We start from the raw sequence: 57671 nt of genomic DNA on the forward strand, positions 1-57671 counted from the left end.
CATTGGGCATAGCCTGCAACGCAGCCTTTAGCGATTTGACCAGCCGCGGATTACGTACATTGGCCACATCGGCCATATAGATGGCACGCGAATAACCACCGCCCAGCACCGGCACTGCATCATTAACCGCCGAAATATCGGTCGCCGCCAGTGGTCGCCCCTCGCGCCCGGCCCACTCCAGCGCCTGGGCTTCATCATCCAGATCCAGCCAGTACAGGCCGGTGGTGTGCACCTCTGGATCTACGCCCGTCGAGGCAAACAAACTCTCGGCCAGTTGCGGGTAAAAGTCCTGCGACCAGTGCGCCAGCGCCGTAACGGCACAGTTGTAGCGCCACGGATAAAGCGGCGAAACAATGCCGCCGCCCGCCCAGGAGGATTCCTGCCCTACCCCGCCACGATCCAGCAGAATCACCTGCTCTACATCAGCCGCCAGATTAAACGCAGTCAGCAGGCCAATAACCCCGCCCCCGACAATTACCACCCGTTGCTGCCTAGCCATCTGTCGATCCAGCCTGTCATTCAAAATCAATCATTAGCGCCCCCAACACTGCTGCAGTGTCAGGCCAGGGGCGGCCTGGGTTATCGCTGCCAAACCGGTATCGGTCAGCGTAAAGCTCCCGCAAGGGTCCCCCGCCATTGCCGAACCCTGTTTAGGCGTTGCCGTCAGCAGGTAGTCGTGATCCGCTAGAGCAACACTGATGTCGTAATGCTGATTACCTGAACGGAGGCCTTGCCATCTGCTATATACCGCGTTTTTGGCATAAAAACGCTCAAGACTTTGGGCTTGTTCCGTCAACAGGACGATGATTTGAGAGCGATAAGCGCGCGTCACATAATCGCCATATAACGGATAAACGAATGCACCAAGGATACCGATGATCATCACTACGATCATCAGTTCGATCAGGGTAAAACCTGCTGCGCATCTATACATCGGGTATTCCCTATTGCAGTTGCCGCCACATGACCCGGTCAAAACTCGGGGCCACAGCCCCTTTTGAAGCCTTGTCCACTGCCTGGTAACGGGCATAAAAACTCTCCAGCACCGTGCGCGACATCCCGCGCCAGCCAATGGCGGTAACGCGATACAAACGGGTAGTGGTCGTCACGGGCAAATGGGCCGGGGTAATACTTGGGCCAAGATTCTGTACGCCATACAGCCCATCCTCAACGCTGACCCAACTCACCCCGGATCCAGGGTCAACTCCCGGTGCTGCCCGGGTGCGCGCCTCCAAGGGCGGGTTACAGCTCACTGGCAAAGTGCACGGCAATACCCCGACCCACTGAATCTCAAGCCAGGCTTCACCACTGGCAAGCGCGGCCTCTGCGGCCTGAAATGAATGGTTGGCATGCTGGATGCCTGCGGCCATTTTTTCCTGCTGCATGGCACTGACCATTGCAGCCATCCCGATCAGACTGAGCAGCGGCATAAAAACCAGGCTTACCAGCAGTGCCATGCCACGCTGACAACTCAATGAAACAAGCATGATGTGAGCCCTACGTCAGCCGGTTACGCAAGGCGACTTCCAGCTGATAGACCTGATCCTTGACTCGCCCCGCGGGGTCTCGCAATGTCAGGCCAATACGCACGCTGCGCAGGCTGGAAGCATTTCTTGCAAGCTTTTCATAGCGCAGTACCGACTGTGCACCTGCCGAACCGGCTACACCAAAACTCACGTCAAATGCAGCCACATTGTCGATCAGCACCGTTTTATTGGGTCCTGTCTTCAACTGGCCATTTTCAAAACGGTAAAACAACTCTCGCAGGGGAAATCCCGTTTCACCGGGAGCCAAAGACAATTTTGCCCCAGGGTAGGCTTGGGCAAAGGTTGCGCAGTCGGAGACCACCGTCCAGTCGGCCCTGGCCGCCTGAAGCCCCACGCCCGAACTGATCATACGCAACGCCCCTCGATGCCAGGACACCGGCGTTTTAAATACTGCAGGCGCATCAACGATACGATCGAGCGAAAGACAACCAAACATGCCCGCCATGCGTATCTCCTGCGCCAGCTTGCTCAGCACAAAACGCGCATCCTCTTGCAGCATTGCCGATGAACGCTGACTTAGATACGTCTCTCGACTGCTCAAGAACAGTTGTGTCATGCCCAGTACTACCAGCATTCCCAGCGCCAGAGCAACCATCAGCTCGATCAGGCCAAAACCTGAACCCGGTTTGTTCATGATGACCTGGCCTTGGCACGCAACTGATCCTGCCTGCTGTAGGCAACGAAACTGTCCTGGGTATTTATCAGCGCGCTTGCCGTAAGCCTCAAGGCACTGAGTTGCATCCCGGCAGAACCCAACAGGCTGATAAACAGAATCAACAGCGCGATAAGCACTTCGATCAAGGTCATCCCGTGTTGCCGGCTTCTATCTAATCGAGGCATCCGAACCATCCATATCAGTGGGGTCAACGACACGTCCTGTGCCGCACAGACAAAAGCCTAGCCCCGCTCACGGCTCCCCACAGTAGGAAGAAGCCAAGCAATGCCATCTGACTATTCGTCTGATTTTGTGAGCCGTTAACGGCCAACAAATATGCCGAAACCATTGCCAGGCATCTTTAGCGACAGGCTCAGCTATACAGAGAACACACACCTGAAACGTCCAGGAAGGACACTGTGTATCAACGTGGCATAAGTTTGATCCAGCTACTGCTGACGCTGATGATCGTGGCAATTACGGCCCGATTTACCAGCCCGGCCTATAGCGTCCTCATAGAGCATCAACAGCGTCAGGTGGCTGCTGAACAGCTGGCCAGCAGCCTGCGTAACGCTCGCGCCCAAGCATTGCTGCGCCAGCAATATGTGGTGGTTTATGCACGCGAAGGGGACTGGAGCCAGGGCTGGCGGACTATTCTGGACTTGAGTGGCAAGGGCCATATGGACAAGAGCAACCCGGTACTGGTCGAGGCACAGGGCAGTGGCCGCATACCCATCGCGGGCAATACACCGGTTAAACAGTATGTGCGGTTCAGCCCGCTGGGGGAGCCACTGCTAAGCGGGGGCGCCTTTCAGGCCGGAACACTGCATATTTGTCAGGCAGGGACTGCGCAGAGCCACTATCAAGTGGTGCTGGCAAAGAGCGGGCGTATCAGCCTGCGCAGCGATAAAACTGCACAGGCGTTATGCCGGTACGCTTAGGTGATGGCGCGAACGCGCAACTCTTTGGGCATGGAGAACGTAACATTCTCTTCGCGACCGGCCAGCTCATCGGCACCGGTTGCGCCCCAGGCATGCAGCTGCTGAATCACGCCGCGCACCAGTACTTCAGGGGCCGAAGCACCGGCGGTAATACCAATGCTTTTCACCCCGTCGAACCAGGTTTTTTGCAGGTCTTCGGCACCGTCGATCAGGTAGGCCGGGGTCTGCATGCGTTCAGCCAGCTCGCGCAGGCGATTGGAGTTGGAGCTATTCGGGCTGCCCACCACCAACACCACATCGCACTCGTCGGCCAGTTGTTTGACCGCATCCTGACGGTTTTGCGTGGCGTAGCAGATATCGTCCTTGCGCGGCCCGCCAATGGCCGGGAAACGCGAACGCAGGGCGTCGATCACACGGCTGGTGTCATCCATCGACAAGGTGGTCTGGGTCACAAAGGCCAGTTTTTCCGGGTCTTTGACCTGCAGGTTGGCGACGTCCTTTTCATCTTCGACCAGATAGATCGCGCCACCATTTCTGGCATCGTACTGACCCATGGTGCCTTCGACTTCCGGGTGACCGGCGTGGCCAATCAGGATGCACTCACGACCGTCACGGCTATAGCGCGCCACTTCGATATGCACCTTGGTGACCAGCGGGCAGGTTGCGTCAAACACCTTGAGCCCACGCCCGGTGGCCTCTGTACGCACAGCCTGGGAAACACCGTGGGCACTGAAGATGACGATGACGTCGTCCGGCACCTGGTCCAGTTCTTCGACAAAGATCGCGCCACGGGAGCGCAGGTCTTCAACGACAAATTTGTTGTGCACCACTTCGTGGCGAACATAGATAGGCGGACCGAATACTTCCAGAGCACGATTGACGATTTCAATCGCACGGTCCACCCCGGCGCAGAAGCCACGGGGGTTGGCGAGTTTGATATGCATGCTGGGCCTCGTGGGACGCGCAGAAAAATAATGCCAATCAGGCCCGGCCGCAGCCGGGCACTGAATTACAGCGCTTGAACGTCTTTGATTTCCACGTCGAAGGTCAGGGTCTTGCCTGCCAACGGGTGGTTGAAATCAATAGTGACTTGCTCGTCATCGAACTCTTTGACCACACCCGGAAGCTCGGTGTTGGCCGCGTCGTTGAAGATCACCAGCAAACCTTGCGACAACTCCATGTCCTTGAACTGCGAACGCGGAATGATCTGCACATTTTGCGGGTTGGGCTGGCCAAAGGCGTTTTCCGGAAGAATCTCCAGAGTGCGCTTGTCGCCTGCCTTGAAACCGAACAATGCTGCTTCAAAACCTGGCAGCAGACTGCCGTCACCCACCTTGAAAGTAGCTGGGGATTTGTCGAAAGTGCTGTCGACAGTGTCGCCATTCTCAAGACGCAAAGCGAAATGCAGAGTGACCTGCGTGTTCTGACCAATACGCTGCTCAGTCATGAGCGGGTTCTCCGGACTTTTTACTTTTAAACATATCCAGCGCCAGCATCACGGCACCTACGCAAATCGCACTGTCGGCGAAGTTGAACGCAGGGAAATACCAGCGATTTTGCCAATGCACCAAAATGAAATCGACTACATGGCCGTAGACAATACGGTCATACAAATTACCCAGTGCGCCGCCCAGAATCAGGGCAAGAGCGATGGCCAACCAGGTATCACTGCGTCCAAGACGCTTGAGCCAGACCACCAGCACGGCACTGACCACGACCGCGATCAGTGCAAACAGCCAACGCTGCCAGCCGGCACTGTCAGCCAGAAAGCTGAAGGCCGCACCGGTGTTGTAGGCCAGTGTCCAGCTGAAGAGATCCGGGATCACTACAATCTGCTGATACATCTGCAGCGAGTTGTCGAAGTAGACCTTGCTGGTCAGGTCGATGACCAGGACCAGCACAGTCAACCAGAGCCAGCCCAGGCGCCCGAAGCGCCCGGTAGTGCTGGTATTAGGCATAGTGACGTACCTCGCCGGCGCCGCTGATGTTGTCGACGCAACGACCGCAGATCTCCGGATGCTCCGGGTTCACGCCGACGTCTTCACGGCAGTGCCAGCAACGGGCGCACTTGGCATGGGCCGACTTGACCACCTTGAGCTTGAGACCTGCCACTTCGGTAACCACGGCATCCGCTGGCGCCTGCACGAAGGGTGCAACGCTGGCGGTGGACGTGATCAGTACGAAGCGCAGTTCATTGCTCAGCTTGGCCAGGTCCGCTGCCAGGGCATCTTCGGCGAACAGGGTGACTTCAGCCTGCAAGTTGCCACCAATGGCCTTGGCCGCGCGCAGGTTTTCCATCTCTTTGTTGACCGCTACCTTGACCGCCATGATCCGCTCCCAGTAGGCGCGATCCAGCTCGGTGCCTTCCGGCAGTTCAGTCAGGCCTTCGTACCAGGTGTTGAGCATGACCGATTCGTTGCGCTCGCCCGGCAGGTATTGCCACAGCTCGTCGGCAGTGAATGCCAGGATCGGCGCGATCCAGCGCACCAGCGCTTCAGAGATGTGGAACAGTGCGGTCTGGCACGAACGACGGGCCTTGCTGTCGGCGCCCGTGGTGTACTGACGATCCTTGATGATGTCCAGGTAGAAACCGCCCAGCTCCTGCACGCAGAAGTTGTGCACCTTGGAATACACGTTCCAGAAGCGGTATTCACCGTAGTGCAGCTCAAGTTCACGCTGCAGCAGCAGGGCACGGTCCACGGCCCAACGGTCCAGTGCCAGCATTTCTTCGGCAGGCAGGATGTCGGTAGCCGGGTTGAAGCCGGTCAGGTTCGACAACAGGAAGCGCGCGGTGTTACGGATACGCCGGTAGGCATCGGCGCTGCGCTGCAGGATCTGGTCGGAAACCGCGATTTCACCCGAGTAGTCGGTGGAAGCCACCCACAGACGCATGATGTCGGCACCAAGGGTGTCATTGACCTTTTGCGGTGCAATCACGTTGCCCAGGGATTTGGACATCTTGCGCCCTGCTTCGTCCACGGTGAAGCCGTGGGTCAGCAGTTCGCGGTACGGCGCGTGGTTGTCGATGGCACAACCGGTCAGCAACGAGGAATGGAACCAGCCACGGTGCTGGTCGGAACCTTCCAGGTACAGGTCGGCACGCGGACCAGTCTCGTGACCCATCGGGTGCGAGCCGCGCAGAACATGCCAGTGCGTGGTGCCCGAATCGAACCACACGTCCAGGGTGTCGCTGATCTTGTCGTACAGCGGCGCTTCGTCGCCCAGCAGTTCGGCGGCGTCCATCTTGAACCAGGCTTCGATGCCTTCGACTTCAACGCGCTTGGCCACTTCTTCCATCATTTCGACGGTACGCGGGTGCAGCTCGCCGCTTTCCTTGTGCAGGAAGAACGGGATCGGCACGCCCCAGTTGCGCTGACGCGAGATGCACCAGTCCGGACGGTTGGCGATCATCGAATGCAGGCGCGCCTGGCCCCAAGCCGGTACGAACTGGGTGTCTTCAATAGCCTGAAGCGCACGGGTACGCAGGGTGTCGCCAGCCGTTGGCTGCTTGTCCATACCGATAAACCACTGCGCAGTGGCGCGGTAGATCAGCGGAGTCTTGTGGCGCCAGCAGTGCATGTAGCTGTGGCTGATGGTTTCGGTGAACATCAGCGCACCGGCTTCGATCAGCTTGTCGATGATGTTCTGGTTGGCCTTCCAGATGAACTGGCCGCCGAAGAACTCAAGCGATGGCACGTATACGCCATTGCTTTGCACTGGATTGATAATGTCGTCGTTGACCATGCCATAGGCTTTGCAGGTCACGAAGTCGTCTACGCCGTAAGCCGGGGCAGAGTGAACCACGCCAGTGCCAGCACCCAGTTCAACGTACTCGGCCAGGTAAACCGGCGACAGGCGATCGTAGAACGGATGACGGAAATTGATCAGTTCCAGTGCCGCACCGGTGGTGGTGGCAACAACCGAACCTTGCAGGTCGTAGCGCGCCAGGCACGACTCGACCAGTTCTTCGGCCAGTACCAGCAGCTTGTCGCCCACGTCGACCAGCGCGTAGGTGAATTCCGGGTGCACGTTAAGCGCCTGGTTGGCCGGAATGGTCCACGGGGTAGTGGTCCAGATCACGATCGCAGCAGGTTTGCTCAGTGCCGCCAGTCCAAAGGACTCGGCCAGTTTGGCATCATCGGCAACCGGGAAGGCAACGTCGATGGCAGCAGACTTCTTGTCCTGGTATTCGACTTCAGCTTCGGCCAAGGCCGAACCACAATCAAAGCACCAGTTCACCGGCTTGAGGCCTTTGAACACGAAACCGCCCTTGACGATTTCGGCCAAGGCACGGATTTCACCGGCTTCGTTTTTGAAGTCCATGGTTTTGTACGGGTTGGCGAAATCACCCAGCACACCCAGACGGATGAACTCGGATTTCTGCCCTTCGATCTGCTCGGTGGCGTAGGCACGGCACAGCTCGCGGGTTTTATCCGCAGGCAGGTTCTTACCGTGAGTCACTTCAACCTTGTGCTCAATCGGCAAGCCGTGGCAATCCCAGCCCGGCACGTACGGCGCGTCAAAACCCGACAGGGTCTTGGAGCGGATGATCATGTCTTTCAGAATCTTGTTCAGCGCATGACCGATATGGATTGTGCCGTTGGCATACGGAGGACCGTCGTGAAGTACGAACTTCGGACGATCCTTGCCAATCTCGCGCAACTTCCCGTACAGGCCAATGCTGTCCCAGCGCTGCAAAATTTGCGGTTCGCGCTGTGGCAGGCCGGCCTTCATTGGGAAGGCGGTGTCCGGGAGGTTTAGCGTGGCTTTGTAGTCGGTCATTTCAGGCTCTTTTTAAGCGGTTGACCCAGCCAATAGGCTCGGGCGGCGGCGACGTCCGCATTGATCGCCGTCTTGAGCGCCTCCAGGGAGGCGAAACGCTGCTCATCACGCAGCTTGTGGTGGAATGCCACGTTCAGACGCCGACCATACAGATCGCCGGCGAAATCCAACAGATGTACTTCAAGATGGGCGCTGCCATCCCCTGCTACGGTTGGCCGCACGCCGATATTGGCGACGCCGGGCCAGGTTTTACCATCGATCTCGACGCTGGCCAGGTACACCCCGGTCAACGGCACACGACGACGCTTGAGCTGGATATTGGCGGTCGGCGTGCCCAATTGGCGCGCCAGTTTTTGCCCGTGCAATACCCGGCCAGCGATTTGAAAAGGACGCCCCAGCAAACGTTCTGCCAGGGAGAAATCGGCGCCAGCGAGGGCGTCACGCACCTTGGTGCTGCTGATTCGTACACCGTCCAGCTCGACGGTTTGCGCCGCCTCGACGGTAAAGCCCTGCATCTGGCCAGCTTGCTGCAAAAAGTCAAAGTCGCCGACGCGGTCGCAGCCAAAACGGAAGTCGTCACCGACCTCCAGATGCTGCACACCCAGGCCGTCGACCAGAATGGTATCGACGAACTCGGCAGCGCTGAGCTTGCACAGACGTTGATTGAATGCCAGGCACAGCACCCGGTCGACTCCGGCGTCAGCCAGCAGTTGCAGCTTGTCGCGCAACCGGGCCAGACGTGCCGGAGCCGTATCCGGGGCAAAGAATTCGCGCGGCTGCGGCTCGAAAATCACCACGCAGCTGGGCACGCCCAACTCCAGTGCACGCTCACGCAGCCGGCCCAGGATAGCCTGGTGACCACGGTGTACACCGTCAAAGTTGCCAATAGTGGCGACACAGCCCCGATGCTGGGGCCGCAGATTGTGAAGGCCTAGAACCAGCTGCATAACGCGCTTCTTGCTCATAAAGTGGTCGATTATAACCACACCCGGCCCAGTACGACAGGCAACAGCGCAAGGCAAATCGGGTCAATTCGACAAAATCGACGTCTGACCCGTAATTAGCTTACATAAGTGACTTGCGGGCGAAATCCTTCAAACGCAAGCCCAACAGCAGCAGCATACCGAAATACGCCAGCACGCCAGCAACCACCAGCCCGCCCAGACGAATAAAACGCTCCAGCATATTGCCGTGATCCCAGGCTGGCATCAGCTGCATCAAGCCCAGCAATACCGCCGACATCACCGTCACGGCCAACACCAGCTTGAACAGGTATTTGATCCAGCCCGGCTGCGCGACAAACAATTTTTGCCGGCGCAATTGCCAGAACAGCAACCCGGCATTGATGCAGGCGCCTACGCTGATGGCCAACGCCAGACCGGCATGCTGCAACGGTACAATAAACACCAGGTTGAGCAATTGCGTCACCACCAGGGTGAAGACGGCGATTTTGACCGGGGTGCGAATGTTCTGCTGTGCATAAAAGCCTGGCGCCAGCACCTTGATAATGATGATCCCGAGCAAGCCCAGCGAATAAGCGATCAATGCTCGCTGGGTCATGGCCGCATCCAGCGCGGTGAACTGGCCGTATTGGAACAGCGAAACGGTCAGTGGCTCGGACAAAATGGCCAGCGCCAGGGAACATGGCAGCACCAGCACAAAACACAAGCGCAAGCCCCAGTCGAGAATCCGCGAATACTCCTGGCGGTCTTTGTTGGCGTAGGTCTTGGACAGGGTTGGCAACAGGATGGTGCCCAGCGCCACGCCCAGAACCCCTGAAGGCAACTCCATCAGACGATCCGCGTAGTACATCCACGACACCGATCCGGCCACAAGGAACGAGGCAAATATCGTATTGATGATCAGAGAAATCTGACTAACCGAGACCCCAAGGATGGCTGGCAGCATCTGCTTCATCACCCGCCACACACCGGTATCGCGCAAATTGAGCCGTGGCAGCACCAGCATGCCGATCTTTTTCAGGTGCGGAAGCTGGAACAGCAACTGCGCCAGACCACCGACCAGCACCGCCCAACCCAGAGCCATGACCGGCGGATCGAAGTACGGCGTGAGGAACAACGCAAAAATAATCATGCTGACGTTAAGCAGGGTCGGCACAAAGGCCGGCACTGCAAAACGGTTCCAGGTATTGAGGATCGCCCCGGCCAGGGAGGACAGTGAGATCAGCAATATATAGGGGAAGGTGACCCGCAGCATGTCGCTGGTGAGCTCGAATTTTTCCGGGGTTGTGGCAAATCCGGGAGCCGTAGCCCAGATGACCCAGGGGGCCGCCACCATGCCCAGCACCGTGACAATGGCCAGCACCAGGGTCAACAACCCGGCGACATAAGCGACAAAAGTACGGGTCGCCTCCTCGCCTTGCTGGCTTTTGTATTCGGCAAGAATCGGCACGAAGGCCTGGGAAAAAGCGCCCTCGGCAAAGATCCTGCGCAGCAGATTGGGCAGTTTAAAGGCAATAAAGAACGCATCCGTGGCCATCCCGGCACCAAAGGCACGGGCAATAATGGTGTCGCGAATGAAGCCCAGAACCCTGGAAATCATGGTGATTGAGCTGACGGCAGCCAACGACTTGAGCAAATTCATTGAAAGAGTTTTTGCCTATAGAGAAAGAGCAGGCGAACAAAGCGCCCACTTATGCGATACTGCGCGCCGCAACAGCACAGAGCCAAGCTCGCGAGTTTACAGGTCAAGCGCCGGAAATAAATATCCCGTCTGCCTCGATCCACCACTCAGCGGATCGCATCAAACGCCCTTGACAAGAGATCTCGTCATCGGCATGATTCGCGGCCTATTTTGTTTGTTATTTCCCAAAAGTCTTTCGAGGAGCTCGACGGTGGCCAACACACCTTCCGCCAAAAAACGTGCAAAACAGGCTGAGAAGCGTCGCAGCCACAACGCCAGCCTGCGTTCCATGGTTCGTACCTACATCAAGAATGTAGTTAAAGCCATCGACGCAAAAGACGCTGCTAAAGCGCAAGCTGCTTATGTTCTGGCTGTACCTGTTATCGACCGTATGGCCGATAAAGGCATCATCCACAAGAACAAAGCTGCTCGCCATAAGAGCCGCCTGAATGGCCACGTCAAGGCGTTGAACCTTGCGACTGCCGCTTAAGCGATAAGCTTTTTAAAAAACCGACCTTAGGGTCGGTTTTTTATTGCCCGGAATTTGCCCCGTACAATAAAAAACCGCGACAAGCGCGGTTTTTTTTGGACAGGCTTTACTCGTGCGGCCACGGCAAAATCGGAATGGCCGTCACCGCATTCTGCGGACTGCCCTCGATCAAACGGTCGCTGTACACCAGATACACCAGCGTATTGCGCTTTTTATCAAGGAAACGCACTACCTGCATGGTCTTGAAGACCAGCGATGTGCGCTCCTTGAACACCTCATCACCGTCTTTCAGATCGCCTTTGAAGCTGATCGGCCCGGTCTGACGGCAGGCAATCGACGCTTCAGCGCGATCTTCAGCCAAACCCAGACCACCCTTCATACCACCCGTCTTGGCACGAGACAGGTAACAGGTCACGCCATCAACCTTCGGATCATCAAACGCTTCGACCACGATGCGATCATTGGGCCCGACAAATTTGAAGACCGTGGACACCGAACCAATCTCTTCGGCCGACGCCAGCAACGGCATCGCCAGCATCAACCCCAAAAAACCGCCAATCAAGCGCATACCACACCTCAAATTCATACCAGAATCAGGTTATCGCGATGAACCAGCTCAGGTTCCGCCATATACCCCAACAAGCCGACAATCGCATCTGACGATTGTCCGATAATCTTTTGCGCCTCGGCAGCACTGTAGTTTGCCAGACCACGGGCAATCTCCCGCCCGTCCGGCGCCACACAGACCACCATCTCACCACGACGAAAACCACCCTGAACCGCCTTGACCCCAACCGGTAACAGGCTTTTATTGCCCTTGGACAAGGCCGCCACAGCCCCCTCATCCAGCACCAGGGTGCCACGGGTTTGCAGGTGCCCGGCCAGCCACTGCTTGCGCGCAGCCAGCAGACCACGCTCAGGGGACAGCAAGGTTCCGAGGCGCTCACCCGCCTTCAAACGATCGAGCACGCGCTCCAGGCGCCCACCCACGATGATCGTGTGTGCACCGGAACGCGCCGCCAGGCGCGCCGCACGCAGCTTGGTCTGCATACCGCCACGCCCCAGGGCACCACCCGTACCGCCCGCTACCGCATCCAGCGCCGGATCATCGGCACGAGCTTCGTAAATCATCTTGGCATCAGGGTTGTTGCGTGGATCAGCATCAAACATGCCGTCGCGATCGGTCAGAATCACCAGCAGATCAGCCTCGACCAGATTGGCCACCAGCGCTGCCAGCGTGTCGTTGTCACCAAAACGAATTTCGTCCGTGACCACCGTGTCATTTTCATTGATAACCGGGATCACACCCAATTCCACCAGCGCACGCAGGGTGCTGCGGGCATTGAGATAGCGTTTGCGATCAGACAGATCGTCATGGGTCAGCAGGATTTGCGCGGTATGCCGGGAATGCTCGGCAAAGCTCGACTCCCAGGCCTGCACCAAGCCCATCTGGCCAATGGCCGCAGCGGCTTGCAGTTCATGCATGGCACTCGGTCGCACCGTCCAGCCCAAGCGGCTCATCCCGGCCGCAACCGCACCCGAAGACACCAGCACCAGCTCTACACCAGCCTCGTGCAGCGCCACCATCTGCTCAACCCAAACGCCCATCGCCGCGCGATCCAGGCCCTTGCCATCCGCTGTCAGCAACGCGCTACCGATCTTCACGACCCAGCGCTGCGCACCCGTCACCTTGCTCCGCATCATCATCCAACCTATGCCTGAGAGCAGCGCGACCGAGCGCCACCCATGGAATTATTTTTGATTACCAAATCGTAGATGCTAAAACGCCGCTCATTGAGCGCAATGTTGTTCACTTAAGCGATTTCAACCCCTGTGGGAGCGGGCTTGCCCGCGATGGTCGTAAACGATGACGCGCATTTACTTAGTAAATGCGGCGCTCAGAAGACCATCGCGGGCAAGCCCGCTCCCACAATTGAGTAGCGTTGCTCTTAAGTGAACAGCATTGCGCTCATTGAGCGGCGCTGTAGTTTACTGCAACGAATCAGTCGCGGACGTAAATGATTTCCGGACCATCTTCATCATCAACATCTTCTTCATCCCAGTCATCGTCACCGATGTCATGGACGCTCTTCACACCACTGCGACGCAGGGCACGCTTGTCATCCAGCGCCTGCAACTGCGCACGCGCCTCATCTTCGATACGCTGATCCAGCTCGGCCAACTCTTCCTTGTAGGCAGGGTCAGCGGCCAGACGATCAGCACGATCTTCCAGATAACGCATAATGTCGTGGCACAGCTTGTCGGTACCGATCTTGGCAATAGCCGAGATCACGTAAACCGGACCGGCCCACTCAAGGCGATCAACCACTTCCTTGACGCGCGCATCGTGCTCGTCTTGCGGCAACGAATCGCACTTGTTCAGCACCAGCCAGCGGTCACGCTCAGCCAGCGACGGGCTGAACTTGGTCAACTCGTTAACGATGACTTCAGCGGTATCAGCAGCGCTTTCAGTGCCTTCAACCGGCGCCATATCAACGAGGTGCAGCAACAAACGGGTACGCGCCAAGTGCTTGAGGAAGCGAATCCCCAGGCCCGCGCCGTCGGATGCACCTTCGATCAGGCCAGGAATATCAGCAATCACAAAGCTCTTCCAGCGATCCACGCTGACCACACCCAGGTTCGGCACCAGGGTGGTGAACGGATAATCCGCCACTTTTGGCTTGGCTGCAGACACCGAGCGGATAAAGGTACTCTTGCCGGCATTCGGCAAGCCCAGCAGACCTACGTCAGCCAGTACTTTCAATTCCAGTTTCAGGTCACGCTGCTCACCCGGCTTGCCCGGAGTGGTCTGGCGCGGAGCACGGTTGGTACTGGACTTGAAACGGGTGTTACCCAGACCGTGCCAGCCACCATGCACCACCAGCAAACGCTGACCGGCCTTGGTCAGGTCACCGATGATTTCCTGGGTACCGGCGTCAATCACGGTCGTGCCGACCGGAACGCGCAGCTCCAGATCTTCACCCTTGCGACCCGTGCAATCGGTACTGCCGCCGCTCGAACCGCGCTGGGCGTCGAAGTGACGGGTATAACGATAGTCAACCAGGGTGTTGAGGTTTTCGTCGGCGATCATATAGATCGAGCCGCCATCACCACCATCACCACCGTTTGGCCCACCGTTCTCGATGAACTTCTCACGACGGAAACTCATGCAACCGTTACCACCGTCGCCTGCTTTTACTTTGATCGATACTTCATCTACAAACTTCATAACAAAACGCGCCTCTCGTCATCAGGACGAGCCGATAAAAACCAAGACATAAGACTCTTGCAAAAATGAGCGCAGCGACCTCAATCAACGACCGTTAAATCCAGCGCCAGCAGCCCATACAAACAGTTTTGCAAGAGACTCACCCCACAAACGAAAAAGCCCCGTCGCAAGACAGGGCTCTTCCAGCTACCAAGCTATTACGCCGCGACGACTGCAGTCTTCGGAACGATGCTTACATAGCGACGACCGAAGGCGCCTTTAACCTGGAACTTGATCACGCCTTCCACTTTCGCGAACAGGGTGTGATCTTTGCCCATACCAACGCCGTAGCCAGCGTGGAATTGGGTGCCGCGCTGACGCACGATGATGTTGCCCGGAATGATAGCCTGGCCGCCATACATCTTCACGCCAAGGCGTTTGGCTTCTGAGTCGCGACCGTTACGGGTACTACCACCAGCTTTTTTGTGTGCCATGAGTCAATTCTCCTAGTGAGGAATTAGGCTGAAATTAAGCCTGAATACCGGTGATTTTGATCTCGGTGTACCACTGGCGGTGGCCCATACGCTTCATGTGGTGCTTACGACGACGGAACTTGATGATGCGGACTTTATCGTGACGACCTTGGGAGATCACTTCAGCCACAACAGTAGCGCCCGGTACAACTGGAGCGCCGATGTTAACGTCGTCGCCATTGGCGACCAACAGAACGCGATCAAAAGTTACGGATTCGCCGGTAGCGATTTCCAGTTTTTCGATCTTCAGGTATTCACCTGGAGCTACTTTGTATTGCTTGCCACCAGTAACGATTACTGCGTACGACATGGTATTTCTCCGATAATCCTGCTCACCCAGCGCTTTATAGGTAAAGGTATTGGCTGGCATGGCTGCATGGGGCTGGAACGGCCCAGATGCAATTGCGTAAGGCAGGTGCTGCCCAGGAAGTTCAGGGTGCGCGATTGTACGCAAGGCACGCCGGGCTTGCAAGGGGCCGTCCATCCGCCTTGACAGGCCCTGCCCCCCGACCTAGCATGCCGCGCAACCCTTCTGGAGCACCTGTCGCTGATGCAACCCCAAGCTTTCTACCGCGCGGTGGCGGACGATTTTAGCGCCGTCGATGGCATCATCAAGAAGCAGCTGACTTCACGCGTACCGCTGGTCTCAAAAATCGGCGACTACATTACTTCGGCCGGTGGCAAGCGCCTGCGTCCTTTATTAGTGTTGCTGTGTGGCAAGGCCCTGGGTCGCGAAGGCGATGACTTGCGCCTGCTGGCCGCAACCATTGAGTTCCTGCACACCGCCACCCTGCTGCACGACGACGTGGTCGACATGTCGGGCATGCGCCGTGGCCGCAAGACCGCCAACGCCACGTGGGGCAACGCCCCCAGCGTACTGGTCGGTGACTTCCTGTACTCGCGCTCCTTCGAGATGATGGTTGAGCTTGGCTCGATGCCAGTGATGAAAATCCTGTCGCAAGCCACCCGCATCATTGCCGAAGGCGAAGTGTTGCAGTTGTCCAAAGTGCGCGACGCCAGCACCACCGAAGAAACCTATATGGAAGTCATCCGCGGCAAGACTGCGATGCTTTTCGAGGCTTCGACCCACAGTGCCGCGGCACTGGCCGGTGCCACAGCAGAACAGAGTGAAGCGCTGCGTACCTTTGGCGATCACCTGGGCGTAGCTTTCCAACTGGTGGACGACCTGCTCGACTACCGTGGCGACGCAGAAACCCTGGGCAAGAACGTCGGTGACGATCTGGCCGAAGGCAAGCCGACCCTGCCGCTGATCTACACCATGCGCGAAGGCACGCCTGAACAGGCGGCCCTGGTGCGCAAGGCGATCCAGAAAGGCGGCATTGAGGACCTGGAGAGCATTCGCGAAGCCGTTGAGGCCTCAGGCTCGCTGGAGTACACCGCGCAACTGGCCCGCGACTACGTGGCCCGCGCCATTGTTTGCCTTGAAGCCCTGCCGCCAAGCGAATACCGCGACGCGCTGGTTGAGCTGAGCGAATTTGCGGTAGCGCGTACGCACTGATCCAGCATTTACCTGAATACCTGTGGGAGCGGGCTTGCTCGCGATAAGATCGACACGATTTCATTGATAAACCGTGTTGCCTGAATCGCGAGCAAGTCCGCTCCCACAGGTTCGTTATACAACCGTACTTCCCCGCCCCCGGCTAAAACCCTATACAATGCGTGCCTTTTAGCCATCCTGACTCTTAAGGAGCTTTGAGTGAGCACGTTGCCACCCTGCCCAAAATGCAATTCCGAATACACCTACGAAGACGGCGCCCAGCTGATCTGCCCGGAATGCGCCCATGAGTGGTCCGCCAATGGCGTGGCTGAAGAAGCCAGCGATGAAAAGGTCTACAAGGACTCCGCAGGCACTGTGCTGACCGACGGCGACACCATCACCGTGATCAAGGACCTGAAAATCAAGGGTACTTCCCTGGTGGTCAAAGTGGGCACCAAGGTCAAGAACATCCGCCTGTGCGACGGCGACCACGATATCGACTGCAAGATCGACGGCATCGGCCCGATGAAACTCAAGTCCGAGTTCGTGCGTAAAGTCTGATTCTGCTGCATGCCTTCCTGCGCCCTGCGCAGGGAGGTGCTACACCCTCCCACCCTACGCAATATCAAAAAGCCAGCAACTTTGATCCGCAGCAGTTCTAGCGCAGAAAGATCAAAAATCCGCCAATAGGCACTTGCTATTAATTGAATAAGAATTATTCTCATTGGTATTCATCAAGGAGATGACGACCATGACTTATTTAATTGATGCCTGGCTGGACCGTCCACACCCTTACCTGCGAATCCTGCATCGGGAAACCGGGGAAGTCTGTGCGGTACTGGAAGAAGAAGCGCTAAACGAGCTACAGGATCAGGGCGACCTGGATTTCAACGGCCTCAATTCCAGCGAGCCGGTGGTGCTCAAGGAGTTGGTGCGCAATCTGTTTCTGTTCTGCTATGCCCGGGCATTGCGCCCTTGCGGCACCACTGACACTCACCCGCACCACGCCAAGATACAGATATGACGGCGCCGGTGTAGCTGCGGGTTTGCCAGCAAACCCGCAGCCAACGTCAACTCCTGGGGTTCTTACAGAACGTCCAGCAGCTCAACGTCGAATACCAGCACGCTGTGCGGAGCAATGCTGCCAACGCCTTGTGCGCCGTAAGCCAGTTCGCTCGGCACGTAGATGCGCCATTTGCTGCCGGCGTTCATCAGTTGCAGGGCTTCAGTCCAGCCGGCAATCACGCCACCAACCGGGAATTCAGCTGGCTGACCACGATCGTAGGAGCTGTCGAACACAGTGCCGTCGATCAGGGTGCCGTGGTAGTGAACACGTACGGTGTCTTCACGGGATGGCTTGGCGCCTTCACCTGCGGTCACCACTTCAAATTGCAGGCCGGAAGCCAGAGTGGTGATGCCGTCTTTCTTGGCGTTTTCAGCCAGGAAAGCCTTGCCTTCGCCTGCCGCAGCTTCTGCCTTGGCAGCTGCTTCAGCTTGCATGATCTCGCGGATCACCTTGAAGCTTGCCGACATTTCTTCCTGACCTACACGGCTTTCCTTGCCCGCGTAAGCGTCAGTCAGGCCAGCCAGGATAGCGTCCAGGCTGATGCCCGGTGGCGGGTTGTCGCGCAGTTGGTCGCCCAGCTGACGGCCAATGCCGTAGCTAACGCGGGTTTCGTCGGTCGACAGATTTACTTCGGACATAACACTGCTCCGCTGTGGGGGGTGCCCGCAAAAGCCGCGCTAACCGTGGCTGGCGAACACCCCGAACCAAAAAAGGGCCAGCAGACTACCACAGCCCCCAAAGCCTTCGCAGCCCGGGTTGGTGCGCAACCTGCGGCCAGCCCTCAATGCTTGGTCAATTTGTCCAGGTAGCCCATGGCAAACGCCGAGATTACAAAGGTCATATGAATGATCACGTACCACATCAGGTACTCGGTCTCGATATTGCGAGCATCCATAAACACCCGCAGCAGATGGATCGAGGAGATCGCCACGATCGATGCCGCGACTTTCATCTTCAGCGAGGTGGAATCCATGGTGCCCAGCCAGCTGAGCTTCTCTTTGTGCTCGTCGATATCCAGTTGCGAGACAAAGTTTTCGTAGCCGGAGATCATCACCATCACCAGCAAACCGCCGACCAGCGCCATGTCGATCAGCGACAGGATGACCAGGATCAAGTCCGACTCACTTAGCGCGAATACGTTGGGGATTACGTGAAACACTTCCTGAAAGAACTTCAACGCCAAAGCCAGCAGGCCCAGCGAAAGTCCGAAGTAAATTGGCGCCAAAATCCAGCGCGAGGCGTACATTGCATTTTCGATAAAGCGTTCCATTGAATCTCACAGGACGTAACAAAATGGGCGCGAGTATATCAGTGAGAAAAGCACCGTGTTAAAGGGCTAGAAACAGCCTGTAAAAACATTTTCTGCTAGTGTCCACTCCCTCAGCATCGTTTACGGACAGGAAAACCGAACCATGGATCTGCGATTCCCCTTGGCTTGTTTTGGGTTTTCGATAACGTTGCTCGCCATCGGCGGCTGCTCTCCTGACGACGAACACCAGCAGGCCAGCCTGGAAAAGCGCAGCGCAGCGTTTGAGCAAAGCCTGGACAGCATCAAGGACCAGCAGCTCAAAGATGCAATCGCCGACCTCGGCGGCTCTTTGCTACTACTCGAACGCGCGCGCCTCAAATTGCAGGACAAACCCGTCGAGACCGAATACGGCACTGACGACCTCGCGCAGCTCAAGCACTACCCCAGCAGCCAGGCGCTGACCGATACCTATATCAACGGCCTGTTTGTACTGCGTAAAAACTCCAGTTCCGATTACCTCACGGACCTGGAGCCGGTGTTCCCGTTCCCGCTCAACAGCACCTCCGAATTCCCGTTCCCCCATGCGTTGGAATGGCAGTCCGTGACCCTGAGCAACAAGCAGGAGGTGCCCTTTGCGCCGGAATGGTCCGAGATCGATCCCGGCATCCAGCTCAGCCCTTCAAGCGCCAACCTGAGCAACCCGGACGACCTGACCGTCACTTACCCCTATATCGACGGGATTGAAACCGCCAATAGCCAACAACCCCAACCTGTGACCCTGCACGGCAAAGTCGAAGTGATAGCGCCGGGCAACGTGGTCAATTTCAACTTGAACGCCAAGGATGTAGGCAAAACCCGTACCGACGGTACGATCAGTGTGACCCTGCTGGCACTGGGCAAAAACTTTGCCGAGGTGGATATCGTCAACAGCGCCCCACTGGCCGAGCAAGTGCGTGACACCCCGCTCAATCCGCTGATCATCCAGGCCCGCGACGCTACCGGCCAGTTCCTCACACGCTCAGGTTCGATCAACGAAAATGCCGAGCAACTGGCCTTTTATCAGCAGCAACTGGCCGAAATGCTCAAGCAAACCGCCTGGAGCGACGCTTTCGAGCAGCAACTCGATAGCGAACAAAAGGCCTTCGACCAGCAACATCCTCACCACTACAGCAAGGTGTACTTCAACGGCAGCGTGGAAAGTGTCGACATCAACGTACTCGATTTCTCCACCGCCAATGTCACCCGCAAAACCCTCGATCTGCCGGTGCGTACGCTCGACAAAAACGTGGTGGGCACACAAATCCAGCCCCTGCCGCTCAACGTCGTGGTCTATGACGATCAGGCCGCCAGCTATCTGAAAGACGCCACCCTGGCTCCCGAGCAGCTGGAAAAGAGCGTAGTCATCAGTCAGTCAGTGGACGATGCCAGCGCCGCGTCTCTGGAATTCAGCCACCCTGCTACTTTCAACGACGAAATGCTCGGTGCACTCCCTGACAAGTCAGATGCGCCGGTGACCTTCTTTGCCGAAGACGAAAAGGGCAATCGCAGCGAGCCGCTGGAACTGCCTGCCGAAGCCTTCGATGTGGACCCGCACACGGGCGTTATCACCTACGACCTGAACCTGTTCCCCGAAACACCAGCGTATGCGGTTGGCTCAATGCCATTGTTTGTTGCCGACATTGACAAGAAAGTGCTGGATATCGCCCACCTGCCCAAAGGCCTGGAGGTCAAGGGCAATGCCCTGATCGTTGATCAAAAACTGTTCCCGGCCGAGGCCTGGCGCTTTTATGCCAAGGACGACACCGGCAACTATCTAAAGGAAGTGCTTTCGGTAAGCCACAGTGCACAGCCGGATGGCCCGCCAGTGTTCGACGTTGTTTACTTTTATGGCCAGCCAACCCAGCTGGAAAGCTATGCCCGCACCGATCTGAGCCCTGTCGAGTACGGATTTGAAGTCAAACTGGACAAGGCCCCGGAGGCCAGCACACCTCAATAAGCCCGTAGCCTAACGGGAGGCGTGACAACGCCCGCCATTGATCTGACGCAACTGGGCCTGCACATGCAGGCACCAGATCTGCGGATCATTGGCGACTTCATAGCCATGCAGCGTCAGGCTTTCAACGATTGATTCAAGGATGGTTTCGGCCACGAACGGGCCGGGAAATGGGCCTTGCGCCTTGATTGTGGAGGGTTGTTCGCCTGCCAGACCGGCAGCGAAGAGCAGCGTCCACATACCGTTATTGCCTGCCAGCGGTCGAATGCTGCATTCAATACGGGTCACCAGGCCCAAGCATTGGCGAGTAAGGCAAAGGTTGCGCGACATGACGGCTACCCTCGGTAGAGCCTGTCTTCAGCCGCAGACTACGGGCTGCATCGTTCCAGTGACGACAGTGGAGTCCATGCCATCAGAATAGAAGAAATAACACATAAGAAAAGTCGCCAATGACCAACGGCCTGATCCGTTGGCGACTTTGTTTTTGTGGGAAGCACAGGCCAATTGACTAGCAGGCCCCTTGTGGGAGCTGGCTTGCCTGCGATGCAAACAACTCGGTCTGTCTGGCAAACCGAGGCGATACCATCGCGGGCAAGCCCGCTCCCACAGTTGACTCAGCAACAGTCAAGCCGGTTTTTTGGCCGCCAGCGCCTCAGCCAGCAACTCCTTTTCGGCTTCCTTGAGCTCGTCGTCGTTGATCATTTCCGCAATCACCCGCAACCGTTCAACCACGCGAGCGTTCACGCTGCCTTCAGGGAACTGGCCTTCTGCATCCGGTTCACCGGCAGGCTCACCCACCAGCAAACTCAATGCCTCATCGGCCTGGCGTACTGCATAGACGTGGAACTTGCCATCACGCACCGCCTGCAGCACCTTCTCGTCCAGCATCAAGGTTGCCACGTTGGCCTGCGGGATAATCGCGCCCTGCTCGCCTGTCAAACCACGCGCTTCGCAGAGTCGGAAGAAGCCTTCAATTTTCTCGTTGACCCCGCCCACCGCCTGCACTTCACCAAACTGGTTGATCGAGCCGGTAATGGCAAAACACTGCTTGAGCGGCGTTTTCGATAGCGCCGAGATCAGCGTGCAAGCCTCACCCAGCGACGCACTGTCACCATCTACGTAACCGTAGGATTGCTCCAGCGCGATGCTGGCCGAAATCGCCAACGGGAATTCCTGAGCATAACGGCTGCCCAGGTACCCGGTCAGAATCATCACGCCCTTGGAGTGAATCGGCTGACCAAGGTTAACTTCACGCTCGATATCGACAATACCGCTACCACCCGGGTACACCGTGGCGGAAATCCGCGCCGGTACACCAAAGGCCGAGTCGCCCACTTCCAGCACGGTCAGGCCATTGCACTTGCCTACAGCTGCACCATCGGTATCGATCAGAATGATCCCCGCCAGCATGTCATCCAGGATTCGTGCTGAAACACGCCCGGTGCGGGTGGCCTTGGCCTTGAGGGCACGCTCGATATGCCCGGCGTCGGTCATTTCATCACCTGCCAGGTGGCGAATGAAATCCGCCTCGCTGACCAGTTGGAAGAGGTCGCCAATACGCGCCGACAACCGCTCCTGATGCTCGGCCAGACGTGCACTGTAGGTCGCCAGGCGCGCCACCGCATCGGCGGTCAGCGGCGCCATGCCTTCTTCCGAAGTACGGGTGGTGAGCAATTGAGCAAACTGCTCAAGGCTCTCGTCGACCATAGGGATGTCTTCATCGAAGTCCACCAGCACCCGGAACATCTCCTGGAAGTCCGGATCCAGGTCCTGCAGGGTGTAATACAGCTGGCGGGCACCAATGATGACTACCTTGACCTGCAAGGGAATGACTTGCGGGTTGAGGGTGACGGTCGCCAGGCGGCCCATCTCGCCCAGCGGCGATTCCATTTTCAGCTTGCGCGATTGCAGGGCGCGCTTGAGCGCATCCCATACAAACGGCTCGCTGAGCATCTTCTCGGCTTCAAGAATCAAGAAGCCGCCATTCGCGCGGTGCAAGGCACCCGGGCGCAGTTGACGATAGTTGGTGTACAACGCGCCCTGGTCGGTGCTGTATTCAATACGGCCGAACAGGTTGTCGTAAGTCGGATGCGGCTCGAACACCACCGGTGCACCGCCGCTCAGCGGCTGGCCCACTACCAGGCTGGGCAGGTATTGCTCTTCGAGCAGCTTGCGCGCCTGAGCGTCGGACTTGCTGTCGTCGACCAACTGCTCGACCACGGTTTTCAGCAAGTAAACCTGCATCGCCTGCAAATAGCCGCAGACCGCACCGTTTTCGGCGTACTTCTGCGACAGCGGCGACAGCATCGGCTGCAGGGCCAGGGTGATGGTTTCTTCGTTCAACTGGCGAAGATGATTGTTCGACTCACGCTTCCATTGCGGCAGGCTGGCCAGTTCTTCGTTCAGCCGCTCTTCCAGCTCGGAAATATCCTCATGGAAACGCTCGCGCTCGGCTTCAGGCAATTGCGAAAATTCGGCTTCATCCAGCGCCTTGCCATCGCTCATCGGAGTGAATGCCACGTTGCTGCTGTCGCGATACAGCGCCACGCCTTTTTCCAGGGCCAGGCGCTCGATCACATCCAGCGCACGGTCATAACGCTGATTGAAGCCGCGGTCGATCGCGCTTTTGCGCTGTTGATAAGTCGGGTGCTCGAACACTGCCGGGAAGGTCGCCAGCAGATTGTCGATCAGATGGTTGATATCGCCAATAAAGGCGCCAGCGCTGCTCGAAGGCAACTCCAGGGCTCGCGGCTCGCGTGGCTCGTCAAAATTATTGACGTAGACCCAGTCGCTCGGCGACTTCAGGCGCTTGCCTTCGGCCTTGAGGTAGCGTTTGACGAATGAGAAGCGACCGGTACCCGGTTCGCCCATCACAAAAACGTTGTAACCCGGACGTGGCATGGCCACGCCGAACTGCAAGGCTTCGACCGCACGTTCCTGGCCGAGAATGCCGCGAAAAGGTTCCAGATCATTGGTGTTCGAGAAGCTGAACTGTTCAGCAGAAAAAGGACGGGTTAGCGCATCAGGCGCTAGACGCAAGCTGGTGGCAACAGAATCAGGCATCGGGCTTCCTTACATCGGGCGGGGCAGATGGCAGCATTCTGGCGCTGGCCGCACATCACTGGCAAGGCGTACAACACGGGAAAGCTCGAGCCCCAGTGTTTAAGGGGAAAAAATGTGTGCCAACAGAGATTGTTTTACAAAAAGTCACGGAACCTGCCGATCGTGCCTAGACTCCAAGCTGTTACGCGGCTGGAAGGCATAACCGGCTCGTACTGGCGCTTCAGGGCCAGAAACCCTTGTCCATTGGTTGCACACCTATAGAGAACAAAGCTTATGAAACGGATTCTTCTCGGTACTCTCTTTACAGTTGTTTCCCTCAATGCCATGGCCCAGGCACCGGGCGGCCCGAACTGCGGTTGGGGCAACATGCTGTTTGAGGGCCAGCGCGGCACGCCTGCCCACTTCCTGGCATCCACCACCAACGGCACGTCCGGCAACGCCACCTTCGGCATGACCTCCGGCACCAACGGCTGTACCACCAAGGACGCCCTGACCTACGGCGGCAAATCGTGGATTGCCATGAATGGCATGATGAACGAGCTGTCCGAAGACATGGCCAAAGGCAATGGCGAAGCGCTGACCACCTACGCGGTGGTACTGGGCGTCGCCCCTGAAGACCGCGAGCATTTCGCTGCCGTCACCCACGAGCACTTCCAGCAAATCTTCAGCAAGGCCGATGTAACGGCTGAAGATGTCCACAGCAACACCCTGGCCATCCTCAAAGGCGATGCACGCCTGGCTAAATACGCCGCCACTGCTGCGTAGTAAATGAGACCTGCCCGCTCCTCTGGGAGCGGGTATTCTCCTGCTCTACCCCTCTTTGTCTGACAACAGTTGCCGAACATGCTCAAACGCCTTGCCTACCTGGCGCTCTGTGCCTGCGCCCCGCTGTATGCTGCGCCCAACCTCGACAATCAACGTGTGCAGCAGCTGGCCAACGACCCGTTCTGGATCTCCCTGGGCCACTACGAAGCCGGCAAGCTCAGTGGCTGGCGCAGCTATGTCAGCGACGACAAATTCTTTCTTGCCCCTGACGGTGCCCACCACCCGGACGCCGAACTGCGCGCCACCGTCGAGGCGTTGTATGCACCCCTCAACCTTGGGGACAAACACCCGCAGTGCGTGTACCCGGCCCGCACCCGCTGGCTCAAGGCCCAACTGAACCTGACCGACCTGCCCCAGGCCGAATGTGCAGAGTTCAGCAAGTGGTTCAAAGACGTAGCGCCTCATAGCACGGTGATGATTTTCCCGGCGGCCTACCTCAACAGCCCGTCCTCGATGTTCGGCCATACCCTGTTGCGGATCGACCAGGCCGATGTGCAGGACAACAAGACCGCCCTGCTCAGCTACGCGATCAACTTCGGCGCCTATATCGAAGGTTCCGACAACAGCATTCTGTACGCCTGGAAGGGCCTGGCCGGTGGCTACCCCGGCCTGTTCGCGCTGGTGCCCTACCAGGAAAAACTCTCGGAATACCGCAGCCTGGAAAACCGCGATCTGTGGGAATACCGCCTTAATCTGACACCCGAAGAAACCCAACGCATGGTCGAGCATGTGTGGGAACTCAAGCAGATCCAGTTCGACTATTTCTTCTTTGACGAAAACTGCTCGTATCGTCTGCTCGAATTGCTGCAAGTGGCTCGCCCCGGCTTGCAACTGACCGGCCAGTTCCCGCTGACTGCGATCCCCACCGACACCGTAAAAGCGGTCAAGGAAGCCGGGCTGGTAGAAAGCATCGAATACCGCCCGTCCCGAGAGCGTGAGCTGCTGGACCGGGCCAAAGCCCTGGACCCGGAAGAACAGCAATGGGTCTTGCAGGTCAGCGCGGATCAGGCCCAACTGCAAAACCCCAGCTTCAAGGCGCTGCCCAAAGCACGCCAGGCACTGATCATTGACGCGGCCTATCGCCTTGAACGCTACCGCGCCAATGGCCTGGAGCGCGACCCTGCGCGCTCGCAACGCAGCTTTGAACTGCTACGGGCCATCAACCAGAACCCGGCGCCGCAATTGCAGGTCGAGAAACCAGAGTTGCCCGAAAACGGCCACGAGTCGCGCACCTGGCAACTGGGCGCGGGCAGCCGTGACGACAAGGCCTTTGCCGAATACGGCCTGCGCATGGCCTACCACGATCTCAACGACAACGGGCCGGGCTTTCCGCTGGGAGCGCAGATTGAAATCCTGCAACTCAAACTGCGCCAGTACGAAGGCAACAAGTGGCAAGTCCAGCAGCTGGATCTGGCCAATATCCGCTCCCTGACCCCGCGTAATGAGCTGCTGCAACCCTGGTCCTGGCAAGTAGGCGGAGGGCTGGAGCGGGTACTGGGCAAGCATGGCGACGAAAATCTGGTCAGCCATGTCAATGGTGGCGCAGGCGGTACCTGGCAACTGGGTGAAAACGTGCTTGGCTTTGCCCTGGGTACCCTGCGCGTAGAGCACAACAACGACTTCGCCGCCTTTGTGTCACCCGCTGCGGGTTTTAACACCGGGCTTCTCTGGCGTAACCCGGTGGGCAACCTCAGCCTGGAAGCCAAAGGAGACTATTTCACCAACGGTGAAGTACGCCGTAGCCTGAGCCTGAACCAGCAATGGGAAGTTTCGCGAAATCTGGGTGTACGCCTGAGCGCTCAACGTGAGTTCAGTAAACTGAGCACACCAATCAACGAAGTGATGCTGGAATTGAAGTGGTATCACTACTAAGGAGTTTTCAAGACATGGTCGTTAATTGTGATTCCCTTGAGCAGGTGCGCGAGAAAATCGACGGGTTGGACCGGCAGATTGTCGGCTTGATTGCCGAGCGCGGCGCCTATGTATCGCAAGCAGCGCGTTTCAAGAAAGACAGTGATGCGGTCAGGGCACCGCAGCGGGTTGAGCAGGTGATTGGCAAGGTACGGACGTTGGCCGATGAGCTGGGCGCCAACCCGGACGTCACTGAAAGCGTCTACCGCGCCATGATCGCGGCCTTTATCGAACAGGAACTGGCTGAACACAAGACGCTTGCAAAATAGACAGCCCAAATGTGGGAGCGGGCTTGCTCGCGATGGTATCGACGCGGTGTTCCTGCTTTGCCGCGTCGCCTGAATCGCGAGCAAGCCCGCTCCCACAGGATGGGCTTACACCACGCCCTGGGCCAGCATCGCGTCGGCTATCTTGACGAAGCCCGCAATATTCGCGCCTTTTACATAGTTGATCCGGCCATTCTCTTCGCCGTAATGCACGCACGCATGGTGGATCGACTGCATGATGTTGTGCAACTTGCTGTCCACCTCGCCCGCCGTCCACAGCAAGCGCATGGCGTTTTGCGACATTTCCAGCCCACTGACCGCCACGCCACCGGCGTTGGAAGCCTTGCCCGGCGCAAACAGGATACCGGCCTCGATAAACAGGTCGACCGCTTCCAGCGTGGTCGGCATGTTCGCGCCCTCAGCCACGCACACACAGCCATTTTTCAGCAGCGTGCGGGCAGCTTCAGCGTCCAGTTCATTCTGGGTTGCACAAGGCAGTGCGATATCACACGCCAGATTCCACGGATGCTGACCTGCCAGAAACTCCAGACCAAATTGCCCGGCCAGCTCGCTGATACGGCCACGCTTGACATTTTTCAGGTCCATCAGCGCGTCCCACTGCTCGTCGCTCAAACCGGCCTCGCAGTACAGCGTGCCTTCGGAGTCCGACAGCGAGATCACTTTGCCGCCCAAGTCCATGACTTTGCGCGCAGCGTATTGCGCCACGTTGCCCGAACCCGAGATCGCTACGCGTTTGCCATCAATGCGCTGGCCGCTGCGCTTGAGCATTTCCTGGGCGAAGTACACGCAACCGAAACCGGTGGCTTCAGGGCGAATCAGGCTGCCGCCGTAGCTCATGCCCTTGCCGGTCAGCACGGAAGTGAACTGGTTGCTCAGGCGCTTGTACTGGCCAAACAGAAAGCCGATTTCGCGGGCGCCGACACCGATATCACCCGCTGGCACATCAACATCCGAACCGATATGGCGATACAACTCGCTCATAAAGGCCTGGCAGAAACGCATGACTTCAGCGTCGCTCTTGCCCTTGGGGTTGAAGTCCGAGCCACCTTTACCGCCGCCCATAGGCAGCGAGGTCAGGGAGTTCTTGAAGGTTTGTTCAAAGGCCAGGAATTTCAGAACCCCCAGGTTCACCGAAGGGTGGAAACGCAGACCGCCCTTGTATGGGCCAATGGCGCTGTTCATCTGGATCCGGAAGCCGCGGTTGACCCGCACCTTGCCTTCGTCATCGACCCACGAAACGCGGAACACGATCGCACGCTCAGGTTCGCAAATGCGCTCAAGAATGCCTGAAGTCAGATAGTGCGGATTGGCTTCAAGAAACGGCCACAGACTGCGCAGGACTTCTTCCACGGCCTGATGGAATTCAGGCTGGTCCGGGTCACGTTTTTTCAGGCGGGCAAGGAACTGGTCGACGGATTCGATCATGGTTAATTCTCGGCAAATTTATTGTCGTTAAACGGAGATTGACCGGAACTTTATCAATTCATGTGGCACCGCGACAGCGCAAAATGTCGCAGTTCTGAATTTAAATGGTGCATTTATATAAATCGCGCCGATTTTCGGGGCTTTTGCGCACCAAAAAAATACTTCTTGTACCCAGTTTCGCACCAGAAAAAACGCATTCCCTATTCCCTTATGGGAGCGGACTTGCTCGCGATGGCATCACCCCGGTACTTCAGACATACAGCGGCGCCTGAATCGCGAGCAAGCCCGCTCCCACAGGGGAAGTATTATTTTTCGAAAAAAAACGGAGCCCCGAGGGGCTCCGTCCTGTGTAGCAAACCGCCCTTACTGGGCCAGTTTCTTGTGACGCACACGGTGCGGCTGGGTGTCGCCGAGGCGCTTTTTACGGTCAGCTTCGTACTCGGTGTAGTTACCTTCAAAGAAGATCGCTTGCGAGTCGTCTTCGTACGCCAGGATGTGAGTCGCGACGCGGTCAAGGAACCACCGGTCGTGAGAGATCACAATGGCGGCGCCAGGGAAGTCCAGCAGGGCTTCTTCGAGCGAACGCAGGGTCTCAACGTCAAGGTCGTTGGACGGTTCGTCGAGCAGCAGCACGTTGGCGCCCTCTTTCAAGGTCAGGGCCAGGTGCAGGCGACCACGCTCACCACCGGACAGGTCCTTGACGAACTTCTGCTGATCGCCACCTTTAAAGTTGAAACGACCTACATAGGTACGCGACGGGATTTCGTAGTTACCGATACGGATCACATCGGAACCATCAGAAATTGCCTGGAACACAGTCTTGCTGCCGTCCAGGTCGTCACGGCTCTGGTCCACGCAGGCCAGTTGCACGGTGTCACCGACTTCGATGCTGCCCGAGTCCGGCTGTTCTTTGCCCATCAACATGCGGAACAGGGTCGACTTACCGGCACCGTTACCGCCGATCACGCCAACAATGGCGCCTTTAGGCATGGCGAACGACAGGTTGTCGATCAGCACGCGATCGCCGTAACCCTTGGATACGTTCTTGAACTCGATAACCTTGTCACCCAGGCGCGGACCGGCCGGGATGTAGATTTCGTTGGTTTCGCTGCGTTTCTGGAATTCCTGCGATTGCAGTTCTTCGAAACGTTGCAGACGAGCCTTGGACTTGGACTGACGCGCCTTGGCGCCTTTACGCACCCATTCCAGCTCGTCTTTCATGGCTTTTTCATGGGCCGACTGCTGCTTGGATTCGGCAGCCAGACGATCGGACTTGGCTTCCAGCCAACCCGAGTAGTTGCCCTCGTAAGGAATGCCCGCGCCGCGGTCAAGCTCAAGAATCCAGCCTGCCACGTTATCCAGGAAGTAACGGTCGTGCGTAATCGCAACCACGGTACCCGGGAAGTCGTGCAGGAATTGCTCCAGCCAGGCTACCGAGTCGGCATCCAGGTGGTTGGTCGGTTCGTCGAGCAGCAGCATGTCCGGGGCCGACAGCAGCAGGCGGCACAGGGCCACACGGCGCTTCTCACCACCCGACAGGTGCTCGACCTTGGCATCCCAGGCCGGCAAACGCAGCGCATCGGCAGCGACTTCCAGCTGACGCTCAAGGTTATGACCGTCGCCCGCTTGCAGGATGGCTTCGAGTTTGGCCTGCTCAGCTGCCAGCTTGTCGAAGTCGGCATCCGGGTCGGCGTATTCGGCGTAAACCTGATCCAGACGCGCCTGAGCGTCCTTGATCACGCTCACGGCTTCTTCCACCACTTCGCGTACAGTCTTGTTTGGATCCAGCTGTGGTTCCTGCGGCAGGTAACCGATGTTCAGGTCCGGCATCGGACGGGCTTCGCCCTCGAACTCGGTATCAACGCCCGCCATGATCTTCAACAGGGTGGATTTACCCGAACCGTTGAGGCCCAGTACGCCGATTTTGGCGCCAGGGAAAAACGACAGGGAGATATTTTTCAGGATTTCCCGCTTCGGTGGCACAACTTTGCCCAACCGATGCATGGTGAAAACGTATTGAGCCATGGAGAACCTAGGGTCAGTGACGGGTGAATAAGGCGCGAGCTATGCCCGGATCAGGCCATAGCAGAAAGTCAGGGACTGATCGAGATCAATGCCTGCTCGCAGAAAAGCACAAATGTAGACGCCCGAATCTACCTGAATGCGCGAGGCAGGGCAAACCAGTGCAGACCAGAGGGCTGGCACTTTGCCACAACCCAAGGCATGCTAGGCGCCCTCTGGGCGTCTCGAGGGGCCTGGTGCCAGTGCCGCCAAATCGCAGGATCACAAGTTGCCCAATGTCACCGCGCCCACTATCGTCAAAGTGTCCAACCCATTACTGGGGTCGCCTGTGCGCGGAACGCTAAAAAGTGCCTTGGCAGCGCTGGTTCTGCTGCTACTGGCGATGCTGTTCTGGTTGTTGATTGAACAATTTCGCGAAACGCTCCAGCAAGAGCGCCAGACCAGCATCAATTACAGCGCCGACCTGGCCGACCACATCGGCCTGAGCATGGCCCTGCGGGCCGAAACAGCCCTCAACCTGCTGCCCGTAGAAGAGTCGCCGAAAAACCTGAGCCAGCAACAGGCCCTGGTCAAGCAACTGCGCCAGTCCCTGCCCTCGCTGCAGAGCCTGGCCATGCTCAGCCCTGGTGGCCAGGTATTGCTCGACAGCAATGGCACCAGCCCCGACGCCGCCTTCCTGACTGACTGGGTCAAGAACAACCCCGCACGCAACCGCACCGACGGCTATTTCTTCAGCAACAATGCAGACGCCAGCATCATCTATATGTTGCTGCGCCAGCCCAGCGGTGCCAACGATGGTTACTGGCTGATGCGCATGAGCCCGGACCTGCTGCAAAATCTGACCCATCAAAACGCCAGCAGCCAGCGCCCGCAATGGCTGGTGGAAAACAGCCAGACCCGCAAAGTGCTCAGCCGAACGGACAAGAACATCACCCCGGCCAGCACCCTGAGCCCGGCCGATGAAGAAGACACCGTACTGCTGACCGCCATCAACCACAGCGACTGGCAACTGCGCGGCCTGTTCAATGAACAGCAGGCGGTCGAGCGACTGTTGCCCGGTTTGATCGGCAAATGCCTGCTTGGCCTGCTGTTTTCGTTGCTGCCCATCATTGCGCTGCTGAACATGCGCCGCCGCCAACGCCAGCTGCATGAAGGGCGCCGGCGCTATCACGATATTTTTGAAAGCACCGGCGTGGCCCTGTGCGTGCTCGATCTGGCCAGTTTGCCGGGGTTTCTTGAGCGCGAAAAATTACGCGACAAAGACGCCCTCAATCTATGGCTAAGCAATTACCCCGAGCACCGTCGACAGTTGCTTGAGCAATTGCGCATCACCGAAGTGAACCAGATGGCGATGCAACTGCTTGAGGTCCAATCCGGTGAAGACGCCTGGCGCAAACTGATCGACGGTTGCCCACAAACAAGTTCGGCCATTGGCTATCAGCTAGTCGAAGCCCTGCTGGATCAACAGCAGCAGCTGGAAATGGAAATAAAGCTGACCGATGCCAACGGTCGCGATCAGCATCTATGGCTGGTACTGCGTCTGCCCGTGGACCCGCAGGATTACCACGCGGTCATCCTCAGCCTCAGCGATATCACCAGCCGCAAGCTGATCGAGCTGTCGCTGCAAGAACGCGAGAGCTTTTGGTCAGATGTGGTGCGCACCGTCCCTGACCACCTTTATGTACAGAATGTGATCAGCCAGCGGATCATTTTCAGCAACCATCACCTCGGCCAGACCCTGGGCTACAGCGCCATCGAGCTGCAGGAAATGGGCGCCTACTTCTGGGAATTACTGCTGCACCCCGAAGACGCCGAGCGTTATCACCACTTGCGCACACAGCAACGTGAAGACGGCTACAAGCAACTGATGCAATGCCAGCTGCGGTTTCGCCATCAGCGCGGCAGCTGGCGACGCTTTGATATTCGCGAACAGGCCTTCGCCCGCGACACCGGCGATCAGGTCACACGTATTGTCGGGGTGGCCAAGGACATCACAGACCAGATTGAAGCCAGCGAATCCTTGCGCGACAGCGAGCAGCGCTACCGGATGCTGGCCGAAAGCATCAGCGATGTGATTTTCTCCACCGACAGCAAGCTGCGCATGAACTACCTCAGCCCCTCCATACAGACCGTACTGGGCTACGAGGCGCAGTGGGTATTCAACAACGGTTGGCAATCGATCATCGCCACCCCGCAACAGCTCGAAGGCATCTACAGCCTGATCGAGCGCATCCGTGGGGCGCTGGATAAACCCAAACAGCTGTCGGCCCTGCGTGCCCAGGTACAAACCCAGGTCTACCTGCTCGACTGCCTGCGCGCTGACGGGCATAAGGTGCCCATTGAGCTGCGCCTGGTGCTGGTGTGGGATGAAAACGATGGCTTTGAAGGCATACTCGGTGTTGGCCGTGATATCAGTCAGCAGCGCCGCGCCGAAAAAGACCTGCGCATGGCCGCCACGGTATTCGAACACTCCACCTCGGCCATTCTGATTACCGATCCCGCAGGCTATATCGTACAAGCCAACGAAGCCTTTACCCGGGTTAGCGGTTACGCCGTCGCACAGGTGCTCGACCAATTACCGAGCATGCTGACCGTCGATGCCCAGCAGCGCGCGCACTTGACCTATGTACTCAAGCAACTGCATGTACACGGTACCTGGGAAGGTGAAGTCTGGCTCAAGCGCCTTAACGGCGAACACTACCCGGCGTGGGTCGGCATCACCGCGGTGCTCGATGACGAGGGCGACCTGGCCAGCTATGTGTGCTTCTTCAGCGACATCAGTGAGCGCAAGGCCAGCGAACAGCGGATTCACCGCCTGGCTTATTACGACGCCCTGACCCACCTGCCCAACCGCACCCTGTTTCAGGACCGTCTGCACACCGCGCTGCAACAGGCCGAGCGCAACAGGTCGTGGGTGGTACTGATGTTCCTCGACCTTGACCGTTTCAAACCGATCAACGACTCCCTGGGCCACGCCGCAGGCGACCGCATGCTCAAGGACATGGCCATCCGCCTGCTGGCCTGCGTCGGCGACGACGATACCGTGGCGCGCATGGGCGGCGACGAGTTCACCCTCCTCCTGCAACCGCGCACCACCCGTCAACAGGCCCTCAACCGGGCCATCAGCGTGGCCGAGCAAATTCTCGCCAGCCTGGTAAAACCTTTTGTACTCGAAAGTCGTGAATTTTTCGTTACAGCCAGTATTGGTATAGCCCTGAGCCCGCAAGACGGCAACGAACTCAGCCAACTGATGAAAAACGCCGACACCGCCATGTACCACGCCAAAGAGCGCGGCAAAAACAACTTCCAGTTCTATCAGGCGGACATGAACGCCAGCGCCCTGGAGCGCCTTGAACTCGAAAGTGACCTGCGCCACGCTTTGGAACAGCGAGAATTCATTCTTTATTACCAGCCGCAATTCAGCGGCGACGGCAAGCGCCTGACCGGAGTCGAGGCGCTGCTGCGCTGGAACCATTCAAGGCGCGGTCTGGTGCCACCCGGCGACTTTATTCCGGTACTCGAAGAACTGGGGCTGGTGGTGGAAGTGGGCGACTGGGTGCTGGCCGAGGCCTGCCGTCAGCTCAAGGTCTGGCACCAGGCCAAAGTGCGCGTGCCCAAAGTCTCGGTGAATATCTCGGCGCGCCAGTTTTCCGATGGCCAACTGGGTACGCGCATCGCCACTATCCTCAAGCAAACCGGCCTGCCCCCTGCCTGCCTTGAGCTTGAACTGACCGAAAGTATCCTGATGCGCGAAGTCAGCGAAGCCCTGCATATTCTCGCCAGCCTGAAAAACCTCGGTCTGAGCATTGCTGTGGATGACTTTGGCACCGGCTATTCGTCGCTCAACTACCTCAAGCAATTCCCCATCGACGTATTGAAAATCGACCGCACCTTTGTCGACGGCCTGCCCTCAGGCGAGCAAGACGCGCAGATTGCCCGGGCTATTATTGCCATGGCCCACAGCCTCAACCTGGCGGTGATTGCCGAGGGCGTGGAGACCCACGAGCAACTGGACTTCTTGCGCGAGCACGGCTGCGACGAGGTGCAAGGCTACCTGTTCGGGCGGCCGATGCCGGCTCATCTGCTTGTGAAACAACTACAAGCGGCAAGTGATGGGCTGCAAGCTTGAAGCATGCATCTGGTCACCGTGAATCGCATTCATATGCCAGATAAAACCCATTGAGTTAGAATGCCCTCCTTTTCTGCCCCCGATCCTTGAGGACCGCCATGTTCAGCCGTGATTTGACACTTGCCAAGTTCGACGCCGACCTTTTTGCCGCCATGGAGCAAGAAGCTCAGCGCCAGGAAGAACATATTGAGCTGATCGCTTCGGAAAACTACACCAGCCCAGCGGTCATGGAAGCTCAAGGCTCGGTTCTGACCAACAAATACGCCGAAGGCTACCCAGGCAAGCGCTACTACGGCGGCTGCGAATACGTAGACGTGGTTGAGCAACTGGCTATCGATCGTGCAAAAGAGCTGTTCGGCGCCGATTACGCCAACGTTCAGCCGCACGCCGGCTCCCAGGCCAACAGCGCCGTTTACCTGGCCCTGCTGTCGGCTGGCGACACCATCCTGGGCATGAGCCTGGCTCACGGCGGTCACCTGACCCACGGCGCCAGCGTTTCGTCCTCGGGCAAGCTGTACAACGCCATCCAGTACGGCATCGACGCCAATGGCCTGATCGACTACGACGAAGTCGAGCGTCTGGCTGTTGAGCACAAGCCAAAAATGATCGTGGCCGGTTTCTCTGCCTACTCGCAGATTCTGGACTTCCCACGCTTCCGCGCAATCGCCGACAAGGTTGGCGCCTACCTGTTCGTCGACATGGCTCACGTAGCCGGTCTGGTGGCTGCTGGCGTTTACCCGAACCCGGTTCCATTTGCTGACGTAGTGACTACCACTACCCACAAGACCCTGCGCGGTCCACGTGGCGGCCTGATCCTGGCCAAGGCCAACGCCGACATCGAGAAAAAGCTGAACTCGGCTGTTTTTCCGGGTTCGCAAGGTGGCCCGCTGGAGCACGTTATCGCCGCCAAGGCCGTGTGCTTCAAAGAAGCTCTGCAACCAGAGTTCAAGGCTTACCAGCAACAAGTGGTGAAAAACGCGCAGGCCATGGCTTCGGTATTTATCGAGCGCGGCTTTGACGTGGTATCGGGCGGTACTGAAAACCACCTGTTCCTGCTGTCGCTGATCAAGCAGGAAATCTCCGGTAAAGACGCTGACGCCGCTCTGGGCAAAGCCTTTATCACCGTCAACAAAAACTCCGTACCGAACGATCCACGCTCCCCGTTCGTTACTTCGGGTCTGCGTTTCGGTACCCCAGCTGTTACCACTCGCGGCTTCAAAGTAGAAGAATGCCGTGAACTGGCTGGCTGGATCTGTGACATCCTGGCTGACATCAACAACGAAGCCGTTATCGACGCCGTTCGCGAGAAAGTCAAAGCCATTTGCGCCAAGCTGCCGGTATACGGCAACTAATTGTAAATAGCTGAACAAGAAGCCCGGCTTTCAAGCCGGGCTTTTTATTGCCCATTTATTTTGAAACATACAAGCCATCGCCTCAGAGCCATTACAACCTAGTCTGAAATTTATGTTTATCATCAACAGCAGAGTTCAGACAATGGCTAACGACACTCAACAATCCTTTATCGCCACCTTACAAGTACCGAACCATAATCTTCATCTTCTAGGGACACTGTATGGCCAGCCCGTAATAGTGACTGACTTGCTCGGCAGCGGTGGTTTCCACTCCGGCAAGCCGCAGACCAGAGACGACTCAGGCGCCATTGGCATTGAGCCCCATGCTAAGGGCGGGGTAAAAGCCCCGCTCAAGCTTTACTTCCGGCATACCACCATGGGATATGAAATACATATTAAACACACCGGCCGTTATGACCGGCACAGACTGGCAAAAAACCATACGGACGCACTCTACGCGAGAAGTCCGACACTTAAAGACCCTCTTAATTTCACATTACTTGATCCCAACAATACGGTGATTACAGGGAGCACTTTAAGCAAAGCTCATACACTCATCACACTAAAAACCCACAACAACAGGTATATCGGCGCAAAGAGAGACAAGGGTTCGCCCTACGTGTATCTGGGAGAAACGACCGAAAACCATAAGATGATATTTCTTTTAAGTGTTATTGAAAGAAACGTGCCTTATTAACTCTCAATCATTTTCTCTGTGGGAGCGGGCTTGCCCGCGATGGTATCGACTCGGGGTATCTGAAAAACCACATCGCCTGAATCGCGAGCAAGCCCGCTCCCACAAAATGTATGGGCTGCAAACGCCAGCCCAATACGTTCAACAGGTGGCAGCCCACTGACTATAGGCGCCGAGCTTGTGACGCAGCAATTGGCAAAGCTGTGCGAAAAACCTGCTATTTCCGTGAGGCCAAAAAATCAAAAGCCATCACTCGGGCCCCAGCCGGGTAAACACCACCACGCTTTCCTACGCCTCATCCAAAACCATTTTTTTCAAGAAAAGGCTCAAGCCCGCGGTATTAAGCACAACCGGTAAGACCGGATTGGTTCATGTCTAAATATTCACTTGCAAACCACGAAAATCCCCACCTACACTGATCACGAACTGGACATACCGGTAAGACCACAATAATTAAGTTCTGCAGCCACTGCCCCCGACGCACCGCTGTCAGAACACTGCCAGGATTCCTCCCATGATCAGATGGTGCTCGCGCTCAATCTTCTTCCAGGTGGTAATCGGACTGTTGCTAGGCGTTGTCTGTGGCCTGACACTCCCCGAGTACTCCGCTCAACTCAAGCCCTTGGGCGACGGCTTTATCAAACTGATCAAGATGTTGATCGGGCTGATTGTCTTCTGTGTGGTGGTCAGCGGTATCAGCGGCGCGGGGGATCTGAAAAAGGTCGGGCGCATTGGCTTGAAATCCGTGATTTATTTTGAAGTACTCACCACTATCGCGCTGATTATCGGGTTGGTTTTCGCCTTCAGTACGGGCATCGGCCACGGTGCCAATATCCATCTTGAAGAGCTGTCCAGGGCGGACATGGGCGATTTAGCCCAACGCAGCGAGCAGATGCACACCACTTCCCAGTTCTTGATGGACTTGATTCCGACCTCTGTGATTGGCGCCTTTGCAGACAACAATATCCTGCAAGTGCTGCTGTTTTCAGTACTGTTCGGCAGCGCATTGAATCTGGTTGGCGAGGCCGCATCCGGCATTTCGCGACTGATTAATGAGCTGAGCCATGTCATCTTCCGCATCATGGGCATGATTGTGCGCCTGGCGCCTATCGGTGTGTTCGGCGCCATCGCCTTTACCACCAGTAAATATGGCCTGGATTCGCTGCAACATCTTGGTAGCCTGGTGGGCTTGTTTTATCTGACCTGTGCAGCCTTTGTTTCAGTGATTCTGGGGCTGGTCATGCGCGTGTCCGGCCTGCGTATCTGGCCCCTGCTCAAGTACCTGCGCGAAGAACTGACCATCGTGCTGGGTACCGCTTCATCCGATGCAGTCTTGCCACAAATCATGCGCAAGCTTGAGCATTTGGGTATCGGCAGCTCAACGGTTGGCCTGGTGATTCCGACCGGTTACTCCTTTAACCTCGACGGGTTTTCGATTTACCTGACACTGGCCATTGTCTTTATCGCCAACGCTACCGGTACTCCGCTGGCCATGACCGATTTACTGACCATATTGCTGGTGTCGTTGATCACGTCCAAAGGCGCCCACGGCATACCCGGCTCGGCCCTAGTGATTTTGGCCGCTACCCTGACCGCCATCCCGGCGATTCCGGTGGTGGGCCTGGTGCTGGTGCTGGCGGTGGACTGGTTTATGGGCATTGGTCGGGCGCTGACTAACCTGATTGGTAACTGCGTCGCCACAGTCGCCATCGCTCGCTGGGAAAAGGATATTGATGTGCAGCGCGCCAATAAAGTGCTGTCCGGCCAAGCGGGGTACACCTTCCAACCGCTCAAGCCTGTGGTCGTTGTCGGGCCGCGAGAGTTTTGACCTTTCTTTAAACGTTTATGTTGCCCATGGAGCGAACCGTGATCACCTCGTCAACCGTTGTAAATTCAGTCGTAGAAAAACTCAGGGCGGCCTTGGCACGAGGTGAATGGCGCTCCGGGGAAATGCTGCCCGGGCAACGGGAACTGGCTGAAAAGCTGGGTATTAGCCGCCCCAGCCTGCGCGAAGCGATCATTGTGCTGGAAACATTGGGTTTGGTGCGCACGATGCCGAGCAAGGGTGTAGTGGTGCTGCAAACCCATGCTGGCATCGCCCAGAGCCAGGAGCATGCGGTTGCCGACGCAAGCCTGGAAGACGTGCTGCAACTGCGTTACACCCTTGAGCCCTTTATTGTCGGGCTGGTCGCACAATCGATCAGCAGCAAGGAAGTGGGGCAGTTGCGCCTGACCCTGATGGACATGCGCGAAGCCCTGGAGGCAAATGACAGCGAAGCCGGGGTCAACGCCTATATCGCGTTTCACGAAGAACTCTTTAACCTGACCTCCAACCCGATTTTCCAGAGTGTGGTGCAACAAACCAGCAACGCCCTCAAACAAAGTGCGCAAGTACTGCGCAACTCACCGGAACATCTGGCGGAGCGGCTTGAAGAAAACGAGGCAGTGGTACGTGCCATTCGCGCAAAAAACAGCGCTTTGGCCAGTGCCGAAATGCGCCGCCATATTCTTCGGGAAGGTCAGCGTATGGGTATCGAGCTCAATATTCCTGACGACAACCTGGGCAGCTGAATACGTTTCAAACCGGAGACCGGCCATGAATTCATTCGCTTTGCTACAACCCTGCACATCACTGCCCTGCCCCCCGTCTCAAACCGGCACACAGTGGGCAGATGACATTTATACCCGCTTGCTCGACGCCATTGTTGAGCAACGCCTGCCTCCCGGCTGCCGGCTGACCGAAGAGGGTTTGGGGCAGATGTTTGGCGCCAGCCGCGCACAAGTTCGCGATGCGCTTTCACTGTTGTCTTATCAGCAGATCATCACGATGCACGCTAATGCTCACACACGGGTTGCGGCGCCTACTGGCGAGCAAATCAGACAAGCCCTGCATGCCCGCCGACTGACTGAAATGGCCTTGATTCCCATGGCCTGCAGGCAGCCACAAAAGAACGACTTGCAACATCTGCAGCAGTTGCTTGAAAGCCAGCATCAATCAGAGACGCAAAACTTTCGAGGCGCGGCGATTCGTTTGGCAGGGGCCTTTCATCTGCACCTGGCACAGATGGCCGGGAATGCGCCGCTGGCGTATTTCCTGGGCAATCTTGTGCCCCTGACGTCACTGGCGATTGCACACCATGACACGGTCTTGACTGGTACATGGCAACAACAGGCGGCGATTGCCCAAGCGGTTGAAGCGCAAGATGAAACAACCGCCGTGAAGCTGATGAGCCAGTATCTGGATGATGTGGTACTTCGTTGCACGCCAGTAGCGCAGATCAAAGGGTTAACTCTTCTGTGATAGCTAAAAGCCCCTAACCCTCTCCCGGAGGAAGAGGGTTAGAGTGAGGGTCAGCCATCACTCAAGCCCCTAGCCGGGCAAAGCCTTCGCGAATCTTGGCTTCTGGCAAATCATCAGCAATAAACACCATCACGCTTTCACGCGCTTCACCTGCGACCCACTCGGTGTCCCAATCAAAGCCGTAGAGCTTGAGCACGCCCTGAAATACCAGCCTGCGATCTTCACCGGCAATGCTCAGTACACCTTTGTAGCGCAGCAATTGCTTGCCGTGCTCTTCCAGCAGTTCGTTCATAAAGGCGCTAAGGCTGTCGATATCCAGCGGTTTATCAGTGCGTAGCACCAGGCTGGAAATACGGTCGATGGACGCCGCAGGCTGCACCGGGCGCAAGCTCAGGCCACCACCCAGGTCTGCGTTGAGGTTAAACCCGCGCACATCAAGCAACTCAGCCAGGTCAATCTTGCCGTGCTCAACCACGCGAATCGGCGCACGGCGGTTGATACGGGTCAGGCGTTCGCTCAGAGCCTCAAAGCAGGCGTCATCCACCAGATCGCGTTTGCTCACCAACAGTCGGTCAGCAAAGCCAATTTGCGCCTGGGCGATAGTCTGGCTCAGGTGAACATCGGCGTGAGCCGCGTCTACCAGGGTGATGATGCCGTCCAGCAGATACCGCTCACGCAGTTCTTCATCAATAAAGAAGGTTTGCGCCACCGGCGCCGGGTCGGCCAGGCCGGTGCATTCGATCACCAGGCGGTCAAAGGCGATCTCACCACTGTCCAGGCGTTCAAGCAGCAGGTACAGCGCTTTGGTCAGGTCGGTGTGGATGGTGCAGCATACGCAGCCATTGGCCAGGGTCATAACTTGTACCGGCTCGTCGCCCAGCAGTTGGGTGTCGATCCCGGCATCGCTGAATTCGTTTTCGATTACGGCGATTTTCAGGCCGTGCTCGGCCTTGAGCAGGTAGCGCAACAAGGTGGTCTTACCGGCACCCAAAAAACCGCTGAGGATGGTGACGGGGATTGGAGAGGTCATGCAGTGCCTCCTTAAAAATAACGTCAAAACAAATGTGGGAGCGAGCCTGCTCGCGATTCTGGCGACACGGTGTGACTGACACACCGCGCCGCCCTTATCGCGAGCAAGCCCGCTCCCACAGACTTAAGCCCGGTGCCCCGCTAACGGATCAGCAGCACTTGGGCCCGCCCTTGCCGCCGTAACGCGCCTCCTGGCGTTCACGAAAGAACGCCTCGTAGGTCATTACCGGCTTGTCCGGGTGCTTGGTTTGCATATGCTCGACGTAGTTGTCGTAGTCGGGCATGCCGACCATCAGGCGTGCGGCCTGACCGAGGTATTTACCGAGGCGACTCAGGTCATTGAACATGGTTGCAATCCTCTATCAAGCATCCGGCATGGCTTGGTACGGCGACTCTTTATCCGTACGTTCTTTGCTGCCCCATGCAGCGACACCCACTTTGATCGCAAAGAACAGAATGCTGAACACCACGAACAGGAACAGCACGGTCAGACCGGCGTTGGTGTAGGCGTTGATGATCACATGTTGCATCTGGTCGATGTTTTTCGCCGGGGCGATTACCTGGCCCGCTTTAAGTGCCGTGCTGTACTTGTCAGCCAGGGCCAGGAAGCCGACCGCCGGGTTGGCGTCGAACAGCTTGATAAAGCCTGCGACAGTGGTGCAGATCAGCAGCCATACCGCTGGCAGCATGGTCACCCAAATGTAGCGCTGACGCTTCATTTTGATCAGCACAACGGTCGCCAGCATCAGCGCGATACCCGCCAGCATCTGGTTGGAGATACCGAACAGCGGCCACAGGGTGTTGATACCGCCCAGTGGGTCGATCACGCCCTGATACAGCAGGTAACCCCACATCGCCACACACAGGCCGGTGGCCAGCAAGTTGGCGCCCCAGCTCTCGGTACGCTTGAGTGCAGGCACAAAGCTGCCGAGCAGGTCTTGCAACATAAAGCGACCGGCACGGGTACCGGCGTCAACCGCCGTCAGGATAAACAGGGCTTCAAACAAAATGGCGAAGTGATACCAGAACGCCATGGTGTTTTCGCCCGGCAACACGTTGTGCAGGATCTGGGCGATACCCACCGCCAGTGTCGGAGCACCGCCAGCACGGGCCAGTACGGTGGTTTCGCCGATATCCTTGGCCAGCGCGGTCAGCGCATCCGGGGTAATGGCAAAGCCCCAACTGCTAACAGTCTGGGCCACAGTCACCACATCACCGCCGACGATGGCCGCCGGGCTGTTCATGGCAAAGTACACGCCCGGTTCGATCACCGAAGCAGCAACCATCGCCATAATGGCTACGAAGGATTCCATCAGCATGCCGCCGTAACCGATGTAACGGGCGTTGCTTTCGTTATCCAGCAGTTTGGGTGTGGTACCCGAGGAAATCAGTGCATGGAAACCCGATACCGCACCGCAGGCAATGGTGATGAACAGGAACGGGAACAGGCCGCCTTTCCAGACCGGGCCGGTGCCATCGGTGAACTGGGTCAGCGCGGGCATTTTCAGCTCGGGCATGGTGACCAGAATGCCGATTGCCAGGGCAACGATGGTGCCGATTTTCAGGAAGGTCGACAGGTAGTCACGGGGTGCCAATACCAGCCACACCGGCAGCACTGCCGCAACAAAGCCATAACCGATCAGCATCCAGGTGATTTGCGTACCGGTAAAGGTGAACACCGGCGCCCACTCCGGGCTCGCCGCAATCTGGCCCCCCAGCCAGATGGAACCGAGCAGCAGCAACACGCCGACAATGGAGATTTCACCGATGCGGCCCGGGCGGATGTAGCGCATGTAAATGCCCATAAACATCGCGATCGGGATGGTTGCCATCACCGTAAACATGCCCCACGGGCTTTCGGCCAGGGCCTTGACCACGATCAGCGCCAGCACCGCGAGGATGATGATCATGATCAGGAAGCAGCCAAACAGTGCGATGGTGCCAGGCACCTTGCCCATTTCCTCGCGCACCATATCGCCCAAAGAGCGACCGTTGCGGCGAGTAGACATGAACAGGACCATAAAGTCCTGTACCGCACCGGCCAGCACCACACCGGCGATCAGCCATAGCGTACCCGGCAGGTAGCCCATTTGCGCGGCCAATACCGGGCCGACCAGAGGACCAGCGCCAGCGATGGCGGCAAAGTGGTGACCAAAGAGAATGTGTTTGTTGGTCGGCACATAGTCCAGACCGTCGTTATTGAGCACCGCAGGCGTTGCGCGGCTGGAGTCCAGTTGCATCACCTTGGTGGCGATAAACAGACTGTAATAACGGTAAGCAACCAGATAAATGGCAACAGCTGCCACTACGATCCACAAGGCGTTGATCGCCTCGCCCCGGCGTAATGCCACTACGCCAAGGGCGCAGGCTCCTACAATTGCCAGCAGCAGCCACGGAATGTGGCGTAGCAGGCTATTTTTATTATTCATTTTTTTAATTCCGGCCAGTTGGACAAGAAAGACTGCTTCCGGAGTTTAGCGCTCTTGGCTCTAAAGACCAGCCCCCAACATTGGTCTAGAGCCTTCTTTTGCGGATTTTTACTGTGCAACGCCGCTGTCTGCCCCGGCACGCTGACCAGGTTTCGCAATCAACCCTTGCAGATTTTTTTACACATTTGAAAGCCTACTCGAACAACGCATCCAGCGCCTGTTCCAGACGGGTCACGCCAATCACTTTCAGGCCCGGTGGCGACTCTTTAGGGGCGTTGCCCTTGGGCACAATGGCGCGCTTGAAGCCATGTTTAGCCGCTTCTTTAAGCCGCTCCTGGCCGCTTGGCACCGGCCGCACTTCACCTGACAGGCCGACTTCACCGAACACCAGCAGGTCGTGGGGCAACGGACGATTGCGCAAACTGGACATCACGGCAGCCATCAGCGCCAGGTCAGAGGCAGTTTCCAGAACTTTGACCCCGCCTACTACGTTCAGAAACACATCCTGATCGTGAGTAGGAATACCACCGTGGCGATGCAGGACCGCTAGCAACATGGCCAGACGATTCTGGTCCAGGCCCAGAGTCACCCGGCGCGGGTTAGACATATGGCTGTCGTCCACCAGGGCCTGCACTTCCACCAGCATCGGGCGGGTGCCTTCCCAAGTGGCCATCACTACGCTCCCAGGGACTTCTTCCTGAGCACGAGTGAGGAAAATAGCCGAGGGGTTGGAGACTTCTTTCAGCCCCTTGTCAGTCATGCCGAATACACCCAGCTCATTGACTGCGCCAAAACGGTTTTTCACCGCCCGCAGCAAGCGCAGGCGACCGTCGGACTCGCCTTCGAAATACAGCACGGTATCGACCATATGCTCCAGCACGCGAGGCCCCGCCAGCGCGCCTTCTTTGGTCACGTGGCCCACCAGGAAAATCGCCGTACCGCTGGACTTGGCATATCGCACCAGCAATGCCGCACTTTCGCGCACTTGCGATACGCCACCGGGCGCCGATTGCAGTTGTTCGGTGAAGATGGTCTGGATCGAGTCGATCACCATGACCTTGGGCTTTTCCAGCTTGGCAGTGGCAATGATGTTTTCAATACAGGTTTCAGTCATAACCTTGAGCTGGTCCTGCGGCAACCCCAAGCGCCGGGCGCGCATGGCCACTTGCTGTTGGGACTCTTCGCCGGTGACATACAGCGCAGGCATGCGCGTGGCCATCTGACACAAGGTTTGCAGGAGGATGGTGGACTTGCCGATACCGGGATCACCACCGATCAACACCACCGAACCGTCTACCAGGCCACCACCAAGCACACGGTCCAGCTCGCCGGAAGCCGTGGAGAAGCGCGGAATTTCAGCAATGCTGACTTCGGCCAGGGTTTTGATCTGGGCCTGCTGCCCGGTCCAGCCGGTACGACCACTGGGTGGCGCGGCGGCGCCGCTTTCAACAATGGTTTCCACCAGGGTGTTCCAGACGCCGCACTCGCCGCACTGCCCGGCCCACTTGGGAAAGGTTGCGCCGCACTCGGTGCAGCCGTAAATGCGCTTGGGCTTGGCCATCTGAACTCCACGGAAAAACCGCGATGATAGCCCACTGAGGCTGGATCAGCGCGACACCGGCATGCGGATTTCACCTTTGGCCAGCCGGGCGGCCGTATTGCCCGATGTATCCTCGGCATTCAGGTCAGCGCCTTTACGGGACAGGTCGTCGAGCAGTTCAACCCGCTTGAACAGGCCGGCGTACATGGCAGCGGTCTGCCCTGCGCCATTGCGCTGGTCAGGATTGCAATCGGTCGCCATCAGACGGTGGGCGATTTTCAGTTCGCCTTTGAAAATCGCCCCCATCAGAGCTGTGTTACCGCGCTTGTCTTGCACACAGGCATTGGCGCCTGCTTTAAGCAAATGCTCGACCGCCTCTGGCTGGCCGTTGTAGGCCGCGAGGATCAGCGCGGTGTAGCCCTTGCTGTCTTGAATGTCGAGGGTGTAACCGGACTCGATAAAGGTATCGAGCATGGCCACGTCACCCCTGCGGGCTGCGTCGAAATAGTAGTTCTGCAATTGTGTTTGGACGTCGGGCTCTTCGGCCTGGCTCAGGGCGCTGACAAGCAACAAGGCCAGGGAAATAATAATGCGCATGGATGCAGTCCTCCTGAATACCCCCTGAGCCCTTGTGGGTGCCAGCTTGCCTGCGATGCACGCGCCGCGGTCTGATTGGTAACCGCAGTGATGCCATCGCGAGCAAGCCCGCTCCCACAAGGGCGGGAGCCAGCGGTTAATCCACCAGTTTGGCAGCCAGTGCCTTGACCCGGCTCAGGTCGCCCTTGGCCACTTTGGTCACGCCGGTGCCGTACTCGGGGTCAGCCTTGTACAGGAACGACAGGATGATGTGTTTGCTTTCATCGTCTGTTGTCGCCAGCGAACCACCGAAGCTTTCAATCAGGTCCTGACGCTCTTTCTTGCTAAATGAGCGGTACAGATCACCGGCCTGCTTGAAGTTCTGCTCACGCTGAATCTTCGCCTGCTGGGTAGTACCCGACAGTGGCATTTCGCTGTAGCGCGCCGCTTGCGGCTCTTCACGCGCAAGCAAACGGCTCGGCTGGTAGTTCACACCCGAGGTGGTGTGGCCCAGGTTCATGGCGCCGTCCTGGTTGCCATTGTTCACCGCTACCCGAGGGGCGTTGATCGGTAGTTGCATGGCATTGGCGCCCAAGCGGTACATCTGGGTATCGGCATAGGAGAACACCCGACCTTGCAGCAAACGGTCTTCAGATGGCTCGATGCCTGGCACCAGATTCGCCGGAGCCATGGCCACCTGCTCGGTTTCCTGGAAGACGTTGGCCGGGTTGCGGTTCAGGACCATTTGCCCGACTTTGCGCTCAGGTACGTTGGGCCAGATTTTGGTGGCATCCAGCGGGTCAAAGTCGAAGGTCTTCAAATCTTCAGGCTTGAGTACCTGCACGTACAAATCCCACTTGGGGAAGTCGCCCTTGTTGATGTGCGTGACCAGATCGTTGGTCATATGGCTGTAGTCCTGGCCCTGAACCTGTGTCACTTGTTTCGGGTCAAGGTTGTTCAAACCCTGCAGGCTCTTCCAGTGAAACTTCACATAACGCACGTCGCCCTTGGCGTTGACCAGCTTGTAGGCGTGTACGCCGTTACCGTCCATTTCACGGTAGCTGGCCGGGGTGCCCGCGTTGGAGTACAGCTCGGTCAGGGTACGGGTGGCTTCCGGGACATGGGAGAAGAAGTCGAAACGGCGTGAGTCATCATCCAGGTTGGTGCGCGGGTCCGGTTTGAAAGCGTGAACCATGTCCGGGAACTTGATCGCATCACGAATAAAGAAGGTAGGAAAGTTATTGCCTACCAGGTCCCAGTTACCGTCAGCGGTATAGAACTTGGTGGCAAAGCCGCGTGGGTCACGCAGGGTTTCGGGCGAATGGGCACTGTGTACAACGGCCGAGAAACGCACAAACACCGGGGTGGTTTCACCTTTGGCAAACACCTTGGCCTTGGTCAGGTCGCTCAGGTCATTGGTGACGGTGAAGGTACCGTGGGCGCCTGTACCGCGAGCATGTACGACACGCTCCGGGATACGTTCACGGTCAAAGCGCTGAAGTTTCTGCAGTAACTGTACGTCTTGCAGCAATACCGGGCCGTTGGCCCCTGCCGTTTGCGAGTTCTGGTTGTCACCGACAGCCGCACCGTTGTCACGGGTCAAGGTTGCAGCATGGGCCGAAACCGAAAGCAGGCTGGCGCTTAAAACACATAGCAGGCGGCGCTGTGAAAGCGTTCCGAAGCCTAAGGGAGTGGTCATGCGTAAGTCCTCTGATTATTGGTTGCGCAATTGGGCGCTGAGCAAAGGCTAGAGGCCTGCGGGGCAAACTCTAAATAGAAAGGTCTTAAGCTGGCCATTGAGAAAAAGGTCTGGCATCGGAGGGCTTGATCGCGTATTTGGCGTCACTTCAAGGCCTGTTGAAAACTTCTGCGCTGCGGGCGGGTCGATTAGTGCGGGCACAAGCAATCAGCGGCGCAGGCATGATTCGCCATGCTGATTTACACTGCACCCACCAACCTCATCTGTAACAAGGAATAACCTATGGGCGTGATAAGTGAGTTCAAGGCCTTCGCGGTCAAAGGGAACGTGGTCGATATGGCCGTCGGTATCATCATCGGCGCGGCATTCGGCAAAATCGTTTCGTCCTTTGTGGGGGACGTGGTTATGCCACCCCTGGGTTTGCTGATCGGCGGGGTAGACTTCAGTGATCTGGCCATTACGCTGAAAGCCGCAGTTGGCGATGCGCCAGCAGTGGTCGTGGCCTACGGTAAATTTATCCAGAGCGTGATCGACTTTATCATCGTCGCATTTGCCATCTTTATGGGTGTAAAAGCGATCAACCGCCTGAAGCGTGAAGAGGCTGTCGCGCCTAGCGTACCCCCTCTGCCTTCCAAGGAAGAGGAACTACTGGGCGAAATTCGTGACTTGCTTAAAGTTCAAAACAACCGGCCATAAGTGCTCAATATAAACAACGGCGCCTCTGGGGGCGCCGTTGTTATTTTTATGTCACACACCATACAACCCAGCTACCAATAGTTCTCAACAGCAACTTGTCCCGGACGCCGGGTCAAGCTCAGTTGCATATCTCGCGCTTTGAGCAACTGTCGAGTGTCATCAATCATTTGCGGGTTGCCACATAACATGACTCGTGAGTTTTCACTGGTCATATTAATACCTGCCGCCCGCTCAAGTTCACCATTTTCAATCAAGGCAGTAATACGCCCGTTTAATGCACCGGGTACCCGCTCGCGGGTCACGGTCGGAATATAGACAAATTTGTGCGCATAGTCGGCAAGGTACTCACGCGAACCTAGCCCGGCGATCAAGTCCTGATAAGCCAACTCACGAGCTTCCCGGGCGCTGTAGACCAGCACAATGCGTTCGAATTTTTCCCAGACGTCAAAATCCTGCAGGATCGACAGGAACGGCGCAATGCCGGTGCCGGTTGCCAGCAGCCACAGGTCACGTCCGTCGACAAAACGATCCAGGGTCAAGAAACCAAACGCCTGACGCTCCACCAGCAAGGTGTCACCAACTTCCAAGCGACTGAGTTCGCTGGTGAATTCCCCGCCCGGCACCACAATCGAGAAAAACTCCAAAAACTCGTCATGGGGTGAAGAGACCATGGAATAAGCACGCCACACTGTGCTCCCATCTGCCTTGGTCACACCTAGCCTGGCGAACTGGCCTGCGCGAAAGCGAAAGCCAGGGTCACGGGTGGTACGCAGTGTGAACAGGCTGGGCGTCAGTGGCGTGACATCGAGAAGCGTCTGTAGGGTGAATTTTTCTGCGCTGGCAGTCATGGGGCACTCCATTGGCGAATGCCCCTAGTGTCGCGCAAAGGCGGCCGAAGAAACACCGATGGTTTGTGATGGCTTTGCGACAGCCCTGCTACCGCAAACACAGGCGTAAACACCTCACGGGCGTTCGTCAATGCATATGCTGGCATGATCCGATTTTGTCAGGACCGGGCAACTGTTATATACAGATGCCCGAAAAAGCATAACTATATCCTGGCGTTAAATAGGTGACCGTGTTTATAACCAACCAAGTTTTATCGCCCCCTTTCTTCACCCATTAAATATTTAGCATTATCTGCAGCAGCACCTAAAATATTCTTAACAGGCCAATTTATTTACCTCTCCATTTATTTTTTGGGCCGCGGGAGCGCCTTATGACTGCACATAATCCGATCAGTACAAACCAATATCTTGCGTGCAGAAGCGAGGCTGAACTTTGCTCAGATACACTCAAACGAATAGAAGAATACGGCTTTGATTATTTTTCTTTCCGAATGATTCCTCGACTTGGCAACATCACCACGAACAGCAAAGTAATAACAAACTATCCAAATGATTATATAGAGAGGCATGAAAAAGGTCACCACTCGCAAAAAAACCCGCTCGTGATTCATTGCCAATTATCGATCATGCCGATTATCTGGAGCGCCGAGGTTTTCCGTGAGACGCCTGATTTGTGGAGAGCCAGCCAGACCTGCGGGTTGGCATACGGCTGGTCACAAGCCGTACACGACCCCAATGGGGTGATCAGCATGCTGAGCCTTGCCAGGAAGTACCCACCTCTGACAGAAGATGAGTTTGCAGAGAAAGCCGCCAACGTGTTGTGGCTGTGCAACCAGTTGCACAGCGCCATGCTGCAACGCTGCCACTTGCATCACCGACTGCAGATTCAAGTCACTCGCTTGTCCGAGCGGGAGATTGAAGTTCTTAAATGGACATCAGAAGGTAAAATCGCCTCCGACATTGCCATGATTCTGAGCCTGAGCCCGCGTACCGTGAACTTCCATATCAGCAGCGCGATGAAAAAACTGGGGGCCAGTAACAAAACATCAGCTGTAGTCATGGCGGCCAAGTTCGGCCTGCTGTAAACCCGTCCTGCCCCGAACCGGATAAACGCATCAGGCAATTTGCGGCAAAAAAAAGTAAAATCGCGCCTACCTGTAAAACCCACGGACTCCTCTGCTCGCCAGGCCCCTCTCAGGGGCTGGCCGTGCCGCTGTCGATTCCTCAGAGTTTGTATAAATGCCTGTGCTAGAAAGCCCTTTCGCCCAACTTCGCCTGATCCGCCAACCCGAGCAGCAAAACGAGCCTCTGCAGGCCTTTGATGCGGCGGATGAGTACTTGCTTAATCACTTGGCCGAACAGGCGCTGCCCGCAAATAGCCGGGTACTGGTGCTCAATGACAGTTTTGGTGCCCTGGCAGTCAGCCTGGTTAGCACCATGCAGGTCACCAGCAGCAGCGACTCCTTTCTGGCCATCCAGGCACTGGAAAAGAATCTGGTACGCAACGGCCATGCTTACGATGCCGTCTCGATCATCCCTGCCAGCGAGCCGCTGGTCGGGCCGTTCGACTGCGTGCTGGTGCGCGTCCCCAAAACCCTGGCACTGCTCGAAGAGCAACTGATCCGCCTGCAAGGCCAATTGGCACCGGGCGCTCAAGTGATCGCCGCAGCAATGATCAAACACTTGCCCCGTGCTGCCGGTGATTTGCTGGAGCGTTATATCGGCCCGGTGCAAGCTTCGCTGGCGGTCAAAAAGGCCCGCCTGCTGACTGCCACGGCCCAGGGCCTGGGGCCATTTACCTCGCCCTACCCTACGCGCTACAAGCTGGACAAGCCGGCCATCGAGCTGCTCAACCACGCTAATGTGTTCTGCCGCGAAGACCTGGATATCGGTACCCGGGCATTTTTGCCGCACCTGCCGAAAAACCTGGGTTCGGCGCGGGTGGCCGACCTGGGTTGCGGCAATGGGGTGCTGGCCATTGCCAGTGCACTGAATAACCCGCAGGCGCAGTACACGCTGGTCGACGAGTCCTTTATGGCTGTGCAGTCCGCCCGTGAGAACTGGCAGGCTGCGCTGGGTGATCGCGAAGTAATTGTGCGTGCCGATGACGGCCTGGCGAGCCAGGCCGCGGATTCACTGGATGTGGTGCTGTGCAATCCGCCGTTTCACCAGCAACAGGTGGTCGGGGACTTTCTGGCCTGGCGCATGTTTCAGCAGGCGCGTGATGCGCTGGTGGTGGGAGGTGCGCTGTATATCGTCGGCAACCGTCACCTGGGTTACCACAGCAAGCTGGCCAAGCTGTTTCGCGGTGTCGAGCAAGTCGCCGCCACGCCCAAGTTTGTGATCCTCAAGGCGCGCAAGTAAAGCCCAGCACAAAACCCGTGGGAGCGGGCTTGCCTGCGATGCATACAACTCGGTTTAGCTGGATTACCGAGGCGATACCATCGCTGGCAAGCCAGCTCCCACAGGTGAAATCATGAACGTTTCAGGCTCAGTGGGTTTTCATACCCGCGGCGGTCATAAACATCCGGATCAGCCAGGCAAATACTGCCAGGGTCGCCACACTGCCGGTCCAGATCACCAGCAGCCAGCCAATACGTTGCCACAGTGGTTTCTTCTCGCACTCTTGAACGTCGTGTAGATAATCCTTGCCAGCCATGTTCAGGCCTCCTCTTGGGGAAAAGGCTGTGGCCCTCAGGCCACAGCGGCAGTTGCGACTAGTGGTAACCGTCTTCGTGGGTCACCTTGCCGCGGAACACGTAGTAGCTCCAGAAGGTGTAACCCAGAATGAACGGGATGATGAACAGGGTGCCCACCAGCATAAAGCCCTGGCTTTGCGGTGGCGCCGCTGCGTCCCAGATCGAGATCGAAGGTGGGATGATATTAGGCCACAGGCTGATACCCAGACCGCTGTAACCCAGGAAAATCAGCACCAGGGTCAACAGGAACGGCGTGTAGTGAGCCTTGCGCGCTATGGCCTTGAGCAAACCGTACATCGTCACCAGCACCAGGATCGGCACCGGCAGGAACCAGAACAGGTTCGGCAGGGTGAACCAGCGCGCAGCAATATCAGTGTGCGCCAGTGGCGTCCACAGGCTGACGATGCCCATCAGTACCAGCACGGCCAACGCCAATGGACGACCCAGCTTGTGCATGCGCTCTTGCAGATGACCTTCGGTTTTCATGATCAGCCAGGTGCAGCCGAGCAAGGCATAGGCCACGATCAGGGCAATGCCGCAGAACACCGTGAACGGTGACAACCAGTCCAGCCCGCCACCGGCGTACTGGCGGTTAACCACCGGAATGCCATCAATAAAGGCCCCCAGCGCCACGCCCTGGAAGAAGGTCGCTACCAGCGAGCCACCGATAAACGACTTGTCCCAGATATGGCGTTTTTCCGGCCGCGCCTTGAAGCGGAACTCAAAGGCCACGCCGCGAAAGATCAGGCCCATCAGCATCAGGATCAGCGGCAGGTACAGCGCCGACAACACTACCGAGTAAGCCAGCGGGAAGGCGCCAAACAATGCCGCGCCGCCCAGTACCAGCCAGGTTTCGTTACCGTCCCAGACAGGGGCGACGGTGTTCATCATCACATCACGGTCACTCTCGCCCTTGATAAAGGGAAAGAGGATGCCGATGCCGAGGTCGAAACCATCCATGACCACATACATCATGATCCCGAAGATGATGATGATTGCCCAGATAAGTGGCAGATCAATACCCATGACTCAATTCCCCTTAGTCAGGCTGTCGCTGTGGCCTTCATCTGTACCCTCATGGGCGGCAGACAGAGGACGGGCAGGCGTGCGTTGCTGGCCTGGGCCACCGTGGGTGTCATTATCGCCTTCGTGGGTGATCGGACCTTTGCGCACCAGACGCATCATGTAACCCAGGCCCACCCCGAACAGGGCGAAATACACCACTACAAACATCACCAGGGTGACACTCATTTGCGTGACGCTATGATTGGACGAGGCATCCGCGGTACGCATCAACCCGTAGACCACCCATGGCTGACGACCGATCTCGGTGGTGAACCAGCCGGCCAGAATCGCGATCAACCCCGATGGTCCCATCCACAGCACCAGACGCAGGAACCAGCGGTTCTCGTAAAGGGTGCCGCGCTTGCGCAACCACACGCTCCACAGGCCGATAAAGATCATCAGCATGCCCAGCGCCACCATAATGCGGAAGGTAAAGAACACGATCGTCGAATTGGGACGGTCCGCTGCCGGGTAGTCCTTCATCGCCGGGATCTGTTTGTCCAGACTGTGGGTCAGGATCAGGCTGCCCAGGTACGGCACCTCGATCTTGTAGTCCGTGGTCTCGGTTTTCATATTGGGGATGCCGAACAAAATCAGCGGCGTCGGCTCACCGGGTTTGTTTTCCCAGTGCCCTTCGATCGCGGCGATTTTTACTGGCTGATACTCAAGGGTGTTCAAGCCGTGGGCGTCGCCGATCAGTGCCTGCACCGGGGCAACCACCAGGGCCATCCACATGGCCATCGAGAACATGCGGCGAATGGCCGGTGTGTTGCGACCGCGCAACAGGTGCCAGGCTGCCGAAGCGCCAACAAAAAACGCTGTAGCTACAAAAGCAGCCGTGGCCATATGCGCCAGGCGGTACGGGAACGACGGGTTGAAAATCACCGCCAGCCAGTCCACCGGAATTACCCGGCCATCAATGATCTCGTAGCCTTGCGGGGTTTGCATCCAGCTGTTGGATGCCAGGATCCAGAAGGTCGAAACCAGCGTGCCGAGGGCCACCATCGCGGTCGAGAAGAAGTGCATCCCGCGGCCGACACGGTTCCAGCCAAACAGCATGACCCCCAGAAAACCTGCCTCAAGGAAGAATGCGGTCAGTACTTCATAGGTCAGCAGTGGCCCGGTAACAGCCCCGGCGAAGTCCGAGAACCTCGACCAGTTGGTACCGAACTGATAGGCCATGACCAGGCCCGACACCACCCCCATCCCAAAGTTGACGGCGAATATCTTCGACCAAAAGTGGTACAGATCGCGGTAGGTGTCGTCACGGGTTTTCAGCCACATGCCTTCGAGCACCATCAGATAACTGGCGAGACCGATGGTAATGGCGGGGAAAATAATGTGGAACGACACGGTAAACGCGAACTGAATTCGGGCGAGATCGAGAGCCTCCAAACCGAACATAAGTCTTCCTCTATCAGGTATCAGGTCGTTGGGGACACAGACGTCGCGCCTGTATCCAACTACCCCTCGCAAGCTATGGCCGCAGCGAATCGATGCCCGCTTTTTACCCACAACAGAAAGGGATCTGGCCGGCTGGCCACCCAGATAAAACCCGAAGGGCTTTGATCTGGATCAAGCATGGATGAAAGAGTAGTCCATTCCTGACACACGGCTAATGTGGTTTGTTGTCGCGTGACATGATGCCTCAGGCCTTGATATAGACCCTTGCAAGAACCACAAGGAATCCCCCGAAGCAGATTTTCAGACGAGCGCCCGGCACCCGGACTTTGTGATATTGCGAGTCATTATTTGTTACAAAACAATGATAATCTCGATCTCCCCTGCCCTCGTCCACGACCCTTTCAAATGACCAGCCAGCCTCTTCTGCTCCGCCATCACCGGCCATTTGTGGCCTTCTGGTTTGCCCGTATCTTCACCGCCAGTGCCTTTCAAATGCTCACCGTGGCCATTGGCTGGAATCTCTACCAGCTCACCGGCAATGTGATGGACCTGGGCTGGGTGGGTTTGATCGAGTTCGCCCCGCGCCTGCTGTTTATGCTGCACACCGGGCATGTGGCCGACCGCTATGACCGGCGCCGGGTAGCGGCCCTGTGCCAGTCGCTGCAAGCGATGATTGCCCTGACACTGGCCATCAGCAGTGCCAGCGATCACATCACCCGGGAGATGATCTTTATCCTGGCGTTTCTGCTGGGTGCTGCTCGCTCCTTCGAAATGCCCGCTACCCAGGCGCTACTGCCCTCCATCGTGCCGGTTGAGCTGTTCCCGCGCGCCGTGGCAGCCGCTCAGGCGGCGCAGCAATCCGCCACTATTGTCGCCCCGGCGTTTGGCGGGCTGCTGTATGCCTTTGGCAGTGTCTGGGTATATGGCCCGAGCGTGGCGCTGTATCTGATTGCGGCCTTGTTGATGAGCAACCTGCCCGCCCGGCAGTTGCCGCTGAACAAGGCCAAGGCCACGCTGGATTCGTTGCTGGCGGGCATCCGTTTTATTCGCAGCCGCCCCGACGTGCTCGGCGCCATTTCCCTGGACCTGTTTGCGGTCCTGCTGGGCGGGGCTACTGCGCTGCTGCCGGTATTTGCCAAGGATATTCTGCTGACCGGCCCGTGGGGCCTGGGCATGTTGCGCTCGGCACCGGCGGTCGGCGCCTTGCTGATGTCACTGTGGCTGGCCAGGTTCCCGGTAGAGCGCAAGGTCGGACGGGTGATGTTTACCGCCGTGGGAGTGTTTGGCGTGGCGACCATCGCCTTCGGCCTGTCGACTTCGTTCTGGTTTTCCCTGGCGGTGCTGGTGGTACTTGGCGCGGCAGACATGATCAGCATGGTGATCCGCGCCTCATTTGTGCAACTGGAGACCCCGGACGAGATGCGCGGCCGGGTGAGCGCGGTCAATGGCCTGTTTATTGGCGCGTCCAATCAGTTGGGGGAATTTGAATCCGGGGCCACGGCCCATTGGCTGGGGACGGTGCCAGCCGTGGTATTGGGCGGGGTTGGCACGCTGGTTGTTACCGGGCTGTGGATAAAATTGTTTCCAGGGCTGGCCAACCGGGACCGGATGGTGGAGCAAAAGCCTTAGTTAACTATCCATTGTGGGAGCTGCGCAGGCCCACAGGGATTGGTGCCGCACCTACCTTATATAGAGCTTCACAGCCAACCGGTTATGCGGCGGTACCAGGGAGCTGTTACTGAACTCAAACCAGCCGCCGTTTTTGTTGCCCAGGTCGAAGGTATACACGTGCCCCACCGTGGTGCCCGCGCCGTTGCAGGCCACCAGCCCCTCGCCCTGATTGCACACCGGGGCGCGCACACCGTCCACTTCCAGGCCATCCAATGTGACATTCGGCTGGCCACCGTAACCGCGCTCCAGTACATAGACCTTGATATTGGGGCCGTTATGGTCGCACCGGGTCTGCTCCCGACCATCGGACACATCCTCCACCGCGCAGGAAACAGACGCTACCTTGAGAATTTCCAGCGTACTCAAGGGCATCGCGGGCGCAGCGCCGGCAGCGGTACTTATAAAGAGGGCAAAACAGACAAAAACAGGTTGGATAAGGCGCTTCATAAATCCCTCCGAAAACTGGCACGCAGTATGCCTGCCACATCAAGGTTATAAAACATGGCCTCGCAGGGTAACCAAAGCAGCCATATCTACGAGCTGCTGGTATGATGCGCGGCTTTTTCCGACAGACAGAAAATCCTCAGGCGGTTCGCGTCTGTGCTTTGCTGTTGAAAACGATTTATTCACGGCGCATTTGGCGCCACGGGGACTGGCATGCTGGAAAGGCTGTTTCAACTCAAAGCACACAACACCAATGTGCGTACCGAGATTCTTGCGGGTATCACCACCTTCCTGGCGATGGCCTACATCCTGTTCGTCAACCCGAGCATCCTCGGCGAAACGGGCATGGACAAGGGTGCGTTGTTTGTTGCCACCTGTCTGGCGGCAGCCATCGGTTCGGCGACCATGGGCATTATCGCCAACTACCCGATTGCACTGGCACCGGGCATGGGCCTGAACGCCTTCTTCACCTACACCGTAGTCCTGCATCTGGGCCACACCTGGCAGGTAGCACTGGGGGCGGTATTTATCTCGGCGGTGCTGTTCTTCCTGCTGTCGATCTTCCGCATCCGTGAGTGGATCATCAACAGCATCCCGCTGCCGCTGCGCTCGGCCATTGCTGCCGGTATCGGCCTGTTCCTGGCGCTGATCGCCCTGGGTAACGCCGGTATCGTGGTTGCCAACCAGGCAACACTGGTGGGCATGGGTGATCTGACTCAGCCAAAAGTGATCCTGGCTTCCCTGGGCTTTGCCCTGATCGTTGCCCTTGAGGCGATGAAAGTGCGCGGCGCAGTGCTGATCGGCATTCTGGCCGTGACCATTGCTTCGATTGCCCTGGGCGTGACCGCCTTCGGTGGCGTGGTGTCGATGCCACCATCCCTGGCTCCGACCTTCCTGCAACTGGATATCAAGGGCGCGCTGGATATCGGCCTGATCAGCGTGATCTTCGCCTTTCTGTTCGTGGACCTGTTCGACAACTCCGGCACCCTGATCGGCGTAGCCAAGCGCGCCGGCCTGATGGGCAAAGACGGCCACATGCCGAAAATGGGCCGGGCCCTGATCGCTGACAGCACCGCGGCCATGGCCGGTTCGCTGCTGGGCACTTCGACCACCACCAGCTACATCGAGTCGGCGGCAGGCGTGAGCGCCGGTGGCCGTACCGGCCTGACGGCCATCGTGGTCGCCATCATGTTCCTGCTGGCACTGTTCTTCTCGCCACTGGCTGCCAGCGTTCCGGCTTTCGCCACCGCGCCTGCGCTGATGTTCGTAGCGGTACTGATGATGAGCGGCCTGGCCGAAATCGAATGGGACGACGTAACGGTTGCTGCACCGGTGGTGATCACCGCGCTGGCGATGCCGTTCACCTACTCCATCGCCAACGGCATCGCCTTCGGCTTTATTTCCTGGACCGTGATCAAGCTGCTGTCGGGCCGCGCTCGTGAGCTGAATGCACCGCTGATCATTCTGTCGGTTCTGTTTGTGGTCAAGCTGGGTTGGTTTAACGCATGAGTGCTCTGCCGTTCGATTCTGCTACCTACGCCATTGAGCTTGAAGCCAAGGCCAACCGTCTGCGCGAGTTGCTGGCGCCATTCGATGCGCCTGAGCCGCAGGTGTTCGATTCGCCTTTGAAGCACTTCCGTCTGCGGGCCGAGTTCCGTCTGTGGCGCGAAGGGGGCGAGCGTCACTACGCCATGTTCGCCCAGGATGACAAGCGCACGCCGATCCTGATCGAAGACTTCCCGATTGCCAGCCTGCGCATCAATCAACTGATGCCCCAGCTCAAGGCTGCCTGGCAAGCCAGCTCGGCCCTGAGCCACAAACTGTTCCAGGTGGAGTTCCAGACCACCCTGGCCGGCGATGCGATGGTTACTTTGTGCTATCACCGCCCGCTGGACGAGCACTGGCAAACCGCAGCCGAGCAATTGGCCAAGGACCTGGATATCAGCGTGATTGGCCG

54 protein-coding genes (2 of these 54 cut by a window edge) are annotated in these 57671 nt (G+C 57.5%); 21 read left to right on the forward strand and 33 right to left on the reverse strand.

The features are described from left to right. The 5 genes in view from thiO to pilV are tightly spaced (at most 33 nt apart) and all read right to left on the reverse strand, a layout consistent with a single transcriptional unit that may run on beyond the window. Positions 1-499: the start of a glycine oxidase ThiO gene (thiO, locus tag ACZRMH_RS10310; protein WP_464013354.1), read on the reverse strand. It extends 602 nt beyond the left edge of the window; 499 of the gene's 1101 nt are visible here — the first part of the coding sequence; its start codon is at positions 497-499; the stop codon falls past the left edge of the window. A 33-nt stretch (positions 500-532) separates the two neighbouring features. Next, a complete protein-coding gene (locus tag ACZRMH_RS10315) occupies positions 533-934 on the reverse strand; it encodes a type IV pilin protein (protein ID WP_464013355.1) in 402 nt (133 codons plus the stop codon). 10 nt (positions 935-944) lie between these two features. Then, positions 945-1487, reverse strand: coding sequence for a pilus assembly PilX family protein (locus tag ACZRMH_RS10320; protein WP_464013356.1), 543 nt, complete (start codon positions 1485-1487; stop codon positions 945-947). Between the two features lie 10 nt (positions 1488-1497). Further along, the gene (locus ACZRMH_RS10325) at positions 1498-2181 is read right to left on the reverse strand and encodes a PilW family protein (RefSeq protein WP_464013357.1); all 684 of its coding nucleotides are present in this window, start codon (positions 2179-2181) and stop codon (positions 1498-1500) included. Continuing rightward, on the reverse strand, positions 2178-2387 hold the full coding sequence (gene pilV, locus ACZRMH_RS10330; protein WP_464013358.1) for a type IV pilus modification protein PilV: 210 nt from the start codon (positions 2385-2387) through the stop codon (positions 2178-2180). Before pilV ends, ACZRMH_RS10325 begins: the two co-directional genes overlap by 4 nt. 249 nt (positions 2388-2636) lie before the next feature. Here pilV and ACZRMH_RS10335 point away from each other — a divergent pair, with 249 nt between their 5' ends. After that, positions 2637-3143, forward strand: a complete 507-nt coding sequence (locus ACZRMH_RS10335; protein ID WP_464013429.1) for a GspH/FimT family pseudopilin — start codon at positions 2637-2639, stop codon at positions 3141-3143. Here ACZRMH_RS10335 and ispH read toward each other — a convergent pair. The 6 genes from ispH to murJ form a co-directional block, all read right to left on the reverse strand. Further along, complete coding sequence (gene ispH, locus ACZRMH_RS10340; protein WP_464013359.1) at positions 3140-4087, reverse strand: 4-hydroxy-3-methylbut-2-enyl diphosphate reductase; 948 nt, start codon at positions 4085-4087, stop codon at positions 3140-3142. The genes ACZRMH_RS10335 and ispH overlap by 4 nt on opposite strands. A gap of 65 nt (positions 4088-4152) precedes the next feature. Then, a complete protein-coding gene (fkpB, locus tag ACZRMH_RS10345) occupies positions 4153-4590 on the reverse strand; it encodes an FKBP-type peptidyl-prolyl cis-trans isomerase (protein WP_086795845.1) in 438 nt (145 codons plus the stop codon). Beyond that, positions 4583-5101: a signal peptidase II gene (lspA, locus tag ACZRMH_RS10350; RefSeq protein ID WP_464013360.1), complete on the reverse strand. Its 519-nt coding sequence runs from the start codon at positions 5099-5101 to the stop codon at positions 4583-4585. Before lspA ends, fkpB begins: the two co-directional genes overlap by 8 nt. Then, positions 5094-7925, reverse strand: coding sequence for an isoleucine--tRNA ligase (gene ileS / locus ACZRMH_RS10355; protein WP_464013361.1), 2832 nt, complete (start codon positions 7923-7925; stop codon positions 5094-5096). Before ileS ends, lspA begins: the two co-directional genes overlap by 8 nt. Further along, complete coding sequence (ribF, locus tag ACZRMH_RS10360) at positions 7922-8872, reverse strand: bifunctional riboflavin kinase/FAD synthetase (protein ID WP_464013362.1); 951 nt, start codon at positions 8870-8872, stop codon at positions 7922-7924. The genes ileS and ribF overlap by 4 nt, the downstream gene beginning before the upstream one ends. A gap of 118 nt (positions 8873-8990) precedes the next feature. Further along, complete coding sequence (murJ, locus tag ACZRMH_RS10365; RefSeq protein WP_464013363.1) at positions 8991-10529, reverse strand: murein biosynthesis integral membrane protein MurJ; 1539 nt, start codon at positions 10527-10529, stop codon at positions 8991-8993. Between the two features lie 250 nt (positions 10530-10779). Between murJ and rpsT the strand changes: the two genes are divergently transcribed. Next, a complete protein-coding gene (gene rpsT, locus ACZRMH_RS10370; RefSeq protein WP_003443902.1) occupies positions 10780-11058 on the forward strand; it encodes a 30S ribosomal protein S20 in 279 nt (92 codons plus the stop codon). Between the two features lie 106 nt (positions 11059-11164). On the opposite strand, the gene ACZRMH_RS10375 is transcribed toward rpsT, so the two are convergent. From ACZRMH_RS10375 to rplU, 5 genes are all read right to left on the reverse strand, one after another. Then, entirely contained in the window at positions 11165-11626 is a 462-nt protein-coding gene (locus ACZRMH_RS10375) for a CreA family protein (protein WP_464013364.1), read from the reverse strand. A gap of 14 nt (positions 11627-11640) precedes the next feature. Then, positions 11641-12759, reverse strand: a complete 1119-nt coding sequence (proB, locus tag ACZRMH_RS10380) for a glutamate 5-kinase (protein WP_019824017.1) — start codon at positions 12757-12759, stop codon at positions 11641-11643. Between the two features lie 301 nt (positions 12760-13060). Beyond that, the gene (cgtA, locus tag ACZRMH_RS10385; protein WP_464013365.1) at positions 13061-14287 is read right to left on the reverse strand and encodes an Obg family GTPase CgtA; all 1227 of its coding nucleotides are present in this window, start codon (positions 14285-14287) and stop codon (positions 13061-13063) included. Positions 14288-14484: 197 nt separating this feature from the next. Continuing rightward, positions 14485-14760 carry a 50S ribosomal protein L27 gene (rpmA, locus tag ACZRMH_RS10390; RefSeq protein WP_003443913.1) on the reverse strand — a complete coding sequence of 92 codons (276 nt, stop codon included), beginning with the start codon at positions 14758-14760 and terminating at the stop codon, positions 14485-14487. Positions 14761-14794: 34 nt separating this feature from the next. After that, positions 14795-15109, reverse strand: coding sequence for a 50S ribosomal protein L21 (gene rplU, locus ACZRMH_RS10395; protein WP_007901869.1), 315 nt, complete (start codon positions 15107-15109; stop codon positions 14795-14797). Positions 15110-15349: 240 nt separating this feature from the next. Between rplU and ACZRMH_RS10400 the strand changes: the two genes are divergently transcribed. From ACZRMH_RS10400 to ACZRMH_RS10410, 3 genes are all read left to right on the forward strand, one after another. Then, positions 15350-16318 carry a polyprenyl synthetase family protein gene (locus tag ACZRMH_RS10400; RefSeq protein WP_464013366.1) on the forward strand — a complete coding sequence of 323 codons (969 nt, stop codon included), beginning with the start codon at positions 15350-15352 and terminating at the stop codon, positions 16316-16318. Between the two features lie 198 nt (positions 16319-16516). Further along, positions 16517-16858 carry a zinc ribbon domain-containing protein YjdM gene (locus ACZRMH_RS10405; RefSeq protein ID WP_016779415.1) on the forward strand — a complete coding sequence of 114 codons (342 nt, stop codon included), beginning with the start codon at positions 16517-16519 and terminating at the stop codon, positions 16856-16858. A 190-nt stretch (positions 16859-17048) separates the two neighbouring features. Next, entirely contained in the window at positions 17049-17321 is a 273-nt protein-coding gene (locus ACZRMH_RS10410) for a PA4570 family protein (protein WP_464013367.1), read from the forward strand. Positions 17322-17383: 62 nt separating this feature from the next. Here the strand turns inward: ACZRMH_RS10410 and ACZRMH_RS10415 are convergent, their stop codons facing one another. Beyond that, entirely contained in the window at positions 17384-18001 is a 618-nt protein-coding gene (locus ACZRMH_RS10415) for an FKBP-type peptidyl-prolyl cis-trans isomerase (protein ID WP_016779413.1), read from the reverse strand. A gap of 143 nt (positions 18002-18144) precedes the next feature. Then, the gene (locus ACZRMH_RS10420; protein WP_464013368.1) at positions 18145-18633 is read right to left on the reverse strand and encodes a TIGR00645 family protein; all 489 of its coding nucleotides are present in this window, start codon (positions 18631-18633) and stop codon (positions 18145-18147) included. Positions 18634-18775: 142 nt separating this feature from the next. Here ACZRMH_RS10420 and ACZRMH_RS10425 point away from each other — a divergent pair, with 142 nt between their 5' ends. Beyond that, positions 18776-20608, forward strand: a complete 1833-nt coding sequence (locus ACZRMH_RS10425; RefSeq protein ID WP_464013369.1) for a hypothetical protein — start codon at positions 18776-18778, stop codon at positions 20606-20608. A 9-nt stretch (positions 20609-20617) separates the two neighbouring features. Here the strand turns inward: ACZRMH_RS10425 and ACZRMH_RS10430 are convergent, their stop codons facing one another. Together ACZRMH_RS10430 and ACZRMH_RS10435 are read right to left on the reverse strand one after the other, a co-directional pair. Continuing rightward, on the reverse strand, positions 20618-20935 hold the full coding sequence (locus ACZRMH_RS10430) for a PA4575 family protein (RefSeq protein ID WP_464013370.1): 318 nt from the start codon (positions 20933-20935) through the stop codon (positions 20618-20620). 294 nt (positions 20936-21229) lie between these two features. Next, a complete protein-coding gene (locus tag ACZRMH_RS10435) occupies positions 21230-23668 on the reverse strand; it encodes a Lon protease family protein (protein WP_464013371.1) in 2439 nt (812 codons plus the stop codon). A gap of 273 nt (positions 23669-23941) precedes the next feature. Here ACZRMH_RS10435 and ACZRMH_RS10440 point away from each other — a divergent pair, with 273 nt between their 5' ends. The 3 genes from ACZRMH_RS10440 (at position 23942) to ACZRMH_RS10450 (ending at position 26673) form a co-directional block, all read left to right on the forward strand. Further along, complete coding sequence (locus ACZRMH_RS10440) at positions 23942-24433, forward strand: DUF3015 domain-containing protein (RefSeq protein WP_464013372.1); 492 nt, start codon at positions 23942-23944, stop codon at positions 24431-24433. A 78-nt stretch (positions 24434-24511) separates the two neighbouring features. Next, positions 24512-26365, forward strand: coding sequence for an Lnb N-terminal periplasmic domain-containing protein (locus ACZRMH_RS10445; RefSeq protein ID WP_464013373.1), 1854 nt, complete (start codon positions 24512-24514; stop codon positions 26363-26365). 14 nt (positions 26366-26379) lie between these two features. Then, positions 26380-26673 (forward strand): chorismate mutase, encoded by a 294-nt coding sequence (locus ACZRMH_RS10450; RefSeq protein WP_095018382.1) that lies wholly within the window; start codon positions 26380-26382, stop codon positions 26671-26673. Positions 26674-26778: 105 nt separating this feature from the next. Here ACZRMH_RS10450 and gdhA read toward each other — a convergent pair whose 3' ends face one another. Both gdhA and ettA read right to left on the reverse strand, forming a co-directional pair. Next, positions 26779-28116, reverse strand: a complete 1338-nt coding sequence (gene gdhA / locus ACZRMH_RS10455; protein WP_464013374.1) for an NADP-specific glutamate dehydrogenase — start codon at positions 28114-28116, stop codon at positions 26779-26781. Positions 28117-28479: 363 nt separating this feature from the next. Next, positions 28480-30141, reverse strand: coding sequence for an energy-dependent translational throttle protein EttA (gene ettA, locus ACZRMH_RS10460; protein ID WP_464013375.1), 1662 nt, complete (start codon positions 30139-30141; stop codon positions 28480-28482). A gap of 265 nt (positions 30142-30406) precedes the next feature. Here ettA and ACZRMH_RS10465 point away from each other — a divergent pair, with 265 nt between their 5' ends. The 6 genes from ACZRMH_RS10465 to ACZRMH_RS10490 all read left to right on the forward strand — a co-directional run bounded on the left by ACZRMH_RS10465 (position 30407) and on the right by ACZRMH_RS10490 (position 39614). Then, positions 30407-34267, forward strand: coding sequence for a sensor domain-containing protein (locus ACZRMH_RS10465; RefSeq protein WP_464013376.1), 3861 nt, complete (start codon positions 30407-30409; stop codon positions 34265-34267). A 98-nt stretch (positions 34268-34365) separates the two neighbouring features. Beyond that, complete coding sequence (gene glyA / locus ACZRMH_RS10470) at positions 34366-35619, forward strand: serine hydroxymethyltransferase (RefSeq protein ID WP_095023422.1); 1254 nt, start codon at positions 34366-34368, stop codon at positions 35617-35619. 142 nt (positions 35620-35761) lie between these two features. Beyond that, positions 35762-36316: a hypothetical protein gene (locus tag ACZRMH_RS10475; RefSeq protein ID WP_464013377.1), complete on the forward strand. Its 555-nt coding sequence runs from the start codon at positions 35762-35764 to the stop codon at positions 36314-36316. 511 nt (positions 36317-36827) lie between these two features. Beyond that, positions 36828-38141, forward strand: a complete 1314-nt coding sequence (locus ACZRMH_RS10480) for a C4-dicarboxylate transporter DctA (RefSeq protein ID WP_464013378.1) — start codon at positions 36828-36830, stop codon at positions 38139-38141. Positions 38142-38179: 38 nt separating this feature from the next. Further along, entirely contained in the window at positions 38180-38884 is a 705-nt protein-coding gene (locus ACZRMH_RS10485; RefSeq protein WP_464013379.1) for a FadR/GntR family transcriptional regulator, read from the forward strand. A gap of 25 nt (positions 38885-38909) precedes the next feature. Then, positions 38910-39614, forward strand: coding sequence for a GntR family transcriptional regulator (locus ACZRMH_RS10490; protein WP_464013430.1), 705 nt, complete (start codon positions 38910-38912; stop codon positions 39612-39614). Positions 39615-39675: 61 nt separating this feature from the next. On the opposite strand, the gene yjiA is transcribed toward ACZRMH_RS10490, so the two are convergent. The 6 genes from yjiA to katB form a co-directional block, all read right to left on the reverse strand. Next, a complete protein-coding gene (gene yjiA / locus ACZRMH_RS10495) occupies positions 39676-40644 on the reverse strand; it encodes a GTPase (protein WP_464013380.1) in 969 nt (322 codons plus the stop codon). Positions 40645-40792: 148 nt separating this feature from the next. Continuing rightward, on the reverse strand, positions 40793-40990 hold the full coding sequence (locus ACZRMH_RS10500) for a YbdD/YjiX family protein (protein WP_003443968.1): 198 nt from the start codon (positions 40988-40990) through the stop codon (positions 40793-40795). Positions 40991-41005: 15 nt separating this feature from the next. Continuing rightward, complete coding sequence (locus ACZRMH_RS10505) at positions 41006-43072, reverse strand: carbon starvation CstA family protein (RefSeq protein WP_464013381.1); 2067 nt, start codon at positions 43070-43072, stop codon at positions 41006-41008. Positions 43073-43265: 193 nt separating this feature from the next. After that, positions 43266-44633, reverse strand: coding sequence for a DNA repair protein RadA (radA, locus tag ACZRMH_RS10510; RefSeq protein ID WP_019824057.1), 1368 nt, complete (start codon positions 44631-44633; stop codon positions 43266-43268). A 45-nt stretch (positions 44634-44678) separates the two neighbouring features. Next, the gene (locus ACZRMH_RS10515) at positions 44679-45209 is read right to left on the reverse strand and encodes an ankyrin repeat domain-containing protein (protein WP_464013382.1); all 531 of its coding nucleotides are present in this window, start codon (positions 45207-45209) and stop codon (positions 44679-44681) included. A gap of 136 nt (positions 45210-45345) precedes the next feature. Continuing rightward, positions 45346-46887, reverse strand: coding sequence for a catalase KatB (gene katB / locus ACZRMH_RS10520; protein WP_464013383.1), 1542 nt, complete (start codon positions 46885-46887; stop codon positions 45346-45348). 282 nt (positions 46888-47169) lie between these two features. Between katB and mscL the strand changes: the two genes are divergently transcribed. Continuing rightward, positions 47170-47583: a large-conductance mechanosensitive channel protein MscL gene (gene mscL / locus ACZRMH_RS10525; RefSeq protein ID WP_094999366.1), complete on the forward strand. Its 414-nt coding sequence runs from the start codon at positions 47170-47172 to the stop codon at positions 47581-47583. Between the two features lie 71 nt (positions 47584-47654). Here the strand turns inward: mscL and ACZRMH_RS10530 are convergent, their stop codons facing one another. Beyond that, positions 47655-48431 carry a ferredoxin--NADP reductase gene (locus tag ACZRMH_RS10530; RefSeq protein ID WP_464013384.1) on the reverse strand — a complete coding sequence of 259 codons (777 nt, stop codon included), beginning with the start codon at positions 48429-48431 and terminating at the stop codon, positions 47655-47657. Between the two features lie 371 nt (positions 48432-48802). On the opposite strand from ACZRMH_RS10530, the gene ACZRMH_RS10535 reads away from it, so the two are divergent. Both ACZRMH_RS10535 and ACZRMH_RS10540 read left to right on the forward strand, forming a co-directional pair. Continuing rightward, positions 48803-49516: a LuxR family transcriptional regulator gene (locus ACZRMH_RS10535; RefSeq protein ID WP_464013385.1), complete on the forward strand. Its 714-nt coding sequence runs from the start codon at positions 48803-48805 to the stop codon at positions 49514-49516. 154 nt (positions 49517-49670) lie between these two features. After that, positions 49671-50795 carry a methyltransferase gene (locus ACZRMH_RS10540; protein ID WP_464013386.1) on the forward strand — a complete coding sequence of 375 codons (1125 nt, stop codon included), beginning with the start codon at positions 49671-49673 and terminating at the stop codon, positions 50793-50795. 127 nt (positions 50796-50922) lie between these two features. On the opposite strand, the gene ACZRMH_RS10545 is transcribed toward ACZRMH_RS10540, so the two are convergent. From ACZRMH_RS10545 to ACZRMH_RS10555, 3 genes are read right to left on the reverse strand one after another with little or no spacing between them, the layout of a single operon-like run. Then, positions 50923-51090 carry a DUF2474 domain-containing protein gene (locus tag ACZRMH_RS10545; protein ID WP_464013387.1) on the reverse strand — a complete coding sequence of 56 codons (168 nt, stop codon included), beginning with the start codon at positions 51088-51090 and terminating at the stop codon, positions 50923-50925. 58 nt (positions 51091-51148) lie between these two features. Continuing rightward, positions 51149-52156: a cytochrome d ubiquinol oxidase subunit II gene (gene cydB, locus ACZRMH_RS10550; protein WP_464013388.1), complete on the reverse strand. Its 1008-nt coding sequence runs from the start codon at positions 52154-52156 to the stop codon at positions 51149-51151. 3 nt (positions 52157-52159) lie between these two features. After that, positions 52160-53599, reverse strand: coding sequence for a cytochrome ubiquinol oxidase subunit I (locus ACZRMH_RS10555; RefSeq protein ID WP_464013389.1), 1440 nt, complete (start codon positions 53597-53599; stop codon positions 52160-52162). Between the two features lie 405 nt (positions 53600-54004). On the opposite strand from ACZRMH_RS10555, the gene ACZRMH_RS10560 reads away from it, so the two are divergent. Further along, on the forward strand, positions 54005-55228 hold the full coding sequence (locus tag ACZRMH_RS10560) for an MFS transporter (protein ID WP_464013390.1): 1224 nt from the start codon (positions 54005-54007) through the stop codon (positions 55226-55228). A gap of 51 nt (positions 55229-55279) precedes the next feature. On the opposite strand, the gene ACZRMH_RS10565 is transcribed toward ACZRMH_RS10560, so the two are convergent. Then, entirely contained in the window at positions 55280-55717 is a 438-nt protein-coding gene (locus ACZRMH_RS10565) for a DUF4879 domain-containing protein (RefSeq protein ID WP_464013391.1), read from the reverse strand. A gap of 210 nt (positions 55718-55927) precedes the next feature. Between ACZRMH_RS10565 and ACZRMH_RS10570 the strand changes: the two genes are divergently transcribed. Further along, positions 55928-57223 carry an NCS2 family permease gene (locus ACZRMH_RS10570; RefSeq protein WP_464013392.1) on the forward strand — a complete coding sequence of 432 codons (1296 nt, stop codon included), beginning with the start codon at positions 55928-55930 and terminating at the stop codon, positions 57221-57223. Next, positions 57220-57671, forward strand: partial view of a tRNA (uridine(54)-C5)-methyltransferase TrmA gene (gene trmA / locus ACZRMH_RS10575; protein ID WP_464013393.1) — the 5' end (the start) only. The gene runs 637 nt beyond the window's last position; 452 of the gene's 1089 nt are visible here — the first part of the coding sequence; its start codon is at positions 57220-57222; its stop codon lies off the right edge, out of view. Before ACZRMH_RS10570 ends, trmA begins: the two co-directional genes overlap by 4 nt.

This window comes from Pseudomonas sp. B414 (assembly GCF_055408445.1).

Excerpts from the sequence above, each read along its gene's own strand:
- cydB (WP_464013388.1), bottom strand. The coding sequence starts at position 52,156 with ATGGGTATTGATCTGCCACTTATCTGGGCAATCATCATCATCTTCGGG.
- pilV (WP_464013358.1), bottom strand. The coding sequence starts at position 2,387 with ATGCCTCGATTAGATAGAAGCCGGCAACACGGGATGACCTTGATCGAA.
- ACZRMH_RS10570 (WP_464013392.1), top strand. The coding sequence starts at position 55,928 with ATGCTGGAAAGGCTGTTTCAACTCAAAGCACACAACACCAATGTGCGT.
- murJ (WP_464013363.1), bottom strand. The coding sequence starts at position 10,529 with ATGAATTTGCTCAAGTCGTTGGCTGCCGTCAGCTCAATCACCATGATT.
- gdhA (WP_464013374.1), bottom strand. The coding sequence starts at position 28,116 with ATGATCGAATCCGTCGACCAGTTCCTTGCCCGCCTGAAAAAACGTGAC.
- ribF (WP_464013362.1), bottom strand. The coding sequence starts at position 8,872 with ATGCAGCTGGTTCTAGGCCTTCACAATCTGCGGCCCCAGCATCGGGGC.
- ACZRMH_RS10515 (WP_464013382.1), bottom strand. The coding sequence starts at position 45,209 with ATGCGCATTATTATTTCCCTGGCCTTGTTGCTTGTCAGCGCCCTGAGC.
- cgtA (WP_464013365.1), bottom strand. The coding sequence starts at position 14,287 with ATGAAGTTTGTAGATGAAGTATCGATCAAAGTAAAAGCAGGCGACGGT.
- ACZRMH_RS10425 (WP_464013369.1), top strand. The coding sequence starts at position 18,776 with ATGGATCTGCGATTCCCCTTGGCTTGTTTTGGGTTTTCGATAACGTTG.
- ACZRMH_RS10435 (WP_464013371.1), bottom strand. The coding sequence starts at position 23,668 with ATGCCTGATTCTGTTGCCACCAGCTTGCGTCTAGCGCCTGATGCGCTA.
- fkpB (WP_086795845.1), bottom strand. The coding sequence starts at position 4,590 with ATGACTGAGCAGCGTATTGGTCAGAACACGCAGGTCACTCTGCATTTC.
- proB (WP_019824017.1), bottom strand. The coding sequence starts at position 12,759 with ATGCGGAGCAAGGTGACGGGTGCGCAGCGCTGGGTCGTGAAGATCGGT.
- ACZRMH_RS10415 (WP_016779413.1), bottom strand. The coding sequence starts at position 18,001 with ATGTCCGAAGTAAATCTGTCGACCGACGAAACCCGCGTTAGCTACGGC.
- ACZRMH_RS10545 (WP_464013387.1), bottom strand. The coding sequence starts at position 51,090 with ATGGCTGGCAAGGATTATCTACACGACGTTCAAGAGTGCGAGAAGAAA.
- ACZRMH_RS10450 (WP_095018382.1), top strand. The coding sequence starts at position 26,380 with ATGGTCGTTAATTGTGATTCCCTTGAGCAGGTGCGCGAGAAAATCGAC.
- ileS (WP_464013361.1), bottom strand. The coding sequence starts at position 7,925 with ATGACCGACTACAAAGCCACGCTAAACCTCCCGGACACCGCCTTCCCA.
- ACZRMH_RS10505 (WP_464013381.1), bottom strand. The coding sequence starts at position 43,072 with ATGAATAATAAAAATAGCCTGCTACGCCACATTCCGTGGCTGCTGCTG.
- yjiA (WP_464013380.1), bottom strand. The coding sequence starts at position 40,644 with ATGACCTCTCCAATCCCCGTCACCATCCTCAGCGGTTTTTTGGGTGCC.
- ACZRMH_RS10475 (WP_464013377.1), top strand. The coding sequence starts at position 35,762 with ATGGCTAACGACACTCAACAATCCTTTATCGCCACCTTACAAGTACCG.
- ettA (WP_464013375.1), bottom strand. The coding sequence starts at position 30,141 with ATGGCTCAATACGTTTTCACCATGCATCGGTTGGGCAAAGTTGTGCCA.
- ACZRMH_RS10500 (WP_003443968.1), bottom strand. The coding sequence starts at position 40,990 with ATGTTCAATGACCTGAGTCGCCTCGGTAAATACCTCGGTCAGGCCGCA.
- mscL (WP_094999366.1), top strand. The coding sequence starts at position 47,170 with ATGGGCGTGATAAGTGAGTTCAAGGCCTTCGCGGTCAAAGGGAACGTG.
- ACZRMH_RS10375 (WP_464013364.1), bottom strand. The coding sequence starts at position 11,626 with ATGCGCTTGATTGGCGGTTTTTTGGGGTTGATGCTGGCGATGCCGTTG.
- ACZRMH_RS10540 (WP_464013386.1), top strand. The coding sequence starts at position 49,671 with ATGCCTGTGCTAGAAAGCCCTTTCGCCCAACTTCGCCTGATCCGCCAA.
- ACZRMH_RS10490 (WP_464013430.1), top strand. The coding sequence starts at position 38,910 with ATGAATTCATTCGCTTTGCTACAACCCTGCACATCACTGCCCTGCCCC.
- ACZRMH_RS10530 (WP_464013384.1), bottom strand. The coding sequence starts at position 48,431 with ATGACTGCCAGCGCAGAAAAATTCACCCTACAGACGCTTCTCGATGTC.
- rplU (WP_007901869.1), bottom strand. The coding sequence starts at position 15,109 with ATGTCGTACGCAGTAATCGTTACTGGTGGCAAGCAATACAAAGTAGCT.
- ACZRMH_RS10315 (WP_464013355.1), bottom strand. The coding sequence starts at position 934 with ATGTATAGATGCGCAGCAGGTTTTACCCTGATCGAACTGATGATCGTA.
- ACZRMH_RS10410 (WP_464013367.1), top strand. The coding sequence starts at position 17,049 with ATGACTTATTTAATTGATGCCTGGCTGGACCGTCCACACCCTTACCTG.
- ACZRMH_RS10420 (WP_464013368.1), bottom strand. The coding sequence starts at position 18,633 with ATGGAACGCTTTATCGAAAATGCAATGTACGCCTCGCGCTGGATTTTG.
- ACZRMH_RS10430 (WP_464013370.1), bottom strand. The coding sequence starts at position 20,935 with ATGTCGCGCAACCTTTGCCTTACTCGCCAATGCTTGGGCCTGGTGACC.
- ACZRMH_RS10565 (WP_464013391.1), bottom strand. The coding sequence starts at position 55,717 with ATGAAGCGCCTTATCCAACCTGTTTTTGTCTGTTTTGCCCTCTTTATA.
- ACZRMH_RS10480 (WP_464013378.1), top strand. The coding sequence starts at position 36,828 with ATGATCAGATGGTGCTCGCGCTCAATCTTCTTCCAGGTGGTAATCGGA.
- ACZRMH_RS10320 (WP_464013356.1), bottom strand. The coding sequence starts at position 1,487 with ATGCTTGTTTCATTGAGTTGTCAGCGTGGCATGGCACTGCTGGTAAGC.
- lspA (WP_464013360.1), bottom strand. The coding sequence starts at position 5,101 with ATGCCTAATACCAGCACTACCGGGCGCTTCGGGCGCCTGGGCTGGCTC.
- ACZRMH_RS10445 (WP_464013373.1), top strand. The coding sequence starts at position 24,512 with ATGCTCAAACGCCTTGCCTACCTGGCGCTCTGTGCCTGCGCCCCGCTG.
- ACZRMH_RS10555 (WP_464013389.1), bottom strand. The coding sequence starts at position 53,599 with ATGTTCGGTTTGGAGGCTCTCGATCTCGCCCGAATTCAGTTCGCGTTT.
- ACZRMH_RS10325 (WP_464013357.1), bottom strand. The coding sequence starts at position 2,181 with ATGAACAAACCGGGTTCAGGTTTTGGCCTGATCGAGCTGATGGTTGCT.
- ACZRMH_RS10535 (WP_464013385.1), top strand. The coding sequence starts at position 48,803 with ATGACTGCACATAATCCGATCAGTACAAACCAATATCTTGCGTGCAGA.
- rpmA (WP_003443913.1), bottom strand. The coding sequence starts at position 14,760 with ATGGCACACAAAAAAGCTGGTGGTAGTACCCGTAACGGTCGCGACTCA.
- katB (WP_464013383.1), bottom strand. The coding sequence starts at position 46,887 with ATGACCACTCCCTTAGGCTTCGGAACGCTTTCACAGCGCCGCCTGCTA.
- ACZRMH_RS10560 (WP_464013390.1), top strand. The coding sequence starts at position 54,005 with ATGACCAGCCAGCCTCTTCTGCTCCGCCATCACCGGCCATTTGTGGCC.
- ispH (WP_464013359.1), bottom strand. The coding sequence starts at position 4,087 with ATGCATATCAAACTCGCCAACCCCCGTGGCTTCTGCGCCGGGGTGGAC.
- radA (WP_019824057.1), bottom strand. The coding sequence starts at position 44,633 with ATGGCCAAGCCCAAGCGCATTTACGGCTGCACCGAGTGCGGCGCAACC.
- glyA (WP_095023422.1), top strand. The coding sequence starts at position 34,366 with ATGTTCAGCCGTGATTTGACACTTGCCAAGTTCGACGCCGACCTTTTT.
- ACZRMH_RS10440 (WP_464013372.1), top strand. The coding sequence starts at position 23,942 with ATGAAACGGATTCTTCTCGGTACTCTCTTTACAGTTGTTTCCCTCAAT.
- ACZRMH_RS10400 (WP_464013366.1), top strand. The coding sequence starts at position 15,350 with ATGCAACCCCAAGCTTTCTACCGCGCGGTGGCGGACGATTTTAGCGCC.